The sequence below is a fragment of the Stenotrophomonas sp. 1L-E-5-B-C3 genome, from assembly GCF_057292075.1.
Genome location: NZ_JBXAWS010000019.1, coordinates 1 through 55,982, shown reverse-complemented (window position 1 = coordinate 55,982; position 55,982 = coordinate 1). Strand labels below are relative to the sequence as shown.

Here is a 55,982-nt window from a genome sequence, read left to right as displayed (position 1 = left end):
TGTCGTAGACCTCGCGGTTGGAGGTCAGGCGGCCATGGAACTTGGCACCGTAGTACGACGCGGTACCGCGTTCGACATAGTTGCGGGTATCGTCGAGCACCTTGTAGGACTTGCCCAGCACCACGTACGGGGTCTTGTTGCCGATCGCCGAGCGATCTTCCGCGGTCACTTCCGGCTCGGGGATGCAGGCCACGTTGGGAATGTAGTCCGGCGTGCTGTCACGCACGCCCGGCTTGTACAGGCCGCCGGCAGTGTAGTTGCCGCGGGTATTGAGGTCTTCCTTGGCGGCCGCATACGGCGAGCCCTCCGGGCAATGCGCCGGGCGTGAGCCACGGCCCTGCACCAGCGTACCGCCGGACTTGCCGCCATGGCCGGCCGTGGCCGGCTTCTTCGGCGCGCTGCTGCAGGCAGCCAGCGCGAGGACGATCAAGCCTGGGACCAGCCATCTGATGTTCATGCCGGGGGCAGCTCCTGTCCGGCGATGGCCTGGGACAACTGGAACACGGCCATCGCATACATCTTCGAGAGGTTGTAGCGGGTGATCGCATAGTAGTTCTGGAAGCCCAGCCAGTACTGCTTGCCGGTGCTGCCTTCCAGGGTGATCGGGGTGGCGGTGGCACCCGGCTGCACCGGTGCATTCGGCTGGTAGCCGCGCTGCGCCAGATCGGCCAGCGACCAGGTGGGCATCCACTCGGTCGGGTTGAATTCCTCGCGCCCAGCGGCCAGCGTTGCGGGCACGGCGACCTGGCCGCCACGCACCCAGCCGCCCTTCTTCACGAAGTAATTGGCGATGGACGAGAACACGTCGTCATAGCTGGTGAACAGGTCGCGGCGGCCATCACCGTTTCCGTCCACGGCGTAATCCAGATAGCTGGACGGCATGAACTGGCCCATGCCCATCGCGCCGGCATAGCTGCCCTTGAGCGTGGTGATGTCCAGTTTCTCTTCGCGGCCCAGTTCGAACAGTTTGGCCAGTTCATCGCGGAAGAACAGTTCGCGGCGCACTTCGCGCTCCAGCTTGGCCGGATCACCACTGCGCGGGTAATAGAACGCCAGCGTGTACAGCGCATCGAGCACGCGATGGTTGCCGGCATTCTTTCCGTAGCTGGTTTCCACGCCGATGATTGCCACGATCACTTCGGCCGGCACCCCGGTGCGCTGCTGCACGCGATCCAGTTCGGCACGGTGCTGGGCCAGGAACGCGCGGCCGCCATCGATGCGCGCCTTGCTGATGAACATCGGCCGATATTCGTTCCACGGCTTGACCCGTTCGGCCGGGCGCGACATGGCGGCGATGATCGGCTGGCGCACCTGAGCCTGGTCGAGCACGTTGCTGATCTGCTCCGGTTTCAGGCCATAGCGCTTGGCGGTATCGGCAACGAAGCGGGCACGCGCGACCTCGAACGGGACCGGGGTGAGGTCGACCGGCGGCGCGGTAGCAGCGGCGGCCTCAGGCGCGGCCTCGGCCGGGCCATGGGCCTTGGCGGCAGGCTGGCGCGGCGTACTGCTGGCCTGGGGCGAAGACGGTGGGGACTTCGGCTGGGTCGCGCAGGCGACCAGGCCGAGGGTGAGCATGCAGGCCAGAGTGCGTCGAATCATCGTCGCAGGTTAGCAGGTCATGGATGAATTAAAACCCCTAACACCATGAATCACAACGATTTGCATGCGAGCAGCGGGAAATGTGAAGGCCTCGTGATCCCGTTTCCCCATTCAGATAGAGGTTGCCGGTTGCGTCCCCATCCCCGCAGACGCAACCGGCGACCGGATCCGGTCGGTACCTGCGCGGCTGCCGCTCCCCAGTGGCAGTACCCCGCGCTCCCTGTACCCGTTGGACCAGTACTGCTTTCCCGCCCGACGCCCCCTCGCGCTGCAACGATTGACGGCGCGCCGTGCCGAACGGGCCGTCATTGTGCAGGCCGATTACGACAAGTCCATTGATCAGGATCAACGCGCTGTAAAAGTGTGAACCAGCTAACGCTTTTTACGGACTTTGGTCGTCGGGCGTGCTGTCGTGCATCGTGGTGAGAACGCTTCCACAACGAGCGTTGCGCAGAGTCAGGAAGTTTCCGGCCAACGGCGCGGCCCCTCGTGTGTGGTCGCGAAAAGCGGCTCATGTAATTGGGGCGGGCGCGGTGGGTTCGCGGGACACGCCGTAAACCCGTCCCTGGGGGCTCGATGGCGCCATCCATGGCGCCAACGGTCCCGCGAACCCACCGCGCCCGCCCCCTGACAGTTTCCGTGCGCGTCCACCCACGGAGAAGAAAGAGAAGATCAAAAGCAAAAGCGGCCTGGCGGGGCGCTTCATTGCCTTGTGTGGAGCCGAAGGCAGCGGCAGGAGCCGCTGCCAACGTCGCCCACGGCGACGGCCCGAAGGGTGCCGGTCAGGACGACCGGCATAGCCATGCTCGGTTCACGAGCAAGCGCAGCGCCGCGACCCGCTTTTGATCTTCTCTTTCTTCTCCGTGGGTGGCAGACCGCCAAAATCTGTCAGAGGCCGGTCGGGTTGGGTACGCGGGGGTGTCAGCCGCATGGATGCGGCTGCCAAGCCTCCAGGGACGGATTCACGGCGTCCCCCGCGTACCCAACCCGACCGGCCCACCCGCGGCTTCTGCTTTCCGCGACCACCCAGACACCACCCACGAGGGGCTGCGCCGTTCGCTGGAAACCCTATCCCCCGTGCACGGGCCGGTGCCCACGTACCGCCATCACCAGGCCGATGCCGGCCAGCAGCGAGACCGCTGATGTCCCGCCATAACTGATCAACGGCATCGGAATGCCCACCACCGGCAGCAGGCCGGAAATCATTCCACCGTTCACCAGCACGTAGACGAAGAACGCCAGCCCCAGGCTGCCGGCCAACAACCGTGCATGGGTGTCGCGCGCCTGCACCGCGATCCACAGGCAGCGCCCGACCACAAATAGATAGAGTGCGAACACTGTCGCCACGCCGATCCAACCGAACTCCTCGGCGAGCACTGAAAATGCGAAGTCGGTCGTGTACTCGGGCAGGAAATCCAGTGTGGCCTGGGTGCCCTGCCCCCAGCCGCGCCCCTGCCAGCCACCCGAACCGATCGCGATGCGCGACTGCAGGATGTTCCAGCCGGTGCCGAGCGGGTCCGCCGTCGGGTCGAGGAAGGTCAGCACGCGATCCTTCTGGTACTGCCGCAGCAGTCCGAACCACGCCAGCGGCGCGGCCACCGCCAGCCCCGCCACACCCGCCGCCACCCAGCCCCAATGCAAGCCGGCCAGCAATAACGCGAATACGCCGCTGGCGGTCACCAGCGTGGCGGTGCCGAGGTTGGGCTGCATCAGGATCAGAACCGCTGGCACGCCAATCAGCACCGCGGCGGTGAGTACCGTGCGTGGCGAGGGCGGCAACGGCTGCCGATGCAGGTACCAGGCCATCATCAACGGCAGGCTGAGCTTGAGCAGTTCGGACGGCTGCAGATAGAACACGCCCAGGTTGAGCCAGCGCTGCCCGTACTTGCCGGTGCCAATCACATATACCGCCATCAGCGGCAGCATCGACAGCGCGTACAGCGCCGGCGTCCATGCGCGCAGGCGCAGCAGCGAGACCCGCGACAGCAACCACATCGCCACCAGGCCACCGGCAAAGCGCGCCGCCTGCCCCGTTACCGGACCGGACACGCTGTGCAGCACTGCCAGGCCGGCGGCCATCAGGATCAACAGCGCGATCAGCAACGGCAGATCGATCGTGCGCATCGCCTCACGGCAGCCGCCAAGCATTCGTTTCCATTCCACGCGGGCCACGGTAGCAACGCGCCCTTGCGTGAAGCTGTCAGGCTGCTTCTGTATTTGTAGAGTCGAGCCATGCTCGACTGCCTTTCGTACAGTGTATGCAGGCCCTGAGCCGAGCATGGCTCGGCTCTACAGAAATCAGAAGCGGTCGAGCAAGCTCGACTCTACGGGAAGGCGAAGGCAGGTAGCGCCGGGCCATGCCCGGCGGCGGCTCGCGAAGCGCGCAGCCGGTGTTACCCGTAGCCGCCGTGTACCGGATTGTGGCTGCGTACCGCCATCACCAAGCCGAAGCCGGCCAGCAGCGAAACCGCCGACGTACCGCCGTAGCTGATCAGCGGCATCGGCACGCCCACCACCGGCAGCAGTCCGGAAATCATCCCGCCGTTGACCAGCACGTAGACGAAGAACGCCAGCCCGGTGGCACCGGCCAGCAGCCGCGAATAGGAATCGCGCGACTGGCTGGCGATCCACAGGCAGCGACCGATCACCACCAGGTACAGCGCCAGCACGGTGGCCACGCCGATCCAGCCGAATTCCTCGCTCAGTACCGAGAACGCGAAGTCGGTGGTCTGCTCGGGAATGAAGTTCAGGTGCGACTGCGAGCCCTCGCCCCAGCCCTTGCCATCGAAGCCGCCAGAACCGATCGCGATCTTCGACTGGATGATGTTCCAGCCAGCACCCAGCGCATCCATCTCCGGGTCCAGGAACATCATGATGCGGTCCTTCTGGTAGGGCCGCAGCAGCCAGAACCAGGCCACCGGTGCGACCGCGGCCACACCACCCACACCCAGGCCAACCCACCACCACGGCAAGCCGGCCAGCAGCAGCACGAACACGCCGCTGGCAGCGATCAGCACGCCGGTGCCGAAGTCGGGCTGCAGCATCACCAGGCCGGTCGGCACACCTATGATGACCAGGGACACGAGCACGGTATTGAAGCGCGGCGGCAGCGGCATCTTGTGCAGGTACCAGGCCACCATCATCGGCAGGCTGACCTTCAGCAGTTCGGCCGGCTGCAGATAGAAGAATTTCAGGTCCAGCCACTGCCGACCGTACTTGCCTGTGCCAAGCACGAACACTGCCAGCAGCGGAATCATCGAGATCGCATAGATCATCGGCGTGGCCGAGCGGATACGCAGTATCGGTACCCGCGAGATGCCCCACAGCGCGGCCATGCCCACCGCGAAACGCGCGCCCTGGGCCATCACCAGGCTGTCGCCGCCCGCGCTCTTGAGTGTCGCCAGACCGATCACCATCAACGCGCCCAGCGCCAGGCACAACACCCAGTCCAGCGTGCTGAAGAAGCGGCGCAGCATGTCGCCGGCCCAGCGCAGGAATACTTTCATCGCGCGGGCTCCGCGGCGGTCGGGCGTGGTGTGACCGGCAGTGCGGCGGCAGCCGGCGTACCCGGCTGTGGTGCAGGTACCGGCTCCGGCGCAGGCACGCCGACCAGCACCTGGTGTTCACCCACCTGTGCGGCGGCGAGGTCGCCCGCCTGGCGCGCGCCCACATCTTCGTTGTCGAATGCGGTCGCACCGATGGCAGTGGTGCCACGTTCGCTGTCCAGCGGCTGCATGCCTTCAGGCATCTTGCCCAGCAGATAGGCATCAAACACCTTGCGGGCGATTGGTGCGGCCGCCGCACCGCCGTAACCACCACCTTCCACCGCGATCGCCAGCGCGATCACCGGCTGATCGACCGGCGCGAAACCGACAAACAGCGCGCGGTGGCGCAGGTGCATCGGCAGGCTCTTCGGGTTCACTGCGGCGGTGCCCTTGCGGCTGACGACCTGCGCGGTACCGGTCTTGCCTGCCATCGTATAGGGTGCGCCGGCCGCCATCCGCGCAGCGCTGCCGCCGGGCAGCATGGTGGCCATCATGCCTTCGCGCACCGCCTGCAGATTGTTCGGGTTCGGGCTGACCGGCTTGCTCTCGCCCGGGTCGGTGGCCATCCAGTCATGGTCGAAACCTGCACGTTGCTGGATCACCAGGTGCGGCGTGCGCAGCTGCCCGTTGGCCAGCCCACTGACACCCCGTGCCAGCTGCAACGGAGTGACCTTCCAGTCGCCCTGGCCGATGCTGATGTTGACCGTGTCGCCGGGGTACCACGCTTCCTTGCGGCTCTTCCGCTTGTACGCCGGAGACGGCAGGATGCCCCCGATCTCGCCGGTCAGGTCGATGCCGGTCGGCTGGCCGAAGCCGTAGTACTCCATGTAATGGTCGAAGCGCTCGATGCCCAGGTCCAGCGCCAGCTTGTAGTAGTAGGTGTTGACCGACTGCGCGATGGACTTGCGCAGGTCGGTCCAGCCATGGCCGCCGCGGTGCGAGTCACCCCAGCCACGCGAGGTGCCGGGCAGGTAGAACATGCCGGTGGACAGCACTTTGTCTTCGGGCCGGCGCACGCCCGAATCGAGGCCGGCCAGGCCGATCAGCGGCTTCAGGGTAGAACCGGGAGCGACGCCACCCAGCACCAGGCGGTTGAACTGAGGCCGTGATGGGTTGTCGTTCAGCGCCTTGAAGTCGGCATGGGAAATACCGTTGACGAACAGGTTGGGGTCGTAGGACGGCAGGCTGACCATTGCCAGCACCTCTCCGGTGCGCGGGTCCATCGCCACGGCCGAGCCTTCCTGTTCGCCGAAGGCGGCCACCATTGCGCGCTGCAGGTCGGCATCGATCGACAACCGCAGGTCGGCGCCGGACTGCGCGGCGACGCGGCCGATGGTACGGATCGCACGGCCCTGTACGTTGGTCTCGACCTGTTCGTAGCCGACCTTGCCGCGCAGCTGCTGCTCGTAATAGCGCTCCAACCCGGACTTGCCGATGTGGGTCAGGGCTGCATTGCCCTCGCCGAGGATTTCCAGATCCTTTTCATCGACGCGGCCGACGTAGCCGATGATGTGCGCGAACAGGTCACCGTACGGGTAGCGCCGGGTCAGATAGGGTTCCAGCTCGACGCCGGGGAAACGCCAGCGATCGACCGCGAAGCGCGCCATCTCCTCGTCGCTCATGCGCAGCTTCAGCGTGACCGGCAGGAACTTGCGGCGCGCCTTGCGCGACTTGTCGAATGCTTCCAGCTCTTCCGGGCTGATGCTGATGATCTTCGCCAGCCCTTCCAGGGTGGCATCCATGTCCTTGACCTTGTCCGGGGTCACGTCCAGGCGGAAGGCCGGCACGTTCTCGGCCAGCAGGCGGCCGTTGCGGTCGTAGATCATGCCGCGCCCGGGCACTACCGGCCGTGGCTTGATGCGGTTGGCTTCCGAGCGGGTGGCGTAGACGTCGTGGTCCAGCACCTGCAGCTTGAAGTACCAGCCGCCCAGGCCCAGCAGGCAGACCAGCACGCCAAGGAAACCCAGCGCCGCGCGGCGGCGGAACTGCTCGGCTTCGGCGTGCGGGTTCTTGACCTGGCGGCGCGGAATCATGGCTCAGCGCCCGCGCTTGCCGAAACGCACCGCGTCCAGCAGCACGAACACCAGCGGCCACAGGCCCATGCCCAGCAGCGGCGCCCACCAGTACGACCACGGCAGGGTCGGCTCATCCACCACGATGTGGACCAGCGCGCTGACGATGCGGTCGTTGAACAGCAGGCCGCCAATGGCGAGCATCTGCTGCGACATCGGGAAGAAGCGGATGCGGGCGCGGAAGCGCTGGAGGATGAAGGCCAGCATCACCAGCCGCAGCGCCTGTTCTCCCAGCACGCCGCCGTACAGCAGATCGGCGATGACGCCACTGGCGAAGGCGATGCCCAGGCCGACGCGCTCGGGCGCTTCGATCACCCAGTACGCCAGCACCAGCGCCAGCCAGTACGGACGCAGCGGCTGCAGCAGCGCCGGCAACGGCAGCAGGCCCAGCAGCAGGGCCACTACCAGGCTGGCCGGCAGCACCCAGGGGTTGTCGCGCAGGCGGCTCATCGCTGGGCCTCCGGCGTGGTCGGTTGCCGGCCAGCGGCCGGCACTACCGGAGCGCTGGCTGGAGTGGAGCCCCCTTGTTGTTCAAGGGGGCGCGCCGCAGGCGCGGGGTTAAGGAAAGATGCGGGGGCAGCATTCCTCGTCGCAGACGGGGATTGCTGCCGGCCAGCGGCCGGCACTACCGTGGAGCTGGCTGGAGATGCCGGGGCCACCGTCGGCGACGCGGACGGAGCCGGTGACCGGCCCACAGTCGGTGCAGGCGTTGCAGGTGCGGGTGCCGGCGTGGTGGTGGCCGGTGCGGTTGCCGCCGGCACAGTTCCGCCCGCCGCCGGGCCACCCGGGGCGGTCTCTTCCAGCTGCAGGCGCAGTTCCGGCGGAATGCGGATCGCCGCACCCGGGCGCAGCAGCAGCACGTCGCGGCCACGGTCGAGCTGTGCCGCCGGCTTCAGTTCGCCGACCAGGAAGGCATGGGTGTCGTCCGGGCGCAGGCCGGTGATGGTGCCGACCGGGAAGCCTGCCGGGAAACGGCCGCCGAGGCCGGAGGTGACGATCTCGTCGCCCACTTCCACGCCGGCGCTGAGCGGGATGTCGCGCAGTTCCAGCTTGTCACCGCGGCCATAGACGATCAGGCGAACGCCGTTGCGGGCCACGGTGACCGGTACCGCATGGTCGGGGTCGGTCAGCAGCAGCACCGTTGAGGTGCTGCCGGTGACGCTGATCACCTGGCCCATCAGGCCCCCGACATCGATCACGGCCTGGCCGACGTGCACGCCTTCGCGGCTGCCCGCATCCAGCACCAGGCGCTGCTTCACCGGGTCCAGGTCGATGTCCAGGATCGGCGCCAGCTGCACGTCCAGGCCACTGCGCTCGGCTACGTTCAGCAGCTCGCGCAGCTGGGCGTTGTCCAGCGCGGCGGTCTGCAACCGGGTCAGGCGGGCGTTGGCCAGCAGCAGCTGGTTGCGCAGTTCGCGGTTCTCGGTCACCAACTGGCTGTGGCTGGCTGCAGAGTCCTTGACCTGGTTGCCGAGCTTGCCGGGCAGGCCGGCCAGTGCCCACACCGGCTGCACCAGACTGTTGGCCTGCCCGCGCAGGCGCGCCAGCCAGCCGGCCTGGTCGTCAAGCACGATCAGGGTGATGGCCAGCGCGAGGTAAGCCAGCAGCCGCAGCGGGCTGGCGGCATCACCGGATCGGGAAGCGACGGGAGGTCCGGCGTAGGGCGGCACGGCAACGATTCAACTGGCAGAAGGCGGAGGGGAAACACGCGGACGCCCCGCCGGTGCCGACCCACCATCATGGCGGGCCGCACCCCGGTGGGGCGCTGCGGGCGCAGGCAGCCGGGACGGCTTACTCCGGCGCAAAGAACTCGTTGCCGTGCATGTCGACCAGCTCCAGTGCACGGCCACCACCGCGGGCCACGCAGGTCAGCGGGTCATCGGCCACCTGCACGTGCAGGCCGGTTTCCTCGGAGATCAGGCGGTCCAGGTCACGCAGCAGGGCGCCACCACCGGTCAGCACGATGCCGCGCTCGGCGACGTCGGCGCACAGTTCCGGCGGGGTCTGCTCCAGCGCCAGCTTGACCGCGCTGACGATGCCCGAAAGCGGTTCGTGCAGGGCTTCGAGCACTTCGTTGGAGCTGATCTTGATCATCTTCGGCACGCCCTCGGCGAGGTTGCGGCCGGAGATTTCCATCTCGATCACTTCCGCCTGCGGGTAGGCGCAGCCCAGTTCGACCTTGATGCGCTCGGCGGTGGCTTCACCGATCAGCATGCCGTGGTTGCGGCGCACGTAGTTGGTGATCGACTCGTCGAAGCGGTCGCCGCCGATACGGACCGAGGCCGAGTAGACGATGCCGTTGAGCGAGATCACCGCCACTTCGGTGGTGCCGCCGCCGATGTCGATGACCATCGAGCCACGGGCTTCGGTGACCGGCATGCCGGCGCCGATCGCGGCGGCCATCGGCTCTTCGATCAGGAACACGTCACGGGCGCCGGCTTCCTCGGCCGATTCCTTGATCGCGCGGCGCTCGACCTGGGTCGAGCCGGCCGGCACGCAGACCAGCACGCGCGGGCTCGGGCGCAGCACGCGCGACTTGTGCACCTTCTTGATGAAGTGCTTGAGCATCGCCTCGGTATAGGTGAAGTCGGCGATGACGCCGTCCTTCATCGGGCGGATGGTGGTGATGTGGCCCGGGGTACGGCCCAGCATCTGCTTGGCCTCGGCGCCGACGGCTGCCACCGAGCGTGTACCACCGATGGCGCGATCCTGACGCACTGCGACCACCGACGGCTCGTTCAGCACGATCCCCTGCCCGCGCACGTAGATGAGGGTGTTGGCCGTGCCCAGGTCGATGGACAGGTCGTTGGAGAACATGCCACGGAGTTTCTTGAACATCTGAGGAAGGAGTCCTGAGGGGTGTCGTGCCCGCCGCGGGATGGCGAAAAAATGGGCAGAAATCGAGGCCGACAAGCCTAGCAACCCGCCTGCCGCCGAGCAAGGAAAAAACTAGCTGAACCCGCGCCTTGACAGGCTTTCGGCCCGATCGGGCATCACCCGGTTCTGGCCCTGAGCGGCACCAGCGGGTAACCTTTGCGCCGTCGGGCGCCCAAGGGCGCCGTTTGCTTGCCTGCTGAACCGGGCCGGCCCACCCCAAAATTCACCGCATAGGCTTACATCGATGTCCGCTCTGATCTGTGGTTCTCTTGCCTTCGACACCATCATGGTGTTCCCGGACCAGTTCAAGAATCACATCCTGCCGGACAAGGTGCACATCCTGAACGTGTCCTTCCTGGTGCCGCGCATGCGCCGCGAGTTCGGTGGCTGCGCCGGCAACATCGCCTACAACCTGCACCTGCTGGGCGGCCAGCCGATCCCGATGGGCACCGTCGGTTCGGACTTCGGCCCGTACCGCGAGTATTTCGAAGGCCTGGGCATCGACCTGACCCGCGTGCGCGTGATCGATGAGCTGTTCACCCCGCAGGCGTTCATCACCACCGACCATGACAACAACCAGATCACCGCCTTCCATCCAGGCGCGATGATGCGTTCCTACGAGAACCACGTGCGTGGCGTGCCCGGCGTGACCCTCGGCCTGGTCGGCCCGGACGGTCGCGAAGGCATGATCCAGAACGCGCAGGAATTCCACGAAGACGGCATCCCGTTCATCTTCGACCCGGGCCAGGCCATGCCGCTGTTCAACGGACCGGAGCTGCGCGCCTTCATCGACCAGGCCGACTACGTGGTGGTCAACGACTACGAGTCGAACCTGCTGCAGGAACGCACCGGTTGGGACGAGAAGGAGATCGTCAGCCGGGTCAAGGCCTACATCACCACCCGTGGCCCGAAGGGCGCGGTCATCCACACCCCGGAAAAGAGCTACGACATCCCGCCGGCGCACGAGCGCCGCGTGGTCGACCCGACCGGTTGTGGCGACGCCTTCCGCGCCGGCCTGATCTACGGCATCCAGAAGGGCTACGACTGGCTGACCATCGGCCGCATGGGCAACCTGATGGGCGCGCTGAAGGTGGAGCACCCGGGCACCCAGAACCAGCGTTTCACCTTCGAAGAGTTCAACGAGCAGTTCAAGCAGCAGTTCGGTTACGCGTTGAACGCGTAAGCGAATTGCCCGCGCGACAGCGGAGATTCCGGTAGCGCCGGGCCAAGCCCGGCGGCTTTCCAATCAGATATTGCCGGACGCCGCCCGCGCTGTGCGCTCGCCGGGCATGGCCCGGCGCTACCTTCCGGCTCAGGGCTTGGCTTTCTCCGGCAACCGGTACAGCTCTTTCTCGTAAGCCAGCGTGCCCCACATGGCATAGGCATGTGCGCGCCGTGCCAGCTCCGGCCGCAGTGGGTGTGGCTGCAGCTGATCGGTCGCCGGGTCGTAGCGGAATCCCTGCGCCGGCTTGTCCGGCTGCAGGATGGCGACGTCGTTGCCCTCCATCCATGCCAGGTTGCGGTCGTACTGCATCAGCGCGCGGCCCGGTTGCAGCCGCCGCATGTCGGTCAGGTCCTGGCCCACCAGCGGCGTGGGGTCGGCGATGCCCAGCAGCGACAGCAGCGTCGGCGCCAGATCGATCTGGCTGACGATGCGGGTATCCCGCCGCGGTTCGATGCCGCCGCCAAGGATCAAGCCCGGGATATGGAAGTTGGCGATGGGCACCATGTCCTTGCCGAACACGCGCGAGTCATGGTCGGCCACCACCAGGAACACGGTGTTTTCCCAGTACGGTGAGGCCATCGCCTTGCGGAAGAATTCTCCCAGCGCGTGATCGGCGTACTTGGCTGCATTGTCGCGGGTCTGCTTGGGCTGCTCGTACAGTTCGATGCGGCCGTCCGGGAACTCGAACGGATCATGGTTGCTGGAGGTGAACACCAGGCCGAAGAACGGCTTGCCCTGCGCATTCAACTGCTGGAACTGCTCATCGGCGCGGTTGAACAGATCCTCGTCCGATGCCCCCCATGATCCGACGAACGTCGGCGTGCGGTAGTCCTTGCGATCCACGATGCGGGTGAAGCCATTGGCGAGGAAGAACTCGCGCATGTTGTCGAAGTGACTTTCGCCGCCGTAGTAGAAGCCGGTGTCGTAGCCATGCCGGCCCAGTACATCGGCCAGGGTGAAGAAGCGTTGGCGGCTGGCCGGCAACTTGACTACCGATTCGGCCGGGGTCGGCGGGAAGCCGGTCAGCACCGCTTCGATCCCGCGCACCGAACGCGTACCGGTGGCATACAGCCGCTCGAACGCCCAGCCCTGCTTGCTCAGGCGGTCGTAATGCGGCGACAGCGGCCTCCCGCCAAGGCTGCCGATGAACTGTGCACCGAGGCTTTCTTCCAGCACGATCACCAGGTTGCGCGGCTTGCCCTGGTGCAGCGGTGGACGCAATGCCAGGCTCGGCAGCGCCTCGGACACGTACGCCGTGGCAGGCAGGCCACTGGTCGCGTGCAGCTCGTCGACCACCTGCGCCAGCGGCAGCTCGCCATAGATGCGCGAGGTCTCGCTGCGGGCGGCCAGCTGGCGCGCCGCATAGCCGACGGTGTACAGCGAGTTGAGTGGCAGCACGTTGACGGTGGGGTCGGTGGAGAACGCCACCAGCGCCGGATTCAACGGCCGATGGCCGAGGCTCGAACGCACACCCATCGCCGCCAGCAGCAGCACCAGCACCGCCAGCGGCAATCGCCACAGCCACCCGGCTTCGGCCACGGCCGCCGGGCGGGTTTCCACCCAGCGACGCGAGCCACGCAACAGCGCCCAGCACAGCACGATCACGGCGACCACTTCGATCACCACCGCCAGCAGATGCCCCCGCAGCAGCGTCATTCCGACTTCTTCGGGGTAGATCAGATACTCAAGGAACAAACGATTGGGCCGCAGGCCGTACTCGGCCATGAAGCTTGGCGTGGCCAGTTCCATGAACACCAGCAGCACGCTTGCCACGATCAGCCACCCGCGCAGGACATGCCTCCAGGCGCGGCCCAACCGTCCTTCGACCGGCAACAGCAGCGACAGCACTGCCGGGATGCCAAAGAGCAGGCACAGCGTGGACACGTCCACACGCAGTCCCTGCAGGAAAATCGTGGACCAACCGTCGGCAGCACTGACCCGCGCGGCATGCCACAGCGCCAGCCCCAGCCGCGACAGCGACAGGGCCACCAGGCCAAACAGGAAGAAGGCGGCGATCGGACACAGACGCCGGTACAACGACAGCAGCACAGCTCGAGGCATGAAAGGAATCCTGGAATGGAACAACGGAGACCCTCGCCGCGTCCCTGGCAGCGGGCTACATCGACCAACGTGTTACCTGACACCATCGCCAGCGCCCGATCAGGCCACGACAGTCGTCGGCAGCGGTTCCCCAACCGCCCCCGGCCTCAGCTCCGGCCGGGCATCCCGCCAGACACAGTCCTGCGCAGTGATCGCGCACAATACACTGTGATGACCGTCTACTTCGACGGCTTTCGACATCTGAACCCTTTCCCCCTGCCCGCCATGGCGCGCAGAGGGCGCCCCCTAGCGCTGCCAGTGCTCCAGCACCGCCGCACAATCGGCCATGTGCCAGCAGGCCATGTCCGGCCACGGGTTGTCCGGGGCATTGACCAGCAGGGTGCGCGTGCCCGCGGCCCGGCCGCATTCCAGGTCGAAGCGGTAATCGCCCACCATCACCACCTGCGCCGGATCCACCTGCCAGCGCTGCAGGAAGTACTGCAGGCCGTCCGGCGAGGGCTTGGGCTCGGCTTCGTCGCGGCCGATGATGTCCTCTTCGGCAAACACATCGCCCAGCCCGATCGCCTGCAGCGTGACCTGGGCCAGGTTGCGCACGTTGCGGGTGAGGATGCCCAGCCGGCAACCGGCGCCCTGCAGCGCACGCACCAGCGCCACCGCGCCCGTCGCCGGCACGGAGGCCGCGGCCAGTTCACGCTCGTGGGCCAGCAGCCAGGCATGCTTGGCACTGGCCTCTGCAGCGGGCAGAGCAGCCAGGTGGGTGAGGATGTCGTCCTGCGCCGGAATCGCCAGTTCGCGCTTGATCCGCGCGAAATCATGCATCGCCACGGTCAACGTGCCATCCATGTCGAACACCCAGTGCCGGATTGCCGACAACGCCGGTACTGCCCTGGCGTCCACCACGGGTACCGCCAGGGTCATCGCCACCACGTCGGCATGCGGCTGGCGTCGATGCCACCGGTCTCGAACACCGCAGTACGGGTGCCACCGGCCTTGACCGGGAACTCGACGCTGATCGACTTGCCCTTGGCTGCCAGCTTCCACAGCGCTTTCTGGTCAGTGATGAACAGGGCGATGGCTTCATCGGTCTTCGGCCGCCAGGCGGCCATGGAAATCGGCTTGCCGTCGTCCACGGTCACCTTCACCGTGCACTGCGGGCAACGGAAATCGCCGGCCTGCAGCACCAGGTAGGCATGCCGCTTCCACTCCGGATGATCGCGGAACACCAACTGCACCGGCTTGGCACCGCTGCCATCCACGTCCACCCGTTCCTTGCTGTAAATCTGTGCCGAGACCTGGTTGCCCTTGCTGCCGACCGGGATCTGGTTGTACTGCCACAGCCCCTGCATGCGGCGCAGGTCGCGCGCGGCATCGCCCTTGGCCTTTACTTCGTCGAAGCCAGCCGCGATGCGCTCGGCGGCGGCGGTGTCCTTGTACTGGTCCAGCAGCGAGGCACCATGCAGGCGCGCACGCTCCCAGTCCTGCGCGGCCACGGCCATGTCGTACTGCTTGGCCACGTCCTCGGCCTTGGCTTCCTTCTGTGCCTGCACGGCGGCCGCGGCGGCTTCCTGCGCCTTGCGCTCTTCCTCGGGGTTGCTGCAGGCAGCCAGGGCCAGGGTGCAGGCGGTGAGCAGGATCAGTCGTTTCATGGCGGAGGTCCTTCGTGTTTTCGCATTTCTGTAGAGTCGAGCCATGCTCGACTGGCGCTTCAACAGCAGTCGAGCATGGCTCGACTCTACAAAAAAAGCGCCGGGGGTTGCCCGGCGCTTCTGCTTACTTGGCTTCAGCCTTGGACAGCATGTCCTGCACCGAGCCGGTGGTGATCGGGTGGTAGCCCGGCTTGGCCTTCTCGAAGGCCTGCTTGGCCAGCTCCAGACCCTTCGGGGTCTTCACCAGTTCGGCGTAGATCGGCAGGATCAGCTTGCGACGGCCGACGCGCTCGATGAATGCTGCGGCGCCTTCATTGGCCTGCTCGTAGCCGCTGCGGATCGCCAGCGGATACCAGCGCATGGCGATCTCGCCATTCGGGGTACCGGTGAAGTGGAACGCCTTGTCCAGCGTGGCCAGCTTGTCCAGCGGCTGGGTCGCGCCCAGGCCGTCGATGAAGCGCACCCATTCCTGCGTGCTCCAGTCGGCGATGACCTGGCTGCTCGGCACGGTGCCGGCGCTGGCAAAGGCGATGCGTGCGGTATCGACGCTGCTGAAGTTGCGCGACTGCGCCTTGGCCGCGAACGCCGGGATGCCCGGCTCGTCCAGCCACGCCTTCAGTTCGGCATCGGTCACTGCCGACGGATTCTTCGGCAGCAGGTTCTTCTTCAGATACTCCACGAACTGGTCGGTGTTCGCGCTCTGGAAGGCGTGGTCATCGAACCAGCCACGCAGGAACGGATCGAAGGTCTCGCGGCCGAAGCGCTGTTCCAGGAACTCCAGGAACCACGAACCCTTGACGTAGGCGACCTGGCTCAGGGCTTCGTCAGGGTCACGCTCGTTCAGCGGCGGCAGCGCCAGCGCCTGGTCGGCCGGGCTCATGTCCTTCACTTCGGCCAGCAGATCGGTCTGGTCGATCTGCTTCTCCATCTCGGCCATCTCCTTGCCGTACAGGGCTTCGGTGATGCGGCCCTGGACGTAGGTGGTGAAGCCTTCATTGAGCCAGATGTCCTTCCAGCTGGCGTTGGTCACCAGGTTGCCCGACCAGCTGTGCGCCAGTTCGTGGGCCACCAGCGAGACCAGCGACTTGTCGCCGACGATCACGGTCGGGGTGGCGAAGGTCAGGCGCGGGTTCTCCATGCCGCCGAACGGGAACGACGGCGGCAGCACCAGCATGTCGTAGCGGCCCCAGCGGTATTCGCCGTACAGCTTCTCGGCGGCACCGATCATCTTCTCGGTGTCTTCGAATTCCTTGGCGGCCTTGTTGACCATGGTCGGCTCGGCCCAGACGCCGGAGCGGCCGGAGATCGGCTCGAACACCAGGTCACCGGCAGCGATGGCCAGCAGGTAGGACGGAATCGGCTGCGGCATCTTGAAGGTGTAGTCACCGTCACGCGCGGCCTTCGGATCGTTGTCAGCGCTCATCAGCACCATCACGTCCGGGCGCGAGACCACGTGCGCGCTGTAGGTGAAGCGCACGCTCGGGGTGTCCTGCAGCGGCACCCAGGAACGGGCGTGGATGGCCTGCGACTGGCTGAACATGAAGGGCAGCTTCTTGCCCTCGGTCATCGACGGCGCCAGCCACTGCAGGCCCGAGGCGGTCGGTGCGGTGTGGTAGGTCACTTCCACCTTGGCCGGCTGCGCCGGGGTCTCGATGGTCAGCTTGCTGCCGAACACCTTGTCGACCGGGGCGAGCACGAACTGCAGCGGGCTGCGCGCGCCATCGGCGGCGATCGCCTCGACCTTGGACACGCTCAGCTCGCGGGTGTCGAGCACCAGCTGCTTGGCGTCCTTCTGTTTCCACTCCAGGGTGTAAGTGGCGGTGCCGCCGATCTGCTTCTGGTCGAAGTCCAGCTTCAGGTCCAGCGCGATGTCCTTGATGACGACCTTGTCCGGCTCGGCATAGGAGCTTTCGTCGTGGCTGCGGTTTTCGGCGTTCACGGGAGCGGCGGGGGCCTTTTCGGCAGTCGGGGCGGCGGCGGGCGCGGCCGCCTCCTGGGAGCAGCCGGCGGCCAGGGCCACGGCCAGCGGAAGGAGCATCAGCGGATTACGCATGAATCGGGACCGTTACGGGGATCAGACCCCCAATGGTACCTCCCTCCGGCCCCGCAGGCGTTGCGCGGTGCGGGGTAATGGCGGGCGGGGCCGCCTGCTCGCCGGGCATGGCCCGGCGCTACCGGGGGTGCCGGGACGTTGCGTGGTAGCGCCGGGCCATGCCCGGCGACCTTCAAGGCTTAAAGCTTGTAGCCGGAATGGATCGAGACGATGCCGCCGGTCAGGTTCTTGTAGTGGCAACGCTCGAAACCGGCCTGCCCCATCATCGCCTTCAGCTCTTCCTGCGGCGGGTGCTTGCGGATGCTCTCGGCCAGGTACTGGTAGCTGTCCGAATCGTTGGCGAACAGCTTGCCCAGCTTCGGCAGGATCTTGAACGAATGGAAGTCGTAGATCGGCTTGAACCAGTCGGCGGTGACTTCGGAGAACTCCAGCACGCGGGCCTGGCCGCCGACCTTCAGCACGCGGTACATCTCGCGCAGGCCGGCGTCCTTGTCGGTCACGTTGCGCAGGCCAAAGGCAATGGTCACCAGGTCGAAGCTGTTGTCCGGGAACGGCAGGGCTTCGGCGTTGCACTGCACGTAGTCCAGGCCGAGCACCAGGCCGCGGTTGGTCAGGCGGTCGCGGCCGACCGACAGCATGCCGGCGTTGATGTCGCCCAGCACCACCGAACCTTCGACGCCGACGCGCTCTTTCAGCAGCGCGGCGATGTCACCGGTGCCGCCGGCCAGATCGAGCACGCGGTCACCCGGCTTCACCTGCGCAGTGGCGACGTAGTAGCGCTTCCACGCCCGGTGCACGCCCATGCTCATCAGGTCGTTCATCAGGTCGTAGTTGCGCGCGACCGACGTGAACACCTGGCCGACCAGCTTCTGCTTGTCCTTGGCGGCGACGTCGCGGAACCCGAAATGGGTGGTACCGGATTTGTAGGGGGATTCGCTCATGCCCCGATTATCGCACCGCCGGGGGCCATCGGCACCCCCTGCCCGTATCATGGCGGGCCATGACTTACCGGAGCCCCGCATGATCACCACGCCCGACTACCAGGCCCTGCTGCAGACCGCCATCGCCGAAGCCCGCCAGGGCCTGGCCGAGGGTGGCGTGCCGATCGGCGCGGCGCTGTACCACAACGACGGCCGTCTGCTTGGCTGCGGCCACAACCGCCGCGTGCAGGAAAGCGACCCGTCAGTGCATGGCGAGACCGATGCCTTCCGCAAGGCCGGCCGCCAGCGCCGTTACCAGGACACCATCATGGTCACCACCCTGGCGCCGTGCTGGTACTGCTCGGGCCTGGTGCGCCAGTTCAACATCGGCACCGTGGTGGTCGGCGAATCGCGCACCTTCCAAGGCGGCATCGACTGGCTGCGCGAAAACGGCGTCAAGGTGATCGACCTGGACAGCCAGGAATGCGTGGACCTGCTGGGCGGCTTCATTGCGCAGCACCCGGAGATCTGGAACGAAGACATCGGTGAATGAACACCGCGCAGCCTCCTGTTGAACCCGCTTAATGAACGCTTCAGTGCCGGCACATCCTTGTGCCGGCAGCGTTTGCGGCAATCGCCGTGAACCGGTGCACAGTCAGTTGCCCTGCATGCACACGCGCCGGTAACACCCCAGCCCGCCATCGCACCTAGGGTGGAATGACCGGGGCCCCTTTCCCCGGCGGAGCCAGCCATGTGCGCGCTCGCCCTACGCTCCACGCCCGACCCGGCCCTTGCCGGCATCCGCGACCGATTGACGCAGCAGTTCGCGCTGCATCGACGCACCGCGCCGTTCTGGACCGCTTACCAGGGATTGCAGCAGGAAGTGATCCACGCCCACCCGCGTGATCATGTCCGGCTGTGCAACGCCATGGCCGACATCGCCGAAGACCTCGGTGCAGTGACCCACGCGCAGCTGCTCGATGGCAACACCGGCTGCACGCCGCGCTGACGCGGCATGCACCGGCGCATACGCCACACTGCGATGAACCCCCACTCCCATCCACCTCAACCGATTGGATCGACATGCACGCTGAAGTTCCCACCATTCCCCCGGTCATCAATGTCGATGCCGAGCTTGATCACTGGCGCCGCCAGCATGCCGACGGCGCACTACCGCACAACTCGTTCGGTTCGTACGTGCCGTGGATCAAGTTCGCCTGCGATTCGCTGATCACCCAGCCGCGCGCAAGCAATGCCCAGCGCGACGAGATGTTCCAGACCCAGTACGCGCTGCAGATCATGCCGCGGCTGAGCGAGTCCCAGGCCCGCGAGTTCGTCGACCGCTGCTGGCAGCATGTCTACCAGACCAGCCCGGTGCGGCTGCAGGACGCTCCGCGCCTGCGCGCCTGAGCCGATCCACGGCTGCACGGCCCCTGCACGGGCCACTGCCGATCATCCTCGTCATCTGAGTAGGACGACGACGATGAAAGCAAGAAACCTGTTCAATACGATCGCCAAGAAGGCTGCGGCCGCCACCGGTTCGCCGTGGACCTTCCTGGCTGCGGTGATGATCGTGGTGATATGGGGCATCAGCGGGCCCGTGTTTGGATTCAACGACACCTGGCAGCTGGTGATCAACACCGGCACCACGATCATCACCTTCCTGATGGTGTTCCTGATCCAGCACACGCAGAACGCCGATACCGCGGCGATGCAGATCAAGCTGGACGAACTGATCCGGGCGACGGCCGAAGCCAACAACGAGCTTCTGGACCTGGAGGAATTGGACGAAGAGCGCCTGGAGGAGATCCGCGCCGAATACGAGCAGATGGCGCGCGAGGCCGGTGACGCACTGGCGCGCGTACGCGCCTGCCATGCAGCGCGGCGCGACGATGAAGCGGTGTAGCAGGTCCTGAAATGACAATGCCGGCCAGCGGCCGGCACTACCATCGATCATCAAGGTAGAGCCGGCCGCTGGCCGGCTGTCCTTCAGCTGCGTTCGTGCCAGCCGCCGCCCAGCACCTTGTACAGGGTGATGCGGTTGGACTGCTGGGCCAGCTGCGCCTGCAGCTGCGTCTGCTGCGCGTTGTAGGCGGTACGACGCGCGTCGAGCAGGGTCACGAAGCTGTCCAGGCCAGCGTCATAGCGTGCCTGCGACAGGCGGTTGGCCTGCTCGGCAGCCTCGACCAGGCGCTGCTGCGAAGCGACCTGTTCATCCAGGCTGACATTCAGCGCCAGTGCGTCGGCGGTCTCGCGGAAGCCCACCTGGATCGCTTTCTCGTACTGCGCCAGCGCAATGTCACGATCGGCATTGGCGATGGCCAGGTTCGCGCGCAGCTTGCCGCCCTGGAAGATCGGCAGCGTGATCTTCGGCAGGAAGCTCCATACACGGGTGCCACTGTCGAACAGGTTGGACAGTTCGTTCGAACCGCTGCCGATGCTGCCGGTCAGCGAGATGCTCGGGAAGAACGCCGCGCGCGCCGCACCGATGCTGGCGTTGGCGGCCAGCAGCTGATGCTCGGCGGACATGATGTCCGGGCGTTGCAGCAGCACGTCGCTGGGCAGCCCGGCCGGCGGCGGCGCCAGTGCCAGCAGGCTCGGCGCGACAGCGTCGGGCAGCAGCGCCGGGTCGAGCTGGCCACCGGCCAGCAGCGCCAGCGCGTTGCGGTCCTGGGCCAGCTGGCCACGCAGGCGCGCGGCATCGGTGCGTGCGGTTTCGACCAGGGTGCGGGTCTGGGTCAGCTCCAGTGCCGAACTGCCACCGCGTTCGTGGCGGGCCTCGGCCAGGCGCAGCGAATCCTCGTAGGTCTTCAGCGTCGCTTCGGCGATCTTCAACCGCTGCGCGTCCGCCCCGTAGGTCAACCACGCGGTGGCGGTCTCGGCCACCAGGCTCAGCTGCGCGTTGCGACGGTTCGCAGCCACGGCGAAGTACTGCTGCAGGGCGGCCTCGCTGAGATTGCGCACGCGACCGAACAGGTCCAGCTCGAACTCGGCTACGCCAACACCGGCAGTGAACTGCTCGGTGACGCCAGCGTCCGTACCACGGCGATCCATCTGGCCGGTAACGGCCACGCCCGGCACGCGATCAGCGCGCTGCACGCGGTACTGGCCACGCGCACGTTCAACATTGAGCACCGCCACACGCAGGTCGCGGTTGTTCTGCAGGGACTGGTCGATCACCTGCTGCAGGCGCGCATCGGTGAAGAAGTCGCGCCAGCCGACGGCGGCGACGTCAGCCACCTGGCCCTGCGCGGCCTCGGCCGGCCACTGCGCCGGAATGGCAGGCGCAACGGCGGTGTCCTTCGGCACCAGGGTGGAGCAGCCGGCGAGCGCGAGCACGGCGGCAATGGAAAGAAACAGGGATGCACTTTTCATGGGAATGACTTCCATCGGTACTGCCGGATGGCAGGAGGTAGTGCCGGCCGCTGGCCGGCAACCTCGTTGGATTCACATCACGCGAGCAGTAGGTGCCGGCCAGCGGCCGGCACTACCGTTTCAGGTCACGTCGTGGACTTGCGCTTGAACACGCGCTGCACCACGACGAAGAACAGCGGCACGAAGAACACGCCGAGCACGGTGCCGACGACCATGCCGCCGAGCACGCCGGTGCCGATCGCCTGCTTGGCGCCGGAACCGGCACCGGTGGAGATCGCCAGCGGCAACACGCCCATGCCGAAGGCCAGCGAGGTCATGATGATCGGACGCAGGCGGTCACGGACCGCATGCATCGTCGCTTCGATCAGCCCCGCGCCCTTCTCCAGATGCTCCTTGGCGAATTCGACGATCAGGATCGCGTTCTTGCTGGTCAGGCCCACCGTGGTCAGCATCGCCACCTGGAAGTAGATGTCGCGCTCCATGCCGCGGAAGGTATTGGCCAGCACTGCACCGAGGATGCCCAGCGGCGCCACCAGCAGCACCGAAGTCGGCACGCTCCAGCTTTCATACAGGGCGGCAAGGCACAGGAACACGATCATCAGCGACAGCGTGTACAGCAGCGGCGTCTGCGAACCGGCCTGGCGTTCCTGGTAGGACATCGCCGTCCACTCGACACCGAAGCCCTGCGGCAGCTGCTTGGCCAGCTGTTCGATCTCGGCCATCGCATCACCCGAGGCCACGCCCGGCGCCGGCTCACCCTGGATCTCGGTGGCCGACACGCCGTTGTAGCGCTCCAGGCGCGGCGAACCGTAGTCCCAGCGCTTGCTGGCGAAGGCGCTGAACGGAACCATCTCGCCCTTGTCGTTCTTCACCGACCAGAGATCAAAGTCCTCCGGCACCATGCGGAACGCCTGGTCGGCCTGCACGAACACGCGCTTGACGCGGCCGCGATCGACGAAGTCATCGATGTACGAGCTGCCCCACGCGGTGGCCAGGGTGGTGTTGATCTGGTCGATCGACAGCCCCAGCGACGTCGCCTTGGCCACATCGATATCGATGCGGAACTGCGGCGTGTCTTCCTGGCCGTTCGGACGCACGTTGGCCAGCTTGCTGCTCTGGGCGGCCAGGCCCAGCAGCTGGTTGCGCGCCGCCACCAGGGCTTCATGGCCCTGGCCGCTGTTGTCCTTCAGGAAGAAGGTGTAACCCGAGGCGGTGCCCAGTTCTGGAATGGCCGGCGGCGGGAAGGCGAAGATGAAGGCATCCTTGATCTGGCCCAGTGCTGCCATCGCGCGGCCGGTGATCGGCATCACGCCGTTGTCGGCATCACGGTCCTTCCAGTCCTTCAGCTTGACGAAGGCCATGCCCGCGTTCTGGCCCATGCCGGCGAAGCTGAAGCCCTGCACCGAGAACACCGACTCGACCGCGTCCTTCTCGTTTTCCATGAAGTGCTTTTCAAGCGCGGCGATCGACTCCAGCGTGCGCTCCTGGGTGGCACCGACCGGTGCCTGCACCAGCGCCATCAGCACGCCCTGGTCTTCATTGGGCAGGAACGAGCTGGGCAGGCGCACGAACAGCACGCCCATCAGCAGGAACAGTGCGGCGACGATGCCCATGAACCGCCACGGGCGATGCAGGATGCCGCGCACGCCACGCTGGTAGCTCTCGCTGGTGCGGTCGAAGCCACGGTTGAAGCCATTGAAGAAGCGGCCCGACCAGCCCTTGTGTGCAACGTGGTGCTCGCCCTTCTTCAGCGGCTTGAGCATGGTGGCGCACAGTGCCGGGGTCAGCACGATCGCGACCAGCACGGACAATGCCATCGCCGAAACGATCGTGGCCGAGAACTGCCGGTAGATCACACCGGTGGAGCCGCTCATGAAGGCCATCGGCACGAACACCGCCGACAACACCAGACCGATACCCACCAGTGCGCCGGTGATCTGGCCCATCGACTTGCGGGTGGCCTCCAGCGGCGATAGTCCTTCTTCGGACATGATGCGCTCGACGTTCTCCACCACCACGATGGCATCGTCCACCAGCAGGCCAATGGCCAGCACCATCGCGAACATGGTCAGCATGTTCACCGAGAAGCCCAGCACCGACAGCACGCCGAAGGTACCCAGCAGCACCACCGGCACGGCGATGGTCGGGATCAGGGTGGCGCGGAAGTTCTGCAGGAACAGGTACATCACCACGAACACCAGCACGATCGCTTCAAGCAGGGTCTGCACCACGCCCTTGATCGACACGCGCACGAACGGAGTGGTGTCGTACGGGATCTCGGCCTTCAGGCCGGCCGGGAAGAAACCTTCCAGTTCCTTCAGGGTTGCATCGACACCGGCAGCGGTATCCAGCGCGTTGGCGCCGGTGGCCAGGGTAACGGCCAGGCCGCTGGCCGGCTGGCCGTTGTAGCGGGTGACGAAATCGTAGGACTCGGCGCCCAGCTCGACGCGGGCGACATCGCCCAGGCGCAGTTCGGCACCGTCCTGCGCGCCGCGCACGATGATGTTGCGGAACTGTTCCGGGGTCTGCAGGCGCGACTGCGCATTGATGGTGGCGTTGAGCTGCTGGCCCTTCACCGACGGCGCACCGCCCAGCTGGCCAATGGCCACCTGCGCGTTCTGGGCCTTGATCGCGGCAGTCACTTCCGGCACCGACAGGCCATAGGTATGCAGCTTGTTCGGGTCCAGCCAGATGCGCATGGCGTACTTGCCACCGAAGACCTGGATGTTGCCCACGCCCGGCACGCGGCTCAGACGGTCAACGACGTTGGAACCGACGTAGTCGGCGATGTCGTTGGCATCCATGCTGCCGTCTTCGGACACGAAGGCGATGACGTTCAGGAAGCCCGAGCTGGACTTGGCCACGTTGATGCCCTGCCGCTGCACTTCCTGCGGCAGCAGCGGCATGGCCAGCTGCAGCTTGTTCTGCACCTGCACCTGGGCGATGTCCGGGTTGGTTCCGCTCTCGAAGGTCAGGGTGATGGTGGCCTGGCCATTGGACGAGCTGTTGGAGGAGAAGTAGATCAGGCCATCCAGGCCCTTCATGTTCTGCTCGATGATCTGCGTCACCGAGTCTTCGACCACCTTGGCCGAAGCACCCGGATAGCTGGCGCTGATTTCCACCGCCGGCGGTGCGACGTTGGGGTACATCGAGATCGGCAGCTTGAACAGGGCCAGGCCGCCGGCGAGCATGATGATGATCGCGATGACCCACGCGAAGATGGGTCGATCGATGAAGAAACGTGCCATGGGGTTCTCCGCTTACTTCGCGCCTGCGGCCGCAGCTGCAGGTTGGGCGGCAGCCGGCTTGGCCGGAGCGGCACCCTGTTCGGTGACGTTCACGGGCATGCCCGGGCCGATCTTCTGCAGGCCTTCGACGATGACCTTGTCGCCGGCCTTCAGGCCGTCCTCGACCAGCCATTTGTCGCCAACCGTGCGGCTGACCTTGACCGGGCGCGCTTCGACCTTGTTGTCCTTGCCGACCACCATGGCGCTGGTGTCGCCCTTCGGATCACGGGCGATGCCCTGCATCGGCACCAGCACCGCATCACTGCGCACGCCGCCGCCGATCACGGCGCGCACGTACATGCCGGGCATCAGCAGGCCATCGGGATTGTCGACCTTGACCCGCAGCCCGAAGCTGCCGGTGGCCGGATCGACGCTGACTTCGGAGAACTCCAGCGTGCCCTTGTGGGCGAATTCGCTGCCGTCTTCCATCAGGATGCTGACCGGGGTCTGCTGGTTGTCCTGCAGGCGGCCGGCGGCCAGTTCGCGGCGCAGCTGCAGCAGCTCGGCCGAGGACTGGGTGAGGTCGACGTAGATCGGGTCCAGCTGCTGCACGGTGGCCAGCGCGGTGGCCTGGCCGGCGCTGACCAGCGCGCCCTGGGTGACGCTGGACTTGCCGATGCGGCCGCTGATCGGCGCGGTGATGCGCGCGTAGCCGAGGGTGACGTTGGCCGCATCCAGCGATGCCTTGGCGGCACCGACGTCTGCTTCGGCCTGCTTCTGCGCAGCCACGGCGTTTTCCAGATCCTGCTGGCTGACCGCGTCGACCTTGGCCAGCTCGGTGATGCGCTTGGCGCTCAGGCGGGCGGCATTGGCAGTGGCTTCGGCACGGGCCAGCTGCGCGCGGGCGCTGTTGGCCTGGGCGCGATAGCTGGCGTCCTCGATCTGGTACAGCGGCTCGCCGGCCTTGACCATTCCGCCTTCGGTGAACAAGCGCTTGGCGACGATGCCATTGACCTGCGGGCGCACTTCGGCGACCAGGAACGCATTGGTACGACCCGGCAGTTCGCGGGTCAGGCCCACGGTTTCGGACTTCAGCGTTACCACGGTGACATCGCCCGGGCCCTGCTCGGGGGCCTGGGGTTGGCCGCCACAGGCAGCCACGGTCGCGGCGATCGCCAGCGACAGTGCAAAGGGTCGGATTCGGCTCAGCAACATGACGGAAAGGCTCTTGAAGGAAAGGGTCTCAGCCAGCGCTGATACGGCGGACCCTCCACCAGAACTAGTGAAGACCGTGCGAACAGCGCCCACCCGATGCGGCGTGGGGGCCGGACTGGCCTGCCACGCACACGACGGCAATGATGGGAACGAAATATACATACATGCGTGTTTGTTTGTAAACAGGTACAATTCAGCCACGTTTCACCCGCACTCGTACCTACCCATGGCCCGCAAGACCAAAGAGGACACCCAGGCAACCCGGGAAGGCATCCTTGACGCCGCCGAAGCCTGCTTCCATGAACACGGCGTGGCCCGTACCACGCTGGAGATGATCGGTGCCCGTGCCGGCTATACCCGTGGCGCGGTCTACTGGCACTTCAAGAACAAGAGCGAGGTGCTGACCGCGATCGTCGAGCGCGTGCACCTGCCTTTCATGCAGGAACTGGAGCGCACCTCCACCGACCAGCGCGACACCCCGGTGCACGACCTGCGCGCGGTGATGATCCATTCGTTCATCGAGCTGTCCGAGGACGAGCGCCTGCGCAAGACCATGGAGATCATGCTGCGCAGCGATGCCTCCGCCGATACCAAGGTACTGACCGAACTGCAGCAGGCTGGCTTCCGCGATGCGCTGGACCGGATGGAGCGCGCCCTGCGCCGTGCGCAGGACCTGGGCCAGCTGCGCGAAGGTGCCGACCCGAAGATCGCCGCACGCATGCTGCATGCCACGGTACTGGGCGTGCTGCACGGGGCGATGGTCGAACCGGACCTGATGGACCTCAAGCGCGATGGCATGCTGGCACTGGACATGACCCTGGCCGCCTACGTGAAGGAAGGCGTGTTCGTGCCGGGCACGGTGCCCGAGCCCCTGCCGGAAGCGTGAGCGGCGTTGCTGCCGCCACTACGGCCCCCATCTGAGGACGGCCCCATGATCCTGGACAATGTGGTGTGGGGTTTCATCGGTTGCGGCAGCGTCACCGAGAAGAAGAGCGGCCCCGCTCTGGCCGGCACGCCCGGCTCACGGGTGGCCGCGGTGATGCGCCGCAATGCGGCACTGGCCGAAGACTACGCACGGCGCCATGCGATTCCCTGCTGGTACACGGAGGCCGATGCGCTCATCGCCGATCCGGAAGTGAACGCGGTGTACGTCGCAACGCCACCCTCGACGCACATGCAGTACGCGTTGCAGGCGATTGCCGCGGGCAAGCCGGTCTACATCGAGAAGCCGATGGCCATGGACCATGACCAGTGCCAACGCATCATGGAGGCCAGCGCACGCAGCAGCGTGCCGGTGTTCGTGGCCTATTACCGCCGCGCCCTGCCCCGCTTCGAGAAGGTGAAGCAGCTGCTGGACAGCGGCGCGATCGGTGAACCGCGCAGCGTGCGCGCCACCCTGCATCGACCGCATTCGGCGAACGCTGCGTCGCCGGACTTCTGGCGGACCAATCCAGCAATCTCCGGCGGCGGCCTGTTCGTTGATCTGGGCTCGCACACCCTGGACCTGCTCGATCATCTGCTCGGGCCTTTGACCGATGTGCGTGGCCTGGCCAGTTCCCAGGCAGGCGCGTATGCCGCCGAGGACAGCGTCTCGATGTGCTTCCGTGCCGGTCGCGGGGTGCATGGCATCGCGCAGTGGAGTTTCTGCGCGTTCCGCCGCCAGGATGAGGTCGAGATCACCGGCGACCACGGTCAGCTACGCTTTGCCACCTTCGAGGATGTTCCGGTAGTGCTGGAGACCGGGGCCGGCGTGCAGGCGTTCGACATCCCGAACCCGCCGTCGATCCAGCAGCCGTTGATCGCCACTCTGGTGGATGAGCTGCGCGGCAACGGCCACTCGCCGTCGAACGGCGCCAGCGCCGCCCGTACCAATGCGGTGATGGACCAGGTGCTGCAGGCCTACCGAACGCAACGGTAGCGCCGGGTTGACCGCGCCCAGGTAGCGCCGGGCCATGCCCGGCGAGCACGCAGCGCGACCTGCGTCGGGTAACACCAACATCGGGCCGAACAGCCGCCGGGCATGGCCCGACGCTACCGAAAGCCCAACGAAAAGGCCGCCTTGCGGCGGCCTTCTATGGTGCAGCGGCCGGGGTCAGAGCCCTCGCCACGGCGAGGGATCCGACCCCATCGGATAGCGGCCTTCTGCGTTACAGGATGTAGCGGCTCAGGTCCGGATCCTGCACCAGCTCGCCCAGGTGCGTATCGACGTAGGCGCTGTCGATCACCAGGGTCTCGCCATCACGGTCCGGCGCTTCGTAGCTGAGCGAATCCAGCAGCCGCTCCAGCACGGTGTGCAGGCGGCGGGCACCGATGTTCTCCTGGCGTTCGTTCACCTGGAAAGCGATCTCGGCCAGGCGATCGATGGCATCGGCGGTGAAACTGACCTTGACGCCCTCGGTGGCCAGCAGCGCTTCGTACTGCTTGGTCAGCGCGGCCTTCGGCTCGGTCAGGATGCGCACGAAGTCGTTCTTGCTCAGCGCACCCAGCTCGACGCGGATCGGGAAACGACCCTGCAGCTCGGGAATCAGGTCGCTGGGCTTGGCCAGATGGAATGCGCCGGAGGCAATGAACAGGATGTGGTCGGTCTTGATCGTGCCGTACTTGGTGGACACGTTGGAACCTTCCACCAGTGGCAGCAGGTCGCGCTGCACGCCTTCGCGCGAGACGTCGCCACCACCCACGTTGTCACCACGCTTGGCGACCTTGTCGATCTCGTCGATGAAGACGATGCCGTGCTGCTCGCAGGCTTCGATCGCCGCGGTACGGATGTCGTCCTCGTTGACCAGCTTGCCGGCTTCTTCTTCGATCAGCAGCGGACGCGCGGCCTTGATGGTCAGCGTGCGCTTGTGCGCCTTGGCGCCGCCGCCGAGGTTGGCGAACATCGACTTCAGCTGCTGGCCCATTTCCTCCATGCCCGGCGGGGTCATGATGTCCATGCTGACGTTGGCGGCCAGGTCCAGCTCGATCTCGCGATCGTCCAACTCGCCATTGCGCAGCATCTTGCGGAACTTGATGCGGGTCTCGTTGTCCTGTGCCGACGGCTCGTTGCGCGCCACTTCAGGATCGAAACCGATGCCGCCACTACGACGCGGCAGCAGCGCATCGAGGATGCGGTCTTCGGCGCGTTCTTCGGCCTGGGTACGCACGCGCACCTTGGCCTGTTCGCGGTAAAGCTTCACTGCGGTATCGGCCAGGTCACGGATGATCTGCTCGACGTCCTTGCCGACGTAGCCGACTTCGGTGAAGCGGGTTGCTTCGACCTTGACGAACGGCGCGTTGGCCAGCGTGGCCAGGCGGCGTGCGATCTCGGTCTTGCCGACGCCGGTCGGGCCGATCATCAGGATGTTCTTCGGCATCACTTCATTGCGCAGCTCAGGCACCAGCTGCATGCGGCGCCAGCGGTTGCGCAGGGCGATGGCCACCGCGCGCTTGGCGTCGTGCTGGCCCACGATATGCCGGTCCAGCTCCTGCACGATCTCGCGCGGGGTCATGGTGGCGGATGAAACTTCGATCTTCGACATGGATGTGCTCACGAATTCGTTGTCTACGATGCCGGAACCGAACGGCCCCGGACGGTAGCGCCGGGCCATGCCCGGCGAATCTGGAACGTCTGTGACGGGTTCCCCGTCACAACTCCTCGACCACCACGTTGCGGTTGGTGTAGATGCAGATGTCACCGGCAATGCCGATCGCTTCACTGGCGATGGTGCGCGCATCCAGTTCGGTGTGCGCCATCAGCGCGCGGGCGGCCGACAGTGCATAGGAACCACCGGAACCGATGGCGATGATGCCGTCCTCCGGCTCGATCACATCACCGGTGCCGCTGATGATCAGCGAGGTTTCCTTGTCGGCCACCGCCAGCAGGGCTTCGAGCTTGCCCAGACGGCGCTCGGTGCGCCAATCCTTGGCCAGCTCGACCGCAGCGCGCTGCAGCTGGCCGTGCTTTTCCAGCTTGGCCTCGAACAGCTCGAACAGGGTGAAGGCATCGGCGGCGGCACCGGCGAAGCCGGCCAGCACCTGGCCGTCACGGCCAAGCCGGCGCACCTTGCGCGCATTGCCCTTCATCACGGTGTGGCCCAGCGTGACCTGGCCGTCGCCGGCAATGGCCACGTGCTCGCCGCGACGGACGCAGACGATGGTGGTGGCGTGGAAAACGTTGGGATTCTGACTGGGGTCCATGCGGCCTCCGATAGCTGTTCACGGGAGATGGGGACAGCGCCGGGTGCGATCAAGCCTGTGCGGATGGCTGCCGTTCAGCGCTTGGCCGCGCCCCATCGACAGGAGGGCGCCTTTCTGACGAGCGCATCGCAATGCGCGCGGATCCCACCGCCCGAACGTGGAACACCTGCCGTTCAGCGTTTTGCCTGCGACGGCCGATCCGGATTCGGCTCGATGCCCCAGGCGATGTACCAGTCCTCGCCCTGCGTCTCGATCGGATGCTGGGTGCGGCCGGAACCATTGCCGCAGGCCAGCGCGTCAGCCGCGCAGTAGCGGTCGCAGCCCCAGCAGATGCGCTCGGGATGCTTGGGGTGCAGCGGAATGGGCTTCGCCATGGCAGGCGGTTTCCTCGTGGCCTGCGGCCACGGTGCGCCGGTTGCGGCCGCCCTGCCCTGATCCAGATCAAGGGCGGTCTATTCCGGTAGCGTCGGGCCGTGCCCGGCGAGCGCGCAGCGCGGGCCGCGTCGCATGCACGGGAAATGGATCACACAGCCGCCGGGCATGGCCCGGCGCTACCCGCCCTTATCGTCCTTGCTGCGGCGCTTGGCGCGTGGATGCGCGGCGTCGTAGACCTTGGCCAGGTGCTGGAAATCGAGGTGGGTATAGATCTGCGTGGTGGCGATGTCAGCATGGCCGAGCAGCTCCTGCACGCCGCGCAGGTCGCCGGAGGATTCCAGGATATGGCTGGCGAAACTATGCCGCAGCATGTGCGGATGCACGTGCTTGAACAGGCCCTGGCGCTGCGCCAGCTGGCGGATTCGGATCTGTACCGCCCGTTGGCTGATCGGCCCGTTGCGGCCGGGAAATACCGGCATCGCCGGGCCACCACCACTTTCCGCACGCCATGCCTGCAGCGCTTCGCGCGCCGGCCGGCCGAACGGCACCCGGCGCTGGCGATTGCCCTTGCCCATCACGTTGACCAGGCCGCTGGCAAAATCCAGGTCGCGCCAGGTCAACGCACACACTTCGCTCAGGCGCAGGCCGGAGGAATAGAACAGTTCCAGCAACGCACGATCACGACGGCCGAGTTCACCCTCGGGCTCCAGTTCAACCAGCTGCACGGCTTCATCGGCATCGAGCACCTGCGGCAGCCGGCGTGGCGCGCGTGGCGCCTTCAGCGTCGCCGCCGGATTGACCTCGATACGGCCGTGCTTGAGCAGCCAGGCATAGAAGCTGCGGCAGGCGGACAAGCGGCGCTGCAGGCTCTTGGCCGACAGTCCGCGGCGGTGTTCGTCGGCAACGAACTGGCGCAGCGTTTCGGCATCGAGTGCTTCCACCGCCATGCCACGCGGCTCGGCCCACACCGACAGCGCGTCCAGGTCACGGCGGTAGGCATCGAGCGTATGCGCCGACATCCGCCGCTCCACCTGCAGGTGCTGCAGGAAGGCCTGTACCGCGCTCATCGTCGTGCCCTGCTCAGCCCGGGAAGCGCTTCAGGCCGGTGACCAGCGCATCGCCCATCATGCGCAGGAACAGCGTGCCCATGCCTGGGTAGAAGCGGTTCGGGTCATGGCTGCCGACCGCGATCAGGCCTACGCCCGGCAGTGGCAGCAATGCGGTGGTCTGCACTTCTTCGCTGCGTACGCCATACAGCACGGCGTTCTTTTCCGGCTGCAGGCGGCCACAGATCGGCTCGCCGTCCTTCAGGCAATCGCGGAACGGACCGAGCTGCGCATCATCGGCGGCGATCACCTGCAGCCAGTCGGCCTGTTCCAGTCCTGCCACCGGCGTGTGCACCACCAGCCGCACCAGGTCGCCGGCGAAGTCTTCCTGCAGCGAGGCGGCCATCGCACGCAGGGTGTCGGCGGCGTTGTCCTGCTTCATCAGCGCCAGGGTCAACTGGTGCGTGCGCACCGCCAGACGCTCGTTGACCTGTGCGGTCGCGCCGAGATCGGCCAAGCGTCGTGCCAGCTCGCGGTTCTTCTCGCGCAGCACTTCCAGCTGGTAGCTGGCCAGCGACGCGGTCGGGCCGTCATCGCGGGGCACCACCAGGGTCAGGGCCAGGTCCGGGAACTGCTTGAGGAAGCCGGGATGACGCCGCAACCAGGCAGCAACTTCGTGGGCCCCGAGCTTGTCGACGGTTTCGGTCATGCGATCCACTCCCCTTCGAAGACGAATGCGGTCGGGCCGGCCATCACCACCGGCTGGCCATCGCCCGGCCACTGGATGCGCAGCTCGCCGCCGGGCAGGCTGATGCGCGCATCGCGCTGCAGGCGGCCACGCTGCATCAGGGTGACGGCAGCAGCGCAGGCGCCACTGCCACAGGCCAGGGTTTCGCCGACGCCGCGCTCGAACACGCGCAGGCGTGCGTGCGCCGGACCCATCACCTGGGCGAAGCCCACGTTCACCGAACGCGGGAACGACGCATGCTGCTGCAGCAGCGAACCGACGCGCTCGACCGGTGCGGCATCGATCAGGCCAACTTCAATCACCGCGTGCGGGTTGCCCATCGATACCGCGGCAAAACGCACGGTCTCGCCCTGCAGCGGCAGCAGGTATTCCTCGCGCGGATGGGCGAAGCCCACCAACGGCACGTTGGCCGGCTCGAAGGCGGGCACACCCATGGTCACCGCGTACTGGCCATCGCCCAGCACCTTCACTTCGTGGCTGGCCAGCGGGCTGTCGATGACGAACGCATCGCCCTGTGCACTGCCCTCGCGCACCAGCCAGGCGGCGATGCAGCGCGCGCCGTTGCCGCACTGTTCGGAATTGGAACCATCGGCATTCCAGATCCGGTACGAAGCCACCGAGCCTTCCGCACGCGGCGCTTCGATGGTCAGGATCTGATCGCAGCCGACACCGGTGTGGCGATCGGCCAGGCGCGCGGCCAGCTCGGGCGTAGGTGGCACGGTGCCGTCACGCAGGTCGATCACTACGAAATCATTGCCTGCGCCATGCATCTTGCTGAAGCGCAGGGCCTTGGAACCGGCCTTACTCATTCCCGCTGCCCACCTTCTTCGCGGGCGCAGGCGCCGGCTGGGTCGTCGGCGCGGCCGGGTCCACGGTCGTGGCCGGGGTGCCGGTGCCCTGGGTCTCCGCCGGAGTCGCCTCGTTGGCGGGCTCGGCAACCGGTTCGACCAGTTCTTCCACCGGCACCGGCTTCTGCGGCAGTACCAGCGGGCCCTTGTTGCCGCAGGCGGCGAGGAGCAGCAGCGAAGCCGCTGCCAGCGGAATCAGGATGGCGTTTCGATGGGGGATCTTCATGCCCCGAGTATAGCCATTGGCGGCTGAGCGGTTGGTGCAGGGTGCCGTGCCGCGCATCCGCCGGACATGGCCCGGGGCTACCGCAACCGGGCCCGCTGGTAGCGCCGGGTCATGCCAGGCGAGGGACGCTATTCGGGTGGTGGCAGCGGCCGGGTCCACAACCAGATCGCCACCACGGTCATGCTGCCGATCGAGAACCACTTCACCCAGGCGATCGGCACGCACCACAGCATGATGCCGGCGCACACCGCCATGGTGATCGTGGCCATCCACTTGCCATAGCGGCTGACCGCGCCATGCGCCTGCCAGTTGGCGATGGCCGGGCCGAAGCGCGGATGTTGCAGCAACCAGTTGTGCAGGCGCTCGGAACCACGCGAGGCAGCCCAGGCCGAGATCAGGATGAATACGGTGGTCGGCAGGCCTGGCACGAAGATGCCGACGATGCCGGTGCCGAGGCTGACGTACGCCAGCAGCCACCAGGCCCAGCGGAAACGTACCGGCCGGACCGGCGCGGACGATGCTTTGGCAACAGGTGGGTCGGGCTGGCTCATCGCACAAGGATACCCAGAGCGGTGGCGGCGGCGATATCACCGCCGCCACCGTGCGTCATTCCGCCGCAGCGGCGCCGGCCGGGCCCTGGATACCCAGCTGCTGCAGCACGAAAGCGTATGACTCGGACAGCTCACGGTAGCGCTGGAAGCGCCCCGACTTGCCACCGTGACCGGCTTCCATGTTGGTGCGGAACAGGATCGGAAGATGGCCGGTGTTGTCGTCACGCAGCTTGGCCACCCACTTGGCCGGCTCCCAGTACTGCACCTGCGAATCCCACAGGCCGGTGCCCACGAACAGCGCCGGGTAGGCCTGCTTCTTCACGTTGTCATAGGGCGAGTAGGACAGCATGTAGTCGTAGTACGGCTTCTGCTCCGGGTTGCCCCACTCGTCGTACTCGTTGGTGGTCAGCGGAATGGTCGGGTCGAGCATGGTGGTGACCACGTCGACGAACGGCACCTGCGCCACCATCACCCGGTAGTCCTGCGGCGCCTGGTTGGCCACCGCGCCCATCAGCAGGCCTCCGGCACTGCCACCGGAGGCGGCCACGCGATCTTTCGCCGCCCAACCCTGTGCCACCAGGCCACGGGTGACGTCGATGAAATCGTTGAAGGTGTTCTGCTTGTGCAGCAGCTTGCCGGTCTCGTACCAGTCACGGCCCATTTCCTGGCCGCCGCGGATATGCGCAATGGCATACACCACGCCGCGATCGAGCAGGCTCACCGCGGTCTGGTTGAAGTACGGGTCCATCGACATGCCGTAGCTGCCGTAGGCGTACTGGAACAGCGCGCCCTTGCCATCCTTCTGGTAACCCTTGCGGTAGACCAGCGACACCGGCACCTTGACCCCGTCACGTGCGGTGATCCACACACGGTCGGTTTCGTACTTCGATACGTCATAGCCGATCACCGGCTGCTGCTTCAGCTGACGGCGCTCGCCTGTGGCAGTGTTCAGCTCGAACACCGTGGTCGGGGTGGTCATCGAGGTGTAGACGTAACGAAGCCACGGTGTATCGGCCTCGGTGTTGTCGCCCAGGCCCATGGAATACGCCGGCTCATCAGCCTTCACGTAATCGCTGCGGCCATCCTTGAACAGCAGGCGGATGCGCTCCAGGCCTTCGGAACGTTCGGCGATGGCGGTGTAGGTATCGAACAGTTCGAAGCCTTCGATGAACACCGCGGCGTCGTGCGCGATCCAGTCCTGCCACTGCGAACGCGAGGTCGCATCGGTGGGCGCGGTGACCAGCTTGAAGTTCTTCGCACCGTCGTTGGTGCGGATCACCCAGCGGCCATCGTAGTGGTCGGCGTCATACTCGACATCGCGCTGGCGCGGCGCAAGCACGGTGAAGGTGGTCGGATCACCGGCCGGTGCGTAGCGCTCTTCCGAGGACACGGTGCTGTGCACGCCGATGGTGATGAAGCGGTCGTCGCGGGTGCGGCCGAGGCCCATGTAGAAACTGTCGTCCTTCTCTTCGTAGACGACGGTGTCGGCGCTGGCCGGGGTGCCCAGCACGTGCTTCTTCACGCGCACGGTCAACAGCGTTTCCGGATCATTTTCGACGTACAGCACGGTGCGGTTGTCGTCGGCCCAGACCAGATCACCGGAGCTGCCGCTGATCACATCGGGCAGCACCTGGCCGGTGCGCAGGTCCTTGAAGCGAATGGTGTACTGGCGACGGCCGACGTCATCATCGGCCCAGGCCAACAGCTGGTTGTCCTGGCTGACCTCCATCGAGCCGACACTGAAGTAACCCTTGCCGGCGGCCAGTGCATTGACGTCGCGCAGGATCTCTTCGGGCGCTTCCATCGCACCCTTGCGGCGCGCATGGATGGGGTAGTCCTGGCCGGTCTCGTAGCGGCTGTAGTACCAGTAGCCGCGCTCACGCGCCGGCACGCTGGAATCGTCCTGCTTGATGCGGCCGACGATCTCCTTGTACAGGGAGTCTTCCAGTGGCTTCAGCGGTGCCAGCAGCTGGTCGGCATAGGCATTCTCGGCCTGCAGGTAGGCCAGCATGTCCTTGTTCTCGCGCTTGTCGTCGCGCAGCCAGTAATAGTCGTCGTTGCGGGTCGCGCCGAACGGCGCCTTGACCACGTGCGGATGCTTGGCGGCATCCGGCGGAACGGGCGGAGTGGCTGCGGTAGCGGTGGTGGTCATCAGGCTGGCAAGCAACAGGCAGAGGGTGGATTTCATGAGATAAGGCTCCTGGTGCATCAATGCAATGGTCTTCGACGGGGTCAGATCCCTTTTCCCGAAAAGGGATCTGACCCCAATACCGGCAATGCGGCAACCCTGCGGATCGTCATGGGTCGCGCGCGGCCCTCCTCCGGGCCAGAGCCCTTTTGCACGCAAAAGGGATCCGACCCCGGCACGCGGCGTACCATGGCGGCATGAGTACCCTGCCCCACACGCCGGGCTACAGCCGGCGCAGCCATGAAATCGCCCCGTTCCACGTGATGTCCCTGCTGGCCCGCGCACAGGCGCTGGAACAGGCCGGCCATGATGTGATCCACCTGGAGATCGGCGAACCGGACTTCACCACCGCCGAACCGGTCGTACGCGCCGGCCAGGCCGCACTGGCCGCCGGCCACACCCGCTATACCGCCGCGCGCGGCCTGCCGGCCCTGCGCCAGGCGATCAGCGGCTTCTATCGCAGCCACTATGGGCTGGACATCGATCCCGAACGCATCCTGGTCACGCCCGGCGGTTCCGGGGCGCTGCTGCTGGCCAGCAGCCTGCTGGTCGATCCCGGCCGCCACTGGCTGCTGGCCGACCCCGGCTACCCCTGCAACCGCCACTTCCTGCGCCTGGTGGAAGGCGGCGCGCAGCTGGTGCCGGTCGGCCCGGACACCGCCTACCAGCTCACTCCATCGCTGGTGGAACAGCACTGGAATGCCGACAGTGTCGGCGCGCTGGTGGCCTCACCCGCCAATCCGACCGGTACCGTGCTCTCCGCCGACGAACTGGCGGCGCTGTCGAAAGCCCTGCAGGCGCGTGGCGGCCATCTGGTAGTGGACGAGATCTATCACGGCCTGACCTACGGCCTCGACGCAGCCAGCGTGCTGCAGGTGGATGACAACGCGTTCGTGCTGAACAGCTTCTCCAAGTATTTCGGCATGACCGGTTGGCGACTGGGCTGGCTGGTGGCGCCGCCGGCGGCGGTGCCCGATCTGGAGAAGCTGGCGCAGAACCTGTACATCAGCGCGTCCAGCATCGCCCAGCACGCTGCGCTGGCCTGCTTCAGCGCGGAATCGATGGCGATCTTCGAGCAGCGCCGGCAGGCTTTCCAGCAGCGCCGCGACTTCCTGCTGCCGGCCCTGCGCGAGCTCGGCTTCCGCATCGACGTGGAGCCGCAGGGCGCGTTCTACCTGTACGCCGACGTCAGTGCATTCACCGATGACGCGCAGGCGTTCTGCAACCACTTCCTGGAAACCGAGCACGTGGCGTTCACCCCGGGCCTGGATTTCGGCTTCCACCGTGCCAACCAGCATGTGCGGCTGGCCTACACCCAGGAAGTGCCGCGGTTGCAGGAAGCGGTGGCGCGGATTGCGCGCGGGTTGAAACGATTCCGGTAGCGCCGGGCCATGCCCGGCGGCATATTGCCGCGCTCCGCGCTCGCCGGGCATGGCCCGGCGCTACCGTTCAACGAACGCCCAAAGAAAAACGCCGCCCGAAGGCGGCGTTTTTCATTCCATCACTTACCGCCCAACCGCTCCCACAGGAAGCTGTAGGCCAGCGCCGACATGTGCGCTGCCTGCGCATTGTTGGCCGCACCGCCGTGGCCACCTTCGATGTTCTCGTAGTAGGTCACGTCCTTGCCGGCGTCGATCATCTTCGCTGCCATCTTGCGGGCGTGGCCCGGGTGCACGCGATCATCGCGGGTGGAGGTGGTGAACAGCACCGGCGGGTAGGTCTTCTTCGCGTCGAACAGATGGTACGGCGAGAAGGTCTTGATGAACTCCCAGTCGCTGGTGTCCGGGTTGCCGTACTCGGCCATCCACGAGGCACCCGCCAGCAGGTGGCTGTAGCGCTTCATGTCCAGCAGCGGTACCTGCACCACCACCGCACCGAACAGCTCCGGGTACTGGGTCAGCATGTTGCCGGTGAGCAGGCCACCGTTGCTGCCACCCTGCACACCCAGGTGCTTGGCCGAGGTGATCTTGCGGGTGACCAGGTCCTGCGCCACGGCGGCCATGTCTTCATAAGCCTTGTGACGGTTCTGCTTCAGCGCCGCCTGGTGCCAGCGCGGGCCGTACTCGCCACCGCCACGGATGTTGGCGACCACGTACACGCCGCCCTTCTCCAGCCAGGCGCGGCCCATGCCACCGGAGTAGTTCGGGGTCAGCGAGATCTCGAAGCCACCGTAGCCGTACAGCAGGGTCGGGTTGGAACCGTCCAGCTTCATCGTCTTGTCGTGCACCACGAAGTACGGCACGCGGGTGCCATCCTTGCTGGTAGCGAAGTGCTGTTCGATCACCTTGTCCTTGGCATCGAAGAAGGCCGGCATGGTCTTGAGCACTTCCGGTGCCTTGCCGATCTCGGCCAGTGCCAGCGTGGTCGGGGTCAGGTAGTCGGTGGCGGTCAACCACACCGCATCACTGTCGTTGCTGTCCACTGCTGCCACGCCGAGGGTACCGAACGCCGGTGCACCGACGAACGCGCTCTTCTGCCAGCCCTTCGCGCCCGGAGTCAACACCGACAAGCGGTTTTTGACGTCGTCCAGCACGTTCAGTACCAGGTGGTTCCGGGTCCACGAAGCGCCGGCCAGCGAAGTGGTCGCGGTCGGAGTGAACAACACCTCGAAATCGCGTTTGCCGGCCAGGAAGTCATCCAGCTTGGTCGCCAGCAGCGAACCGGAGGCATAAGTCTTGCCGCCCACGGTCCAGGCGTCACGCAGCTCCAGGGTCAGCCATTGCTTGTGCAGGCCCTTCTCGGCCGAGTTCGGCGCGTCGATCTTGGTCAGCGTGCCGTCGTCGCTGCGCAGGTAGATCTCGTTGTTGTAGAAGGCCAGCGTGCGGCTGACCAGGTTGCGCTCGAAGCCCGGGGTGTCATCGTGCATCGCCGCGATGTACATGTCTTCCGGCTTGCCTTCGTACACCACGCTGGCCGAAGCCATCGGCGTGCCGCGCTTCCACAGCTTGGCCACGCGCGGGTAGCCGGAGGTGGTCATCGAGCCGGCACCGAAGTCGGTGTAGACGAACACGGTGTCGCGATCGATCCAGTTCAGGCCGCCCTTCGATTCCGGACGGAAGAAGCCGTCCTTGATCCAGGACTTGTTGGACAGGTCGAACTCACGGGTGACATCGGCATCGGCGCCGCCGCGCGACAGCGCGATCAGGCAGCGGCTGTAGTCCGGGCGCAGGCAGTCGGCACCGTGCCAGACCCAGTTCTCACCCTCGGCCTTGTTCAACGCGTCCAGGTCGAGCACGGTTTCCCACAGCGGCGAGGCCTTGCGGTATTCGGCCAGCGTGGTGCGCCGCCACAGGCCGCGCTCGTGCTGCTTGTCCTTCCAGAAGTTGTAGTAGTAGTCGCCGATCTTCTGCACGCCGGGGATCTTGGCGTCGGAGTCGAGCACCTCGCGGATGCTGGTTTCCATCTGCTTGAAGGCAGGGGTCTGTGCCAGGCGCCCTTCGGACTTGGCGTTCTGTTCCTTGACCCAGGACAGCGGCTTGTCGCCGGTGACGTCCTCCAGCCAGGCGTAGCGATCGGTTTCTTCAGCGGCCACGGCGGTCCCCACCGAGGCAGCGGTCATCATGCCGGCCAGCAGGCAGGCGGAAGCGAGTCGTGACATTGCAGCTCCAGGCAGTCATAAGCCCAGGAACGCTAGCACGGAACATCGCGGCCGCCCCCGTGTCGAAGGTCAGGCCGTGGCCGTCGAGCCGCGCCGGCCTCGAGGCGTCCCGCCGCTGCGACGTCGCGCCTGTCCACCGGTACGACGTGCCAGCCGCAGCCACGACAGGCGTGGCAACGGGAAGCGCAGCAACGCCCACCAGGCCACCAGCGGCATGCCTACCAGCCACATCGGCAGCCAGCCCAGCCAGGCGCTGCTGCCGCGCGCGGCCGGCCAGACCAGTACCAGCGCCAGGCCGGCCAGGGCCAACTGCTGCACGCTGCGCAGCAGGCGCGGGTCGGCACGCTCGAGGATGACGCGTTCAGTTGCAGGGCGACGGACGGAACGTGCGTTCATGGGGCTTCTCCGGTAGACAATGCAACACAGCTTGGGCAAGCCCCTTCTCACAGGTTGCGACACCATTGACGGATCGCGTGCACACAGTCGACCATGCGCGTGCAAGCCCACTGGAGCACGCTCCCGCATGACCTCGATCCGCCCGCTCTGCGCCGTGCTGCTGGCCCTGTCCCTGGCGGGCCCCGCCATGGCCACCAGTGAGCCGCCGTCGCCCCGTGCCAGCGCAGCGCGCGCTTCCGCCCTGGACGAACCGATCGACCTGAAGCGTTTCATGGGCACCTGGTACGTGATCGGCCGCGTGCCGAACTTCATCGAACGCGGCCATGTCGCCAGCGTCAACCAGTACGAATTGCGCGACGAACACAAGGTCGGCATCACCTACCGCTACCGCGATGGCTTCGGCGAACCCCTGCAGGAAGTCCGCGCCCGTGCCAGCGTCGACCCGGACAGCGGCAACCACGGCTGGCGCACCTGGTTCTATCGCGTGGTGCCTACCCATTCGCGCGTGCTGGAAGTCGCCCCGGACTACTCATGGGCGCTGATCGGCTACCCGGGCCGCGAGATGGCCTGGATCTTCTCGCGTACGCCGGACATGGACAAAGCCCTGTACAAGGAGCTGGCCGAGCGCCTGCGTGACGAGTACGGGGTGAACACCGACAAGCTCAAGCGCGTGCCGCAGCATCCCGAGCAGGTCGGCAAGCTGGGCTACGAAGTGCCGAACGAGCGTTGAGATGGCGCCGCTGGGCATGGCCCGGCGCTACCTGCCACATGACCCTTCCGGTAGCGCCGGGCCATGCCCGGCGGATTCACCGATTATTTGCGGCTGTAATGCGTGACCAGGCGGTCGCCGAGCATCTGCAGCAGCTGCACCAGCACCAGCAATACCACCACGGTGACCAGGGCCACGTCGGTACGGTTGCGCTGGTAGCCTTCGCGAAGCGCCAGGTCGCCCAGGCCACCGGAACCAATCGCACCGCCCATTGCCGTGAACCCGACCAGCGCCACCGTGGTTACGGTCGCGGCTGCAATCAGGCCCGGGCGGGCTTCGGGCAGCAGTACCCGGCTGACCAGTTGCCAGGTGGTGGCGCCCATCGACTGTGCTGCCTCGACCACGCCGCGGTCTACTTCACGCAGGGCGGTCTCGACCAGCCGCGCGTAGAACGGTGCCGCACCGATGACCAGTGCGGGCAGCGTGCCGAGCACACCGATCGACTGGCCCATCAGCCACAGCGACACCGGGATCAGCACCACCATCAGGATGATGAACGGTACCGAGCGCAGCAGGTTCACCACCAGCGCCAGCACGCCGTAGGCAAAGGGCCGGCGCTTCAGCTGCGGCGCACCGAACACGTACAACAACACGCCCATCGGCAACCCAATGGCCAGAGTCAGTGGCAGCGAACCGGCCATCATCAGCAGCGTCTCGATGGTGGCCTTGCCGATATCCACCCATTTGTCCGCATCCAGGTGGCGGAAGAAACCTTCAGCAGTGGCGGCGATCATCGACGCAGTTCCTCAACGTGCACGCCGGCGGCCACGAATGCGGCCTGCGCGGCGGACTGGTCACCGCCCACCAGGGCGACCACCAGCTGGCCATACGGGGTGTCCTTGATCCGGTCGATACGGCCGGACAGGATGTTGTAATCGACCCCGGTCTGGCGCGCGACGCTGCCGAGCAGGGGTTCATAGGTGTCGCCGCCGAGGAAGGTCAGACGCACGATGCGACCGCCGACGACGTCGAAATCGCGGTGCAGCGCGCCTTCATCCACATGCTCCGATTCGCTGACGAAACGGCGCGTGGTCGGGTGCTGCGGATGCAGGAACACCCGGGTGACCGGCCCGGTCTCGACCATCTGACCGGCATCAAGCACGGCCACGCGATCGCAGACACGGCGGATCACGTCCATCTCGTGGGTGATCAGCACGATGGTGAGGCCCAGCTCTCGGTTGATCTTCGACAGCAGTGACAACACCGAAGCGGTGGTCTGCGGGTCGAGCGCACTGGTCGCCTCGTCGCACAGCAGGATCTGCGGGCGGGTCGCCAGCGCACGGGCGATGCCGACGCGCTGCTTCTGGCCACCGGACAACTGGGCCGGGTATTTCTGCGCATGCGCTTCCAGGCCGACGGTCTGCAGCAGCTCGGCCACGCGCGCGTCGATCTCCGCCTTCGGCGTACCGGCCAGTTCCAGCGGGAAGGCGACGTTGCCCGCCACCGTGCGCGAAGACAGCAGGTTGAAGTGCTGGAAGATCATGCCGATGCGCCGGCGCAGCGCGCGCAGGCCGTCCGGGTCCAGCGCGGTGACATCCTCGCCGCCGATCAACAGCCGTCCACCGCTGGGCTCTTCCAGGCGGTTGATCATGCGGATCAGGGTCGACTTGCCGGCACCGGAATGGCCAATGATGCCGAACACCTCACCGGCCTCGATGGTCAGGTCCAGCGGTTGCAGCGCGCTGACCTCGCGGCCGGCAACGGCATAGGATTTGTGCAGGCGCTGGAACTCGATCACGGGCGTGACTCACCGGCTGGGTGGCGGAAGGGGGCGTGCAGCCTACCAGCGTGGGGGCTTGCGCGCCCGCGCCATGGGCCAGAATGTTATTCCTTTTGGTTCTAAGGCGTAATTGCCGGCGATGACGTTGGGGTCAGAGCCCCTGCGGGGATCCGACCCCGGGGTCGGATCCCCGCAGGGGCTCTGACCCCATTCCCCGGCCCAACGGACTCAGGGATGATCCAGCGGCTTCGGCGGCTCCTGTCGGTTCACCCGCTCGCGATGCAGCAGGTAAAGGCCGGAGGCGACAATGATCGCCGCTCCCACCCAGGTATAGCCATCCGGCAGCTGGCCCCAGAAGGCCAGATCCCAGCCGATCACCCAGACCAGGCCGCTGTACTCCAGCGGCGCGATCATCGAGGCCTCGCCCAGCTGGAACGCCTTGGTCAGGGCAATCTGGCCCAGCGCCCCAGCCAGTCCCATGCCGGCGATCAGCGGCGCATGCGCCAGTTGCAGCGGCACCCAGCCCGGAATCGCCAGCAGGCCGGCGCCGATGGCCATGATCACCAGGAACCAGACCACCATCGACTGCGAGGTATCGGTGCGGGTCAGCAGGCTGACCGTGATCGCGGCGATGGCATAGGCGGTGGCCGCCGCCAGCACCATCAACCCCGGCACCGAGATGAAGCCGTCCACGCCCGGCCGCAGTACCACCAGCACGCCGATCAGGCCGATGCCGATGGCCACCCAGCGCCGCGGCCCAACCCGCTCGCCCAGCAGCGGCACCGACAGCGCCGCAATCAGCAGCGGCGCGACGAAATAGATGGTGTAGGCGGTGGACAGCGGCAGGTCACGCAGGGCGAACACGAAGCAGCCGATCATCGCCATGCCCAGCGCGCCGCGCAGCAGGTGCAGGCCCCAGCGGCGCGGGATCAGCGAGCGCGGGCCGGCGCTGACCAGCACCCAGACCAGCACGAACGGCAGCGAGGCCGCGCCACGCAGGAAGGTCACTTCCAGAGTCGGATAGCTGGCCGACAGCTGTTTCATGCCAGCATCCATCAGCGAGAAACAGGCGACCGCCGCAACCATCCAGGTCACCGCGCGCGAGGGAGAGCGTTGCAGGTTCATGGCCCATTATCGCCCGCCCGTTGCTCTTATGTAGCGCCGAGCCATGCTCGGCGGCTTTGTGTAGAGCATTCGAGCATGGCTCGACCCTACAAAACGGGCATGCAGCCGGCGCGATAGAATGGCCGCCACTGAATTCTGCGGAGCCTCGCCCATGCCTTCCTTCGACGTCGTGTCCGAAGTCGACACTCACGAGCTGACCAACGCCATCGACCAGGCCAACCGCGAGCTCGCCACCCGCTTCGATTTCAAGGGTGTGGATGCCAAGTTCGAGCGCGAGGGCGATGTGATCAACCAGACTGCGCCGACCGAGTTCCAGCTCAAGCAGATGAACGACATCCTGCGCGCGCGCCTGGCCGCGCGCGGCATCGACGTGCTCAGCCTGGAATTCGGCGATATCGAAACCAACCTGGCGCAGGCCCGGCAGAAGATCACCGTCAAGCAGGGCATCGAGCAGAAGATCGCCAAGAAGATCGCTGCGGCACTGAAGGATGCCAAGCTGAAGGTGGAAAGCCAGATCAACGGCGACAAGCTGCGCGTGCAGGGCAAGAAGCGCGACGACCTGCAGGACGCCATCGCGGTGCTGAAGGCCGGCAAGTTCGAGCTGCCGCTGCAGTTCAACAACTTCCGCGATTGATGGATTTCGCCGGGCTGGGCCCGGCGCTACCGGGTGGCGCGCGACTGATGACCCGGCGCGCCCCGGGCTGCAACGGTAGCGCCGGGCCATGCCCGGCGGACTGCGCGATCAATCGCGCAGCAGCTTGTACAGCGTGGTGCGCGAGATACCCAGCTGGCGTGCGGCCAGGCTGAGATTGCCGTCTGTGGCCTGTGCCGCACGGCGTGCCGCCTCGCGCTGCTGGTCACGCAGCAGCAGCGCCCCCGGGTTTGTCGGCGCACTCCGCTGCGCGCCGCGCCGCAATGCACCTCGCGGTGCCTGCAGATGCTGCAGGTAGACCGCACTGCCCTCGCCCAGCCGGACCCGATGCGGCGCACCTGGTTGCAGCAGGCGACGCCGTTGCGCCGCACTGGCACCGGCAAACAGCGCCTCCAGACTCAGCAACGGCAGCGGCCCGCGCCGTGGCAGACCCAACAGGCGCCTTGCAACGCGGTTGGCCGCGCGCAGCTGGCCGTCCTCCTGCACCGCCAGCAGCCCTTGCAGCGGCGACGCCAGCCAGCGTGGATCATGCTGCACGGCCAGCAGGTGCACGTCGGTGAGGGCATGGAACAGGCGGTTCTCGCTGGCCAGCGCGGCCTGCCGGAAATAGCCCTGCAGCAAGGACGGATCGCGCTCGCCCAGGCCGGTGATGTCGATCACCCCGAAGATCTTGCCGTCGAGATCGTGCAGCGGCTCGCTCAGGCAGAACACCGGGGCGAAACGCTGCAGGTAGTGCTCGTTGCCACGCACCAGCGCCGGCAGGTCGTCGGCCAGGCTGACCGCCGGTGCCGTGGTGCCGATTTCGCTCTCGCCCAGCCGCCGCCCAACCTGGATCGGCCTTAACAGTGGCGCGTCTTCCAGGCCATGCGCCTGCTGCGCGACCACCATGCCGTCGCGGTTGGCGCAGAACATCGTCCAGCCCCGTCCGCCGAACGCGGCCCAGAGTTGTTCCAGCTCCGGCTGCACGCAACGCGCCAGGCGTCGGTCATCGGGATGGGACAAATGGCGGCCATCGCCCAGCAGCGGCCGGTAGTCCGGCTCCTGCCCCGGCCGCAGGCCGGCCGCACGCGAGCGCTGCCAGGACTGCTGCAACGGCAAGGGCAGCACGCCCAGTGACTGTGCATCGCCCTCGGCGAAGGCCGCCCGGGCGGCCACCAACTGCTGTTGTCCCAGTGCGGAAGCCATCATGGATGCAGAGTACACCCGCGCTCGCCATGCCCGCGTTACGCCACGGCAACGGAACGTTTCCGCCAGGAACTCATGCCCCAATCAAACACGGGGGGTCAGAGCCGTTTTCCTCTGGAAATCGGATCCGACCCCATCGCATGTCCAACAGTTCGCGGAGACCTGTCCAAGGCCGGGTGCCGGGCGCAACCGTGCACCCCACCCTGACCTTACGCCGCGATTCGCAGGATCGGCTTCAGCGTAATACCCCGGGTGCTGTCTTCGGCGGCCTGGTTGATCTGTTCCAGCGGATAGAACTTCACCAGCTTGTCGAACGGGAAACGGCCCTGCTGGAACAGTGTCACCAGCTGCGGAATGAACACCTGCGGCACGCTGTCGCCCTCGACGATGCCGCGGATGCTGCGACCGCCGAGCAGCAGGTTGTTCACATCGAAGCTGGCGGTGGTGCCCAGCTTCGGCGCACCGACCACGCCCATCATGCCAAGCCCGCCGAGCGCTTCGATGCCGGCGGAGAGCACTTCCGGGCGACCGGTCGATTCCAGCGCAAAATCAGCGCCGCCGCCGGTGATCGCACGCACGGCCTCGACCACATCGGTCTCGCGGCTGTTGATCACGTGGGTGACCCCCAGTTCCAGCGCCAACTCCAGGCGCGACGGCACCACATCGATGGCGATGATGGTGGTGGCGCCAGCCACCTTGGCCGCCATCACCGCGCTCAGGCCGACTGCACCGGCACCGTAACTGGCGAAGCTGCTGCCGGACCGCACCTGCAGCGAGTTGAGCACCGCACCCGCGCCGGTCTGGATGCCGCAGCCCAACGGACCGAGCAGTTCCAGCGGTGCATCGTCCGGCACCTTGATCGCATTGATCTCGCGTGCAAGTGCGTAGGTGGCGAACGAGGACTGTGCGAAGAAGTGGTCGTGCAGCGACTGGCCCTGCGCATCGGTGATCGCGGTATGGCCGTGGCCATCGTCGCCACCGAAGTTGAGCGCAAAGAAGTCACGGCAATACGCGCCGTGGCCACCGCGGCAGGGATTGCAGTGACCACAGGCACCGTAGGTCAGCACCACATGATCTCCGGCCTTCAGTTCCTTGACGTTGGGCCCGACCGCTTCAACGATGCCGGCACCTTCGTGGCCAAGTACCGCCGGCAACGGCACCGGGTAGTACTGGTCGCGCACGATCAGGTCGGTATGGCACAGGCCCGTGGCCACCACCTTCACCAGCACCTCGTCGTCCTGCGGGCCGCGCAGCGTGGCCTGCTCGATGACGAAAGGCTGTTCCTTGCCGCGCACCACGGCGGCGGTGATCTCACGGGTTGCAGTGTCGATGTTCATACGTGGATCCTCCTGGATCAGATCGGGTAGGCGGGCGCTTCGCCCTTGACGGTCAGCCACTGCCACTGGGTGAATTCTTCGCCGTTGGCCGGGCCACCGATGCTGGTGCCGTTGCCGGACGCACCCACGCCACCAAAGGGATTGATCACTTCGTCGTTCACGGTCTGATCGTTGATGTGCAGCAGGCCGGTGCGCAGGCGTTCGCCGATCTTCAGCGCGCGGCCGACATTGCTGGAGATGATCGCCATCGACAGTCCGTACTCGCTGTCGTTTGCCAGGCGCACGGCTTCGTTGTCATCGTCGAACGGCACCACCACCGCTACCGGTGCGAAGATTTCTTCGTTGAATGCCGGATTGTCGGCCGCGACGTTGCCAAGCACGGTCGGTGCAAAGAACAGGTCCCGGTGCGTACCGCCCGCTTCCAGCGTGGCGCCGGCCTGTACCGCCTGCTCGACCACGCGCAAGGCGTGGTCGCGCTGGCCGGCGTTGATCAGCGGGCCTATTGCTACGTCCTCGCGTGCAGGATCGCCCACCTTGAGCGCGTTGGCCTTGGCCACCAGCTTCTGCAGGAACGCGCCGTGGATCTTCCGGTGCACCAGCACGCGGCCGGTCGCCATGCAGATCTGGCCCTGGTGCAGGTAGACGCCCCACGCGGTGTTGGCCACTGCCAGATCGAGGTCGGCATCGTCCAGAATGATCAGCGAGTTCTTCCCACCCAGTTCCAGCGAGACCTTCTTCAGGTGCTTGCCCGCGGCCTCGCCCACCTTGCGCCCGGCCGCCGTGGAGCCAGTGAACTGGATCATCGCCACGTTCGGATCGCTGGTCAGTGCAGCACCGGCCGCACCGTCACCCGGCAGCATGTGCAGCACGCCCGCCGGCAGGCCGGCCTGCTCGAACAAGCGCGCGATCACCGCGCCACCACACACCGCCGTGCGCGGATCGGGCTTGAGTACCACGGCATTGCCGAGTGCAATCGCCGGGGCCACCGCGCGCATCGCCAGGTACAGCGGGAAATTGAACGGCGAAATGATCCCCACCACGCCCAGCGGCCGGCGCCGTGCCAGGTTCAGCCGGCCCGGTTCGGAGGGCAGGATCTCGCCGACGCTGCGCGACGGCAGTGCGGCGGCTTCATGCAGCGCCTTGATCGTCACCTTGGCCTCGAAGCCGGCCTTGAGGCGGGTCGAGCCGCTTTCGCGGACCAACCAGTCGATGAGGGTGTCGATGTTCTCCTCGGCCAGCCGCGCAGCCTTGCGCAGCACCTCGGCGCGCTGTTCATAGGGTGCGGCGGCCCACGCCTGTTGTGCCTGCGCAGCGGCAGCCGCCGAACGCGCCACCTGCGCCGGGTCCGCCAGACCGATCTCGCCGAGCGACTGGCCGGTAGCCGGTTCGATCACCGGCTGCCGCTGCACAGCGGCCTGCCAGTGCCCATTGAAGAAGGCGCCGGCCCAGAGGGCGTCCGGCAGCCACGGGGAAGGTGCAGTCATGTGGAGTCCTCCTGTGTCGTGCGTCCATTCCACGCCCGTAGGCCCTGGCGGGCAATCGGCCATCCGCCGGTAGCCTGCAAGGGATTGAATCAACGGGGATTTACAGCATCGCCACTGTCCAGTTCCTGCACAGTGAACAGCGCGGCAGCGGCACACTGCCTACAATGTCCGCCCCGCCAGCCGACGTGCCCGCCATGACCGATACCTCCCTGCCCACCGATGACCCGATCGCCGCCACCCGCCTGTGGCTGGAGCGCATCGTCATCGGCCTGAACCTGTGCCCGTTCGCCAAAGCGGTGTACGTGAAGGACCAGGTGCGCATCGTGCTCAGCGACGCCACCACGCCCGAGGCGCTGGTTGAACAGCTGGCCGAAGAGCTGGTGCTGCTGCGTGACACACCCGCCGAGCAGATCGACACCACCCTGATCGTGCATCCGCAGGTGCTGACCGACTTCCTCGACTACAACGACTTCCTCGACAACGCCGACGCAGCGATCGAGGCGCTGGACCTGCAGGGCATCCTGCAGGTGGCCAGCTTCCATCCGGACTACCAGTTCGATGGCGTGGCCGCTGACGACGCCAGCAACTACACCAACCGCGCGCCCTTCCCTACCCTGCACCTGCTGCGCGAAGACAGCGTGGCACGCGCGGTGGAGGTCTATCCGGACCCGGACGTGATCGTCGAACGCAACATCCAGACCCTGGACCGCATCGGCGTGGAAGGCTGGCACCGTCGCCTGCGCGGTGACGACCTGTCGTGAGCACGGTACCGCCGATTGCCGCATGGCCGGCCGCGCCGCTGTCGGGCAAGGTAGTGCTGGTCACCGGCGGTGCCAACGGCATCGGCCGCGGTATTGCCCAGGCCGTGCTCGGTGCCGGTGGCCGCGTGCTGATCGGCGACCTGGACACCGAGGCCGGCGAAGCGTGCCTGGCGGAATGGCAGCGTGGCGACGATGCCGCGTTCCAACCGTTGGACATCACAGATGAAGCCAGCGTGCGCGCTTTCATCGCCGTGGCCCTGCAGCATTTCGGTCGCATCGATGGGCTGGTCAACAACGCTGGCATCGCCGGCCCGCACGGTACGTTGCTGCAGGACATGGACTGGGACGAATGGCAGCGCCGCCTTTCGTCGCTGCATGGTGCGTTCCTGTGCAGCAAGCATGCGCTGCCGGCACTGTCGGCGAATGCTGCCGGCACAATCATCAACATCGCCTCGACCCGCGCGTGGCAATCCGAATCACATAGCGAAGCCTATGCCGCAGCCAAGGGTGGACTGGTCGCCTTCACCCACGCGCTGGCGATCAGCAGCGGGCCGGCGGTGCGGGTGAACAGCATCAGCCCCGGCTGGATCGGCACCTCTGACTGGCAGGCGCCCTCACGCCGACACGCGCCGCAGTACTCGGCCGAAGACCATGCACAGCATCCAGTGGGGCGTGTTGGACGCCCCGGGGACATCGGCGCCCTGGCGGTGTACCTGCTGTCGTCGTTGTCCGGTTTCACTACTGGCCAGGACTTCGTCGTGGACGGCGGCATGACCCGGAAGATGATCTACGCCGAATAGAAAAAGGGGACGGAGGGGATTAAGTCGTTTGTGCACAAACGACTTAATCCCCTCCGTCCCCTTTTTTGCGCTTACGCCATGCCCGAATGGCGCAGCAGCGCGTCGATCTGCGGTGCGCGGCCACGGAAGGCCTTGAAGTTCTCCGCCGCCGGGCGGCTGCCACCACGCGACAGGATCTCATCGCGGAAGCGCGCGCCGGTTTCAGCCAGCGCCTGCGGCTCCTCCTCGAACGCCGCATAGGCATCGGCGCTCAGCACCTCGGCCCACTTGTAGCTGTAGTAACCGGCTCCGTAGCCGCCGGCGAAGATGTGGCTGAACTGATGCGGGAAGCGGTTCCAGACCGGCGGGTGGTTCACCGCCACTTCCGCGCGCACACGATCGAGCAGTGCCAGAACGCTGTCCTGCGCCGGCTCGAACTGGCTGTGCAGCAGCATGTCGAACAGGCCGAACTCCAGCTGGCGAACGGTCGCCATGCCGCTATGGAAATTGCGCGCGGCCAGCATGCGCTCGTACAGCGCGCGCGACAGCGGCTCACCCGTTTCCACATGCGCGGTCATGCCCTGCAGGTGGTCCCATTCCCAGCAGAAGTTCTCCATGAACTGGCTGGGCAGCTCCACCGCGTCCCATTCCACGCCGTTGATGCCAGCCACACCCAGTTCGCCGATGCGGGTCAGCAGCTGATGCAGGCCGTGGCCCATTTCATGGAACAGGGTGGTCACTTCGTTGTGGCTGAAGGTGGCCGGCTTGCCATTGGCACCACGGCCGAAGTTGCACACCAGGTAGACCAGCGGCGTCTGTACGCTGCCGTCGGCACGCTCGCGACGGTTGCGGCAATCATCCATCCACGCGCCACCGCGCTTGCCTTCGCGCGCGTACAGATCCAGGTAGAACTGGCCCACCAGCGCGCCCTGCGCATCGACCAGGCGGAAGAAGCGCACATCCTCGTGCCAGACCGGCGCGCTGTCTTCCTGTACGCGCAGGCCGTACAGCTGTTCGATCACCGAGAACAGGCCGCCCAGCACCTTGGGCTCGGTGAAGTACTGCTTCACTTCCTGCTCGGAATAGCTGTAGCGCGCCTGCTTGAGGCGGTCGGCGGCGAATGCCAGGTCCCAGGCCTGCAGGCTGTCGATGCCGAGCTGTTCGCGTGCGAACTGCTCCAGTTCGGCGCGGTCCTTGGCCGCGAACGGCTTGGCGCGTGTAGCCAGGTCACGCAGGAAACCAAGCACCTCGGCCGGGTCCTGCGCCATCTTGGTCGCTACCGAATAATCACCATACGAGCCGAAACCGAGCAGCGCGGCCAGTTCAGCGCGCAGGGCCAGGATCCGGTCGATGTTGCCGCTGTTGTCCAATGCATCGTCGCCGAACTCGGACGCACGCTGCGCGCTGGCGCGATACAGGATCTCGCGCAGATCGCGATCTTCAGCCCAGGTCTGCACCGGCTGGTAGCACGGCATCTGCAGAGTCAGTTTCCAGCCGGTCTTGCCGTCTTTCTCTGCTGCGGCATGCGCGGCGGCCTTCACGTCAGCGGGTACGCCGGCCAGACGGTTTTCATCCTCGACGATCAGCGACCACGCATCGGTGGCGTCGAGCACGTTCTGCGAGAACTTCGCCGACAGCGCCGACAGCTCTTCCTTGATCGCGGCGAAACGCTGCTGCGCCTCGGGTGCCAGCTCAGCGCCACCCAGGCGGAAATCGCGCAGCGTGTTGTCCAGCACCTTGCGCTGGGCCTCGTCAAAGTGCGCCACCTCGGCGCTGGCAGCCAGGGTCTGGTACTGCCGGTACAACGCCAGGTTCTGGCCCAGCGCACTGGCGAAACGGGTCACCCGTGGCAGGTTGCTGTTGTAGGCCTCGCGCAGTTCCGGGGTGTTGACCACGCCCTGCAGGTGGCCGACCAGGCCCCAGGCACGCCACAGGCGCTCGGTGGCATCGTCCAGCGGGGCAACGAAGGTCTCCCAGCGCACCGGCTGCACCTGCTCGGCCGTGCTGACGGCGGCTTCGGCCTCGGCCAGCAGCACGTCCAGCGCCGGCGCCACGTGCTCGGGGCGGATCGCCTCGAAGCGCGGCAGGCCGGAAAAATCGAGCAGGGGGTTGGCAACGGTCACGGCAGATCTCCAGGGTACGGGCCCGACAGGCGGGCAGCACGGTAGATATGGCGCTGCCGGGCGTGGCTGACAAGGGGGCGCCGCCCGGTATTCACGTCGGCCTTACGGTCGCGGTTCGAAGCTCTGGCTGCGGGGGAGTCCGCAGCAGTAGGTACCCAACGAGGCCCCACATGGAAGGTCTGGCTGCAGTTGCATCCGCCTCATCGGCGCGGTCGCTGGCGTTGTCCGCCAGCGCGGCCGAGCTGTCCTGGATCGCCGCGCTGTGCGATGCCGGCGACGACGCCCCGCGCCACCTGCAACAGCTGCAGGCCGTGCTGCAGCAGGGTGGCACCTTCAACGATGCCCAGGAGTGGTACCCGTTCGAGGTGATCGAACGCGGCGCCAGCCAGCTGCGGCTGGGCCATGAGCGCGAGTTCGTGATCTGCGTGCTGCTGTGGCTGCAGGCACTGGCCCAGGGCCGGGCCAGCGGCCTGGACCCAAGCCTGCACCTGGATGATCGCGCGATGGACATCGAGGCATTGCCCGATGCGCTGCGCGATGCAGTGCTGGATGCGTTCACCGCAGCGGGGTACTGATCGGGGTGCGACACACCGCCGCGCTCGCCGGGCATGGCCCGGCGCTACCCTTTCAGCACGATCGGTAGCGCCGGGCCATGCCCGGCGGAAATGCCGACCGGCTACAGTGCTTCCAAGCTGCACCACGGCAGTTGCGGCAGGCCCTGCCCGGCTACCGCAGCAGCCAGCTGCGCGTCGGCCCCCTGCACATCGATACCCTGCCGTGCATACCACGCCGGGTCGTAGTAGCTCTGCGCATAGCGCTCGCCGCTGTCGCACAGGATGCTGACGATGCTGCCCTGGTGGCCGGCCTCGCGCATCCACTGCGCGGCCTGCAGCACGCCGATGAAATTGGTACCGGTGGAGCCACCCACGCGTCGACCGAGCTGGCGACTGACATGGCGCATCGCGGCCAGGCTCAGTGCATCGGGCACCTTCACCATCGCATCCACACTGGTCGGAATGAAGCTCGGTTCCACCCGCGGCCGGCCGATGCCTTCCACGCGCGAACCGCCGCTGCAGGTCAGGCCACGCCAGTCCTGCTGGCCGGCCACGGCAGCCTGATAGCCATCGAAGAACACCGACACTTCCGGGTCCGCGCAGAGGATGCGGGTGTCATGCCGGCGGTAGCTGACATAGCGGCCCAGCGTGGCCGCGGTACCGCCGGTGCCGGGGCTGCACACGATCCACTCCGGAACCGGGCTGGGCTCTTCGGCCATCTGCTTGAAGATGGATTCGGCGATGTTGTTGTTGGCGCGCCAGTCGGTGGCACGCTCGGCGTAGGTGAACTGGTCCATGAAGTGGCCGCCGGTGTCGCGGGCGAGCTTTTCCGAATCACAGTTGAGGTCACAGGCACGCTCGACCAGATGGCAGCGGCCACCATGGAACTCGATCGCGGCAATCTTCTCCGGCGAGGTCGTGGCCGGAATCACCGCGATGAATGGCAGGCCCAGCAGGCGCGCGAAATAGGCTTCGGACACCGCGGTCGAGCCGCTGGATGCCTCGATCACCGGCCGCCCCTCGCGCAACCAGCCGTTGGTCAACGCATACAGGAACAGCGAGCGGGCCAGCCGGTGCTTGAGGCTGCCGGTGGGATGGCTCGATTCATCCTTCAGGTACACATCGATGCCATCGAACCCGGGCAGCGCCAACGGGATCAGGTGGGTATCGGCGGAACGGTTGAAATCGGCTTCGATCTTGCGGATGGCGGCGGCCACCCATTCACGCTGCGACATGGCGGGCAATGGTCATCAGGACGGAACGGTGCGATCCAGCCATTGTACGTCGCGGTGCCGTCAGGTGGCGGCCGGTAGAATAAGCACATCCGGCCGGCAACGGCCCTGTCTGAAGGACCTCCCCCATGACCATTCCCGCCCTGCGCGATGTCCCCGGCGTCGCCGCCCAGGCTCCGGCCGAAACCACCGGCTTCGTGTTCAACCACACCATGCTGCGGGTGAAGGACATCACCGCCTCGCTGGACTTCTACACGCGCGTGCTGGGCTACCAGCTGATCGACAAGCGCGACTTCGCCGAAGCCCAGTTCAGCCTGTACTTCCTGGCCTACGTACCGGCCGGCGCCGTGGTACCCGAGGATGACGACGCCCGCCGCGTGTGGATGGCCGGCCTGCCGGGCGTGCTGGAGCTGACCCACAACCACGGTACCGAGAGCCAGGACGGCGCGGTCTACCACGACGGCAACAGCGACCCGCGCGGCTTCGGCCACATCTGCGTGTCGGTGCCGGACATCGAGGCCGCCTGCCAGCGCTTCGAGGATCTGGGCGTGACCTTCCAGAAGCGCCTGACCGACGGTCGCATGAAGAACCTGGCCTTCATCAAGGACCCGGACGGCTACTGGGTCGAGATCATCGCCAACTGATAAAAAGGGGACGGAGGGGATTAAGTCGTTTCTGGCACTATTAGCCGGAAGCGACTTAATCCCCTCCGTCCCCTTTTTTGCGAGGTTGGTATGGAAACGATGGAACTGCACCGCGGGCGACTGATCGACCACATCCAGCTGGTCGTACGCGACCTGGCCGCCAGCCGGCGCTTCTACCAGGCGGTGTTCGATACGATCGGCATCCCGATCGCCGGCGAAGGCGATGATTACTTCTGGGCCGACGAGCTGTTCATTTCCAGCGCCAGCAGCGAAGCCGCCGCCGGCCAGCTGACCGGCCGCCACCACCTGGCGTTCCAGGCGCGCGACAGCGCCACCGTCGATGCCTTCCACACGGCGGCCATCGCCGCCGGAGGCAAGGACAACGGCGCACCCGGCGAGCGCCCTTACCATCCCGGCTACTACGGCGCCTTTGTGCTCGATCCGGATGGCAACAACATCGAAGTGGTCTATCACGGTCCGGCGAACTACAGCGCCGATTCGGTGAAGGTCACTTTCTGATATCACCGAAGCCGTGAACGAAGAAGCCGGGCAATGCCCGGCTTCTCTGCATCCAAGGGTCCAGCCCTCAGTGGGCGGCCATGTAGATGTCCTGCAGCACGGCCTTTTCCAGTTCCAGCTCACCCAGCAGGTTCTTCACGATGTCGCCCAGGCTGAGGATGCCCACCAGCAGGGTACCTTCGGTGACCATCAGATGACGGCGCCGCGAGTACGTCATCAACGACATGGCCTGCTTCAGGGTGGCCTCCGGCGCAATGCCTTCCAGGCCGGTGGACGGCAGGCTGGAGATCACCCGTCGGCCGGCCTGCGGGCCGTCGTCGGCCAGGGTACGCACGATGTCCTTCTCGGAAATGATGCCAACCGGGGCATCGTCCTTCATCACCACCAGCGCAGCGATCTTGTTCGCGCTCATCTTGTGGGCGGCGGCACCGATGGTGTCTTCGGCGTCGATGGTGATGACAGCTTCTTTCTTGGATTGCAGGAGTTCGCGGACGTTCATTCTTGTTTCCTGGTGCAGGTCACTAAGTCAAAAAGTGTGCTCTTCCGATGCGCCCCCTCCCCGGGAACAGACCTTTCAGTGCACGTCTGGCGCACCCGGCTGCCGCTTGGAATGGATCGGCAGACATCGTGCTGCAACGCGAGCGAGGGGGATTCAGCGGCGCAACCCGGACCTCGGTCAAAGTGATTCTACGACTGCGACCATCGGTCACTACCGGCATCGATAGGACAGTTCATCGTGGGAACCAACTGACGATCCAGAGAATGGCACCGCGGCTGAAACCGCCGCTGAATACAGGCGATGTCGCGCATTAAAGATTGATTGCCGGCTGCCGACAGCGGACAGAACACCCGGCGGCTGTCCCACTTGGCACGCCCCCCCCCCCCGGCGCAAACGAAAGGGGCCCACGTGGGGCCCCTTCGCATGCAGCATCCAATGGACCCGACGGGGTTATTCCACCGTCACGCTCTTGGCCAGGTTGCGCGGCTTGTCCACGTCGGTGCCACGCGCCAGTGCGGTGTGATATGCCAGCAGCTGCACCGGGATGGTGTGCACGATCGGGCTGAGCACGCCGGCATGGCGCGGCGTGCGGATCACATGCACGCCCTCGGACTCGTTGAAGTTGCTGT

At 66.4% G+C, this 55,982-nt stretch carries 51 protein-coding genes (1 of these 51 running past the window's edge); 15 read left to right on the top strand and 36 right to left on the bottom strand.

Annotated elements, in window-relative coordinates; translation table 11 throughout:
• The 8 genes from AC0Z6F_RS19335 to AC0Z6F_RS19300 all read right to left on the bottom strand — a co-directional run.
• A protein-coding gene (locus AC0Z6F_RS19335; RefSeq protein WP_100435234.1) for a septal ring lytic transglycosylase RlpA family protein crosses the window boundary here: on the bottom strand, positions 1 to 457 show its 5' end (the start). Its footprint begins 815 nt before the window's first position; 457 of the gene's 1,272 nt are visible here — the first part of the coding sequence; it begins with the start codon at positions 455 to 457; its stop codon lies beyond the left edge, outside the window.
• Entirely contained in the window at positions 454 to 1,599 is a 1,146-nt protein-coding gene (mltB, locus tag AC0Z6F_RS19330; RefSeq protein ID WP_006392401.1) for a lytic murein transglycosylase B, read from the bottom strand. Before mltB ends, AC0Z6F_RS19335 begins: the two co-directional genes overlap by 4 nt.
• Before the next feature lie 1,068 nt (positions 1,600 to 2,667).
• The gene (gene rodA / locus AC0Z6F_RS19325; RefSeq protein ID WP_232053977.1) at positions 2,668 to 3,723 is read right to left on the bottom strand and encodes a rod shape-determining protein RodA; all 1,056 of its coding nucleotides are present in this window, start codon (positions 3,721 to 3,723) and stop codon (positions 2,668 to 2,670) included.
• Positions 3,724 to 3,992: 269 nt separating this feature from the next.
• Positions 3,993 to 5,105: a rod shape-determining protein RodA gene (rodA, locus tag AC0Z6F_RS19320; protein ID WP_012512130.1), complete on the bottom strand. Its 1,113-nt coding sequence runs from the start codon at positions 5,103 to 5,105 to the stop codon at positions 3,993 to 3,995.
• A complete protein-coding gene (gene mrdA / locus AC0Z6F_RS19315; RefSeq protein WP_012512131.1) occupies positions 5,102 to 7,177 on the bottom strand; it encodes a penicillin-binding protein 2 in 2,076 nt (691 codons plus the stop codon). The genes rodA (AC0Z6F_RS19320) and mrdA overlap by 4 nt, the downstream gene beginning before the upstream one ends.
• Before the next feature lie 3 nt (positions 7,178 to 7,180).
• Complete coding sequence (mreD, locus tag AC0Z6F_RS19310; protein ID WP_006392642.1) at positions 7,181 to 7,666, bottom strand: rod shape-determining protein MreD; 486 nt, start codon at positions 7,664 to 7,666, stop codon at positions 7,181 to 7,183.
• Positions 7,663 to 8,886, bottom strand: coding sequence for a rod shape-determining protein MreC (mreC, locus tag AC0Z6F_RS19305; protein ID WP_012512132.1), 1,224 nt, complete (start codon positions 8,884 to 8,886; stop codon positions 7,663 to 7,665). The genes mreD and mreC overlap by 4 nt, the downstream gene beginning before the upstream one ends.
• A gap of 121 nt (positions 8,887 to 9,007) precedes the next feature.
• Positions 9,008 to 10,054, bottom strand: coding sequence for a rod shape-determining protein (locus AC0Z6F_RS19300; RefSeq protein WP_005419402.1), 1,047 nt, complete (start codon positions 10,052 to 10,054; stop codon positions 9,008 to 9,010).
• A 283-nt stretch (positions 10,055 to 10,337) separates the two neighbouring features.
• On the opposite strand from AC0Z6F_RS19300, the gene AC0Z6F_RS19295 reads away from it, so the two are divergent.
• The gene (locus AC0Z6F_RS19295) at positions 10,338 to 11,276 is read left to right on the top strand and encodes a carbohydrate kinase family protein (RefSeq protein ID WP_006392776.1); all 939 of its coding nucleotides are present in this window, start codon (positions 10,338 to 10,340) and stop codon (positions 11,274 to 11,276) included.
• 129 nt (positions 11,277 to 11,405) lie between these two features.
• Here the strand turns inward: AC0Z6F_RS19295 and AC0Z6F_RS19290 are convergent, their stop codons facing one another.
• From AC0Z6F_RS19290 to ubiE, 5 genes are all read right to left on the bottom strand, one after another.
• Positions 11,406 to 13,379, bottom strand: a complete 1,974-nt coding sequence (locus AC0Z6F_RS19290; RefSeq protein ID WP_012512133.1) for an LTA synthase family protein — start codon at positions 13,377 to 13,379, stop codon at positions 11,406 to 11,408.
• 285 nt (positions 13,380 to 13,664) lie between these two features.
• The gene (locus AC0Z6F_RS19285; protein WP_012512134.1) at positions 13,665 to 14,297 is read right to left on the bottom strand and encodes an HAD family hydrolase; all 633 of its coding nucleotides are present in this window, start codon (positions 14,295 to 14,297) and stop codon (positions 13,665 to 13,667) included.
• Entirely contained in the window at positions 14,294 to 15,025 is a 732-nt protein-coding gene (locus AC0Z6F_RS19280; RefSeq protein WP_012512135.1) for a hypothetical protein, read from the bottom strand. Before AC0Z6F_RS19280 ends, AC0Z6F_RS19285 begins: the two co-directional genes overlap by 4 nt.
• 124 nt (positions 15,026 to 15,149) lie before the next feature.
• Positions 15,150 to 17,078, bottom strand: coding sequence for a M1 family metallopeptidase (locus tag AC0Z6F_RS19275; protein WP_012512136.1), 1,929 nt, complete (start codon positions 17,076 to 17,078; stop codon positions 15,150 to 15,152).
• 179 nt (positions 17,079 to 17,257) lie between these two features.
• Complete coding sequence (gene ubiE, locus AC0Z6F_RS19270; protein WP_012512137.1) at positions 17,258 to 18,019, bottom strand: bifunctional demethylmenaquinone methyltransferase/2-methoxy-6-polyprenyl-1,4-benzoquinol methylase UbiE; 762 nt, start codon at positions 18,017 to 18,019, stop codon at positions 17,258 to 17,260.
• A 79-nt stretch (positions 18,020 to 18,098) separates the two neighbouring features.
• Between ubiE and AC0Z6F_RS19265 the strand changes: the two genes are divergently transcribed.
• The 4 genes from AC0Z6F_RS19265 to AC0Z6F_RS19250 all read left to right on the top strand — a co-directional run bounded on the left by AC0Z6F_RS19265 (position 18,099) and on the right by AC0Z6F_RS19250 (position 19,904).
• The gene (locus AC0Z6F_RS19265; RefSeq protein WP_012512138.1) at positions 18,099 to 18,551 is read left to right on the top strand and encodes a nucleoside deaminase; all 453 of its coding nucleotides are present in this window, start codon (positions 18,099 to 18,101) and stop codon (positions 18,549 to 18,551) included.
• A gap of 198 nt (positions 18,552 to 18,749) precedes the next feature.
• Positions 18,750 to 19,007, top strand: a complete 258-nt coding sequence (locus AC0Z6F_RS19260) for a hypothetical protein (protein ID WP_006393103.1) — start codon at positions 18,750 to 18,752, stop codon at positions 19,005 to 19,007.
• A 74-nt stretch (positions 19,008 to 19,081) separates the two neighbouring features.
• Positions 19,082 to 19,408 (top strand): hypothetical protein, encoded by a 327-nt coding sequence (locus AC0Z6F_RS19255; protein WP_006393104.1) that lies wholly within the window; start codon positions 19,082 to 19,084, stop codon positions 19,406 to 19,408.
• A 73-nt stretch (positions 19,409 to 19,481) separates the two neighbouring features.
• Positions 19,482 to 19,904 (top strand): low affinity iron permease family protein, encoded by a 423-nt coding sequence (locus tag AC0Z6F_RS19250; RefSeq protein ID WP_006393106.1) that lies wholly within the window; start codon positions 19,482 to 19,484, stop codon positions 19,902 to 19,904.
• 83 nt (positions 19,905 to 19,987) lie between these two features.
• On the opposite strand, the gene smeF is transcribed toward AC0Z6F_RS19250, so the two are convergent.
• From smeF to smeD, 3 genes are all read right to left on the bottom strand, one after another.
• Positions 19,988 to 21,388 (bottom strand): multidrug efflux RND transporter outer membrane subunit SmeF, encoded by a 1,401-nt coding sequence (gene smeF, locus AC0Z6F_RS19245; RefSeq protein ID WP_141651044.1) that lies wholly within the window; start codon positions 21,386 to 21,388, stop codon positions 19,988 to 19,990.
• 110 nt (positions 21,389 to 21,498) lie between these two features.
• Entirely contained in the window at positions 21,499 to 24,621 is a 3,123-nt protein-coding gene (smeE, locus tag AC0Z6F_RS19240) for a multidrug efflux RND transporter permease subunit SmeE (RefSeq protein WP_100435270.1), read from the bottom strand.
• 12 nt (positions 24,622 to 24,633) lie between these two features.
• Positions 24,634 to 25,815: a multidrug efflux RND transporter periplasmic adaptor subunit SmeD gene (gene smeD, locus AC0Z6F_RS19235; RefSeq protein WP_006393237.1), complete on the bottom strand. Its 1,182-nt coding sequence runs from the start codon at positions 25,813 to 25,815 to the stop codon at positions 24,634 to 24,636.
• Positions 25,816 to 26,041: 226 nt separating this feature from the next.
• Between smeD and smeT the strand changes: the two genes are divergently transcribed.
• Positions 26,042 to 26,701 (top strand): efflux transporter SmeDEF transcriptional repressor SmeT, encoded by a 660-nt coding sequence (gene smeT / locus AC0Z6F_RS19230; protein ID WP_012512143.1) that lies wholly within the window; start codon positions 26,042 to 26,044, stop codon positions 26,699 to 26,701.
• Between the two features lie 45 nt (positions 26,702 to 26,746).
• Positions 26,747 to 27,733: a Gfo/Idh/MocA family protein gene (locus AC0Z6F_RS19225; protein WP_485618147.1), complete on the top strand. Its 987-nt coding sequence runs from the start codon at positions 26,747 to 26,749 to the stop codon at positions 27,731 to 27,733.
• 229 nt (positions 27,734 to 27,962) lie between these two features.
• On the opposite strand, the gene hslU is transcribed toward AC0Z6F_RS19225, so the two are convergent.
• From hslU to AC0Z6F_RS19180, 9 genes are all read right to left on the bottom strand, one after another.
• Positions 27,963 to 29,336: an ATP-dependent protease ATPase subunit HslU gene (hslU, locus tag AC0Z6F_RS19220; protein WP_006393294.1), complete on the bottom strand. Its 1,374-nt coding sequence runs from the start codon at positions 29,334 to 29,336 to the stop codon at positions 27,963 to 27,965.
• A 106-nt stretch (positions 29,337 to 29,442) separates the two neighbouring features.
• Entirely contained in the window at positions 29,443 to 29,994 is a 552-nt protein-coding gene (hslV, locus tag AC0Z6F_RS19215; protein WP_005411093.1) for an ATP-dependent protease subunit HslV, read from the bottom strand.
• A gap of 173 nt (positions 29,995 to 30,167) precedes the next feature.
• Entirely contained in the window at positions 30,168 to 30,368 is a 201-nt protein-coding gene (locus tag AC0Z6F_RS19210) for a DUF3079 domain-containing protein (RefSeq protein WP_006393300.1), read from the bottom strand.
• Between the two features lie 177 nt (positions 30,369 to 30,545).
• Positions 30,546 to 31,436 carry a tyrosine recombinase XerC gene (gene xerC / locus AC0Z6F_RS19205; protein ID WP_065724654.1) on the bottom strand — a complete coding sequence of 297 codons (891 nt, stop codon included), beginning with the start codon at positions 31,434 to 31,436 and terminating at the stop codon, positions 30,546 to 30,548.
• A gap of 13 nt (positions 31,437 to 31,449) precedes the next feature.
• On the bottom strand, positions 31,450 to 32,124 hold the full coding sequence (locus AC0Z6F_RS19200) for a DUF484 family protein (RefSeq protein ID WP_006393359.1): 675 nt from the start codon (positions 32,122 to 32,124) through the stop codon (positions 31,450 to 31,452).
• Complete coding sequence (gene dapF, locus AC0Z6F_RS19195; protein ID WP_485618152.1) at positions 32,121 to 32,972, bottom strand: diaminopimelate epimerase; 852 nt, start codon at positions 32,970 to 32,972, stop codon at positions 32,121 to 32,123. The genes AC0Z6F_RS19200 and dapF overlap by 4 nt, the downstream gene beginning before the upstream one ends.
• A complete protein-coding gene (lptM, locus tag AC0Z6F_RS19190) occupies positions 32,965 to 33,237 on the bottom strand; it encodes an LPS translocon maturation chaperone LptM (RefSeq protein WP_012512147.1) in 273 nt (90 codons plus the stop codon). Before lptM ends, dapF begins: the two co-directional genes overlap by 8 nt.
• 128 nt (positions 33,238 to 33,365) lie before the next feature.
• The gene (locus AC0Z6F_RS19185; RefSeq protein WP_012512148.1) at positions 33,366 to 33,788 is read right to left on the bottom strand and encodes a YbaN family protein; all 423 of its coding nucleotides are present in this window, start codon (positions 33,786 to 33,788) and stop codon (positions 33,366 to 33,368) included.
• Between the two features lie 55 nt (positions 33,789 to 33,843).
• Positions 33,844 to 35,976 (bottom strand): S9 family peptidase, encoded by a 2,133-nt coding sequence (locus AC0Z6F_RS19180; protein ID WP_485618154.1) that lies wholly within the window; start codon positions 35,974 to 35,976, stop codon positions 33,844 to 33,846.
• Between the two features lie 197 nt (positions 35,977 to 36,173).
• On the opposite strand from AC0Z6F_RS19180, the gene AC0Z6F_RS19175 reads away from it, so the two are divergent.
• Complete coding sequence (locus AC0Z6F_RS19175) at positions 36,174 to 37,358, top strand: pyridoxal phosphate-dependent aminotransferase (protein WP_012512150.1); 1,185 nt, start codon at positions 36,174 to 36,176, stop codon at positions 37,356 to 37,358.
• Positions 37,359 to 37,477: 119 nt separating this feature from the next.
• Here AC0Z6F_RS19175 and AC0Z6F_RS19170 read toward each other — a convergent pair whose 3' ends face one another.
• Positions 37,478 to 39,574 carry a prolyl oligopeptidase family serine peptidase gene (locus AC0Z6F_RS19170; RefSeq protein ID WP_154354835.1) on the bottom strand — a complete coding sequence of 699 codons (2,097 nt, stop codon included), beginning with the start codon at positions 39,572 to 39,574 and terminating at the stop codon, positions 37,478 to 37,480.
• Between the two features lie 69 nt (positions 39,575 to 39,643).
• Complete coding sequence (locus tag AC0Z6F_RS19165; RefSeq protein ID WP_006393450.1) at positions 39,644 to 39,970, bottom strand: hypothetical protein; 327 nt, start codon at positions 39,968 to 39,970, stop codon at positions 39,644 to 39,646.
• Positions 39,971 to 40,097: 127 nt separating this feature from the next.
• Here AC0Z6F_RS19165 and AC0Z6F_RS19160 point away from each other — a divergent pair, with 127 nt between their 5' ends.
• Positions 40,098 to 40,700, top strand: a complete 603-nt coding sequence (locus AC0Z6F_RS19160) for a lipocalin family protein (protein ID WP_006393456.1) — start codon at positions 40,098 to 40,100, stop codon at positions 40,698 to 40,700.
• A gap of 83 nt (positions 40,701 to 40,783) precedes the next feature.
• Here the strand turns inward: AC0Z6F_RS19160 and AC0Z6F_RS19155 are convergent, their stop codons facing one another.
• The 3 genes from AC0Z6F_RS19155 to AC0Z6F_RS19145 form a co-directional block, all read right to left on the bottom strand.
• Complete coding sequence (locus AC0Z6F_RS19155; protein ID WP_012512152.1) at positions 40,784 to 41,473, bottom strand: methionine ABC transporter permease; 690 nt, start codon at positions 41,471 to 41,473, stop codon at positions 40,784 to 40,786.
• Positions 41,470 to 42,477, bottom strand: a complete 1,008-nt coding sequence (locus AC0Z6F_RS19150; protein WP_006393468.1) for a methionine ABC transporter ATP-binding protein — start codon at positions 42,475 to 42,477, stop codon at positions 41,470 to 41,472. Before AC0Z6F_RS19150 ends, AC0Z6F_RS19155 begins: the two co-directional genes overlap by 4 nt.
• Before the next feature lie 210 nt (positions 42,478 to 42,687).
• On the bottom strand, positions 42,688 to 43,584 hold the full coding sequence (locus AC0Z6F_RS19145; protein WP_012512153.1) for a DMT family transporter: 897 nt from the start codon (positions 43,582 to 43,584) through the stop codon (positions 42,688 to 42,690).
• 151 nt (positions 43,585 to 43,735) lie between these two features.
• Between AC0Z6F_RS19145 and AC0Z6F_RS19140 the strand changes: the two genes are divergently transcribed.
• A complete protein-coding gene (locus tag AC0Z6F_RS19140; protein WP_006393629.1) occupies positions 43,736 to 44,218 on the top strand; it encodes a YajQ family cyclic di-GMP-binding protein in 483 nt (160 codons plus the stop codon).
• A 108-nt stretch (positions 44,219 to 44,326) separates the two neighbouring features.
• Here the strand turns inward: AC0Z6F_RS19140 and AC0Z6F_RS19135 are convergent, their stop codons facing one another.
• The 3 genes from AC0Z6F_RS19135 to AC0Z6F_RS19125 all read right to left on the bottom strand — a co-directional run bounded on the left by AC0Z6F_RS19135 (position 44,327) and on the right by AC0Z6F_RS19125 (position 48,242).
• Complete coding sequence (locus AC0Z6F_RS19135; RefSeq protein ID WP_232273997.1) at positions 44,327 to 45,421, bottom strand: helix-turn-helix domain-containing protein; 1,095 nt, start codon at positions 45,419 to 45,421, stop codon at positions 44,327 to 44,329.
• 209 nt (positions 45,422 to 45,630) lie between these two features.
• Positions 45,631 to 46,758, bottom strand: coding sequence for an NAD(P)-dependent alcohol dehydrogenase (locus AC0Z6F_RS19130; protein WP_012512155.1), 1,128 nt, complete (start codon positions 46,756 to 46,758; stop codon positions 45,631 to 45,633).
• Between the two features lie 17 nt (positions 46,759 to 46,775).
• Positions 46,776 to 48,242: a benzaldehyde dehydrogenase gene (locus AC0Z6F_RS19125; protein WP_012512156.1), complete on the bottom strand. Its 1,467-nt coding sequence runs from the start codon at positions 48,240 to 48,242 to the stop codon at positions 46,776 to 46,778.
• Positions 48,243 to 48,436: 194 nt separating this feature from the next.
• Between AC0Z6F_RS19125 and AC0Z6F_RS19120 the strand changes: the two genes are divergently transcribed.
• Together AC0Z6F_RS19120 and AC0Z6F_RS19115 are read left to right on the top strand one after the other, a co-directional pair.
• Positions 48,437 to 49,003, top strand: a complete 567-nt coding sequence (locus AC0Z6F_RS19120; protein ID WP_012512157.1) for a DUF1415 domain-containing protein — start codon at positions 48,437 to 48,439, stop codon at positions 49,001 to 49,003.
• Positions 49,000 to 49,803: an SDR family oxidoreductase gene (locus AC0Z6F_RS19115; RefSeq protein ID WP_006394009.1), complete on the top strand. Its 804-nt coding sequence runs from the start codon at positions 49,000 to 49,002 to the stop codon at positions 49,801 to 49,803. The genes AC0Z6F_RS19120 and AC0Z6F_RS19115 overlap by 4 nt, the downstream gene beginning before the upstream one ends.
• Positions 49,804 to 49,874: 71 nt before the next feature.
• On the opposite strand, the gene AC0Z6F_RS19110 is transcribed toward AC0Z6F_RS19115, so the two are convergent.
• A complete protein-coding gene (locus tag AC0Z6F_RS19110) occupies positions 49,875 to 51,905 on the bottom strand; it encodes a M3 family metallopeptidase (protein WP_485618161.1) in 2,031 nt (676 codons plus the stop codon).
• 170 nt (positions 51,906 to 52,075) lie between these two features.
• Between AC0Z6F_RS19110 and AC0Z6F_RS19105 the strand changes: the two genes are divergently transcribed.
• On the top strand, positions 52,076 to 52,480 hold the full coding sequence (locus tag AC0Z6F_RS19105) for a hypothetical protein (RefSeq protein ID WP_006394184.1): 405 nt from the start codon (positions 52,076 to 52,078) through the stop codon (positions 52,478 to 52,480).
• Between the two features lie 101 nt (positions 52,481 to 52,581).
• Here the strand turns inward: AC0Z6F_RS19105 and AC0Z6F_RS19100 are convergent, their stop codons facing one another.
• Complete coding sequence (locus AC0Z6F_RS19100) at positions 52,582 to 53,694, bottom strand: PLP-dependent cysteine synthase family protein (RefSeq protein WP_012512159.1); 1,113 nt, start codon at positions 53,692 to 53,694, stop codon at positions 52,582 to 52,584.
• Positions 53,695 to 53,819: 125 nt separating this feature from the next.
• Here AC0Z6F_RS19100 and gloA point away from each other — a divergent pair, with 125 nt between their 5' ends.
• Both gloA and AC0Z6F_RS19090 read left to right on the top strand, forming a co-directional pair.
• Positions 53,820 to 54,335, top strand: coding sequence for a lactoylglutathione lyase (gloA, locus tag AC0Z6F_RS19095; protein WP_006394246.1), 516 nt, complete (start codon positions 53,820 to 53,822; stop codon positions 54,333 to 54,335).
• Positions 54,336 to 54,425: 90 nt separating this feature from the next.
• Positions 54,426 to 54,854, top strand: a complete 429-nt coding sequence (locus tag AC0Z6F_RS19090; protein WP_012512160.1) for a VOC family protein — start codon at positions 54,426 to 54,428, stop codon at positions 54,852 to 54,854.
• A 67-nt stretch (positions 54,855 to 54,921) separates the two neighbouring features.
• Here AC0Z6F_RS19090 and AC0Z6F_RS19085 read toward each other — a convergent pair whose 3' ends face one another.
• Entirely contained in the window at positions 54,922 to 55,353 is a 432-nt protein-coding gene (locus AC0Z6F_RS19085) for a CBS domain-containing protein (protein WP_006394252.1), read from the bottom strand.
• Between the last annotated feature and the right edge of the window lie 629 nt (positions 55,354 to 55,982).

What these genes read in the sequence shown, in the direction of transcription:
- smeT (WP_012512143.1), top strand. Translation starts at nt 26,042, where the DNA reads ATGGCCCGCAAGACCAAAGAGGACACCCAGGCAACCCGGGAAGGCATC.
- AC0Z6F_RS19165 (WP_006393450.1), bottom strand. Translation starts at nt 39,970, where the DNA reads ATGAACGCACGTTCCGTCCGTCGCCCTGCAACTGAACGCGTCATCCTC.
- AC0Z6F_RS19120 (WP_012512157.1), top strand. Translation starts at nt 48,437, where the DNA reads ATGACCGATACCTCCCTGCCCACCGATGACCCGATCGCCGCCACCCGC.
- AC0Z6F_RS19260 (WP_006393103.1), top strand. Translation starts at nt 18,750, where the DNA reads ATGTGCGCGCTCGCCCTACGCTCCACGCCCGACCCGGCCCTTGCCGGC.
- AC0Z6F_RS19180 (WP_485618154.1), bottom strand. Translation starts at nt 35,976, where the DNA reads ATGAAATCCACCCTCTGCCTGTTGCTTGCCAGCCTGATGACCACCACC.
- AC0Z6F_RS19135 (WP_232273997.1), bottom strand. Translation starts at nt 45,421, where the DNA reads ATGGCTTCCGCACTGGGACAACAGCAGTTGGTGGCCGCCCGGGCGGCC.
- xerC (WP_065724654.1), bottom strand. Translation starts at nt 31,436, where the DNA reads ATGAGCGCGGTACAGGCCTTCCTGCAGCACCTGCAGGTGGAGCGGCGG.
- lptM (WP_012512147.1), bottom strand. Translation starts at nt 33,237, where the DNA reads ATGAAGATCCCCCATCGAAACGCCATCCTGATTCCGCTGGCAGCGGCT.
- AC0Z6F_RS19285 (WP_012512134.1), bottom strand. Translation starts at nt 14,297, where the DNA reads ATGACCCTGGCGGTACCCGTGGTGGACGCCAGGGCAGTACCGGCGTTG.
- AC0Z6F_RS19280 (WP_012512135.1), bottom strand. Translation starts at nt 15,025, where the DNA reads ATGAAACGACTGATCCTGCTCACCGCCTGCACCCTGGCCCTGGCTGCC.
- rodA (WP_232053977.1), bottom strand. Translation starts at nt 3,723, where the DNA reads ATGCGCACGATCGATCTGCCGTTGCTGATCGCGCTGTTGATCCTGATG.
- AC0Z6F_RS19300 (WP_005419402.1), bottom strand. Translation starts at nt 10,054, where the DNA reads ATGTTCAAGAAACTCCGTGGCATGTTCTCCAACGACCTGTCCATCGAC.
- smeD (WP_006393237.1), bottom strand. Translation starts at nt 25,815, where the DNA reads ATGTTGCTGAGCCGAATCCGACCCTTTGCACTGTCGCTGGCGATCGCC.
- AC0Z6F_RS19210 (WP_006393300.1), bottom strand. Translation starts at nt 30,368, where the DNA reads ATGGCGAAGCCCATTCCGCTGCACCCCAAGCATCCCGAGCGCATCTGC.
- dapF (WP_485618152.1), bottom strand. Translation starts at nt 32,972, where the DNA reads ATGAGTAAGGCCGGTTCCAAGGCCCTGCGCTTCAGCAAGATGCATGGC.
- ubiE (WP_012512137.1), bottom strand. Translation starts at nt 18,019, where the DNA reads ATGAGCGAATCCCCCTACAAATCCGGTACCACCCATTTCGGGTTCCGC.
- AC0Z6F_RS19200 (WP_006393359.1), bottom strand. Translation starts at nt 32,124, where the DNA reads ATGACCGAAACCGTCGACAAGCTCGGGGCCCACGAAGTTGCTGCCTGG.
- AC0Z6F_RS19160 (WP_006393456.1), top strand. Translation starts at nt 40,098, where the DNA reads ATGACCTCGATCCGCCCGCTCTGCGCCGTGCTGCTGGCCCTGTCCCTG.
- smeE (WP_100435270.1), bottom strand. Translation starts at nt 24,621, where the DNA reads ATGGCACGTTTCTTCATCGATCGACCCATCTTCGCGTGGGTCATCGCG.
- AC0Z6F_RS19085 (WP_006394252.1), bottom strand. Translation starts at nt 55,353, where the DNA reads ATGAACGTCCGCGAACTCCTGCAATCCAAGAAAGAAGCTGTCATCACC.
- AC0Z6F_RS19250 (WP_006393106.1), top strand. Translation starts at nt 19,482, where the DNA reads ATGAAAGCAAGAAACCTGTTCAATACGATCGCCAAGAAGGCTGCGGCC.
- AC0Z6F_RS19275 (WP_012512136.1), bottom strand. Translation starts at nt 17,078, where the DNA reads ATGCGTAATCCGCTGATGCTCCTTCCGCTGGCCGTGGCCCTGGCCGCC.
- smeF (WP_141651044.1), bottom strand. Translation starts at nt 21,388, where the DNA reads ATGGAAGTCATTCCCATGAAAAGTGCATCCCTGTTTCTTTCCATTGCC.
- AC0Z6F_RS19225 (WP_485618147.1), top strand. Translation starts at nt 26,747, where the DNA reads ATGATCCTGGACAATGTGGTGTGGGGTTTCATCGGTTGCGGCAGCGTC.
- AC0Z6F_RS19185 (WP_012512148.1), bottom strand. Translation starts at nt 33,788, where the DNA reads ATGAGCCAGCCCGACCCACCTGTTGCCAAAGCATCGTCCGCGCCGGTC.
- AC0Z6F_RS19145 (WP_012512153.1), bottom strand. Translation starts at nt 43,584, where the DNA reads ATGAACCTGCAACGCTCTCCCTCGCGCGCGGTGACCTGGATGGTTGCG.
- AC0Z6F_RS19175 (WP_012512150.1), top strand. Translation starts at nt 36,174, where the DNA reads ATGAGTACCCTGCCCCACACGCCGGGCTACAGCCGGCGCAGCCATGAA.
- AC0Z6F_RS19090 (WP_012512160.1), top strand. Translation starts at nt 54,426, where the DNA reads ATGGAAACGATGGAACTGCACCGCGGGCGACTGATCGACCACATCCAG.
- AC0Z6F_RS19155 (WP_012512152.1), bottom strand. Translation starts at nt 41,473, where the DNA reads ATGATCGCCGCCACTGCTGAAGGTTTCTTCCGCCACCTGGATGCGGAC.
- AC0Z6F_RS19295 (WP_006392776.1), top strand. Translation starts at nt 10,338, where the DNA reads ATGTCCGCTCTGATCTGTGGTTCTCTTGCCTTCGACACCATCATGGTG.
- AC0Z6F_RS19265 (WP_012512138.1), top strand. Translation starts at nt 18,099, where the DNA reads ATGATCACCACGCCCGACTACCAGGCCCTGCTGCAGACCGCCATCGCC.
- mltB (WP_006392401.1), bottom strand. Translation starts at nt 1,599, where the DNA reads ATGATTCGACGCACTCTGGCCTGCATGCTCACCCTCGGCCTGGTCGCC.
- AC0Z6F_RS19255 (WP_006393104.1), top strand. Translation starts at nt 19,082, where the DNA reads ATGCACGCTGAAGTTCCCACCATTCCCCCGGTCATCAATGTCGATGCC.
- AC0Z6F_RS19105 (WP_006394184.1), top strand. Translation starts at nt 52,076, where the DNA reads ATGGAAGGTCTGGCTGCAGTTGCATCCGCCTCATCGGCGCGGTCGCTG.
- AC0Z6F_RS19140 (WP_006393629.1), top strand. Translation starts at nt 43,736, where the DNA reads ATGCCTTCCTTCGACGTCGTGTCCGAAGTCGACACTCACGAGCTGACC.
- mrdA (WP_012512131.1), bottom strand. Translation starts at nt 7,177, where the DNA reads ATGATTCCGCGCCGCCAGGTCAAGAACCCGCACGCCGAAGCCGAGCAG.
- mreD (WP_006392642.1), bottom strand. Translation starts at nt 7,666, where the DNA reads ATGAGCCGCCTGCGCGACAACCCCTGGGTGCTGCCGGCCAGCCTGGTA.
- AC0Z6F_RS19130 (WP_012512155.1), bottom strand. Translation starts at nt 46,758, where the DNA reads ATGAACATCGACACTGCAACCCGTGAGATCACCGCCGCCGTGGTGCGC.
- AC0Z6F_RS19170 (WP_154354835.1), bottom strand. Translation starts at nt 39,574, where the DNA reads ATGTCACGACTCGCTTCCGCCTGCCTGCTGGCCGGCATGATGACCGCT.
- hslV (WP_005411093.1), bottom strand. Translation starts at nt 29,994, where the DNA reads ATGGACCCCAGTCAGAATCCCAACGTTTTCCACGCCACCACCATCGTC.
- AC0Z6F_RS19125 (WP_012512156.1), bottom strand. Translation starts at nt 48,242, where the DNA reads ATGACTGCACCTTCCCCGTGGCTGCCGGACGCCCTCTGGGCCGGCGCC.
- rodA (WP_012512130.1), bottom strand. Translation starts at nt 5,105, where the DNA reads ATGAAAGTATTCCTGCGCTGGGCCGGCGACATGCTGCGCCGCTTCTTC.
- AC0Z6F_RS19100 (WP_012512159.1), bottom strand. Translation starts at nt 53,694, where the DNA reads ATGTCGCAGCGTGAATGGGTGGCCGCCGCCATCCGCAAGATCGAAGCC.
- hslU (WP_006393294.1), bottom strand. Translation starts at nt 29,336, where the DNA reads ATGTCGAAGATCGAAGTTTCATCCGCCACCATGACCCCGCGCGAGATC.
- gloA (WP_006394246.1), top strand. Translation starts at nt 53,820, where the DNA reads ATGACCATTCCCGCCCTGCGCGATGTCCCCGGCGTCGCCGCCCAGGCT.
- AC0Z6F_RS19290 (WP_012512133.1), bottom strand. Translation starts at nt 13,379, where the DNA reads ATGCCTCGAGCTGTGCTGCTGTCGTTGTACCGGCGTCTGTGTCCGATC.